Here is a 55,374-nt window from a genome sequence, read left to right as displayed (position 1 = left end):
GCATCACGCAGTTCGATCCGCCAGCGACGCCGCTGGAGATCGGACCTTCTCACACTGCCTGCAAAGCGCCGACTTCGGTAGTGCCTCCCCTTGCCTGGCCGCCGAATTTTGCGCGCTTTTTACGCAGGTCAGGCGCGATTCAGAATGACATCGATGTGATTCGTGGGCGGGTCACGCGCAGTCGACTGTTCCCGTCACCGCATCCGCCGAGACGGAGCTCTGCCCCGTCTCGGAGTCGTAGCAGACGACCACTCCGTACCGCCCGCTCGCCCCCAGCACGATGGCGTGGAGACCGCCTCCTGGGTCCTGGAACACCAGTGCGCTCACCTCGAAGTCCACGGTGATCGCCTCCTGCGCGGTGCCGTCTGGCCCCGCGTGCGGGGTGAAGCGTGCACTGCCACCGGTCCCGACGACGTCGAACCCTCCGTTGAGCGCAGGCGTGATCTCCAGCTGCGGCTGCTCGAGGATCTCCCAGGTCCCGCCCGAGGGCTGCCCGGCCTCCCGCTCCCCCACCGGTGCCGAGAAGGGGCAGAGGTCGGGCTGGCGCGCCTGGCTGTCGGCACAGTCCTCGAGGTGGGATGAGACCTGCTGCTCGATCTCCTGTCGGCCCGCCTCGGTGATGTCGTAGCCCAGCTCCTGGCCCCGGATGTAGCGCGCCTCGGGCCCGAGGGACGGCAGCACGGTGATCTCGAGGGGAAGCGGTGCGACCAGCTCGCCCCTGCCGGGAAGGGCGATCTCGTAGGTGCCGGGCAGGAGCTGGAGCACCGTCTCGTACTGCCCGTCCACGGTGGGGCGACGCACGCGGTCCATGGCCATGGTGGTGCCGTTGACCAGGAGCTCCTCCGCGAAGGGCGGCACGAACAGCTCCACCGTCCCGTAGTCCACGGGATCAATGCGCCATTCCAGCGGGCTGTAGAAGTTCCGGGAGTGGCCGGTGAGGGTGACAGTGGACTCGTACTGGTGGGTGCCGTTGTCGAGCAGCACGGTGGCAGTCGCGCTCTCCCCCTCCGTGCGGACCTCCAGCACCTCGTAGTCCTGCACCCGATCGGTGGCGGCGGAGTAGACCTCATCGGTCATGGCCGCGGTGCCGGGCCCGCTGCCGGTGAAGGTGTGCTCGCGCAGGGTGGCCGTGTCACCTAAGACCAGGGCATCGAGGTACTCCCGCACCGTCGCCTCCGGACCCCGGCCGCGGTTCAGCAGCGCGGGCAGGACGATCCCGAGGCCGATCACCAGGGCCAGCACGGCAGCAATGGCGATCAGCCGACGTCGGGACTTCTCTTTCCCCGCTCCGCCGGCATGGCCCTCCGGCTCGGTTCGCGTCTGTGCCCGGGCGGACGTGCCGCTGGCGGGGCGGTCCTCGGGGCCGGGCACCTCGTCCCACCCGGCGGGGATACCGGATGCGTCGTCCCACCCGGTGGGGATGATGCGCGCGTGGCCCCGTTGCCTGCGCCTGCTCATGTCGTGCTGTCCCCCGGTTCCTCTCACAAAGCGCCCGGCTGGGCCTTCTCACGGGCCCGGTCATGGATGCTCACGCCCATCGCGATCACGGTCAGCACCATGATGACCACCAGGGCGATCATGAACGCCTCGAGCCATTCGGTGCCCGACTCGGTCAGCGAGAAGATCACGCCGGGGATCATGGCGGTGCCCAGGGCTGCACCCACGCGCTGCCCCAGCTGCAGGATGCCGCCGGCCACGCCGCCGTAACGGGGGTCCACGGAGTTCAGGGTGAGGGTCTGGTTCGGCGAGATGGTCATGCCGTTGCTGAGTCCCATGAGCGTCAGCGGGGCGGCCAGGAGCCAGAAGGAGATCGCGCCCGACTCGACGGGGCCGGCCAGCAGGGCGGTGCCGCCCAGGCCGACGAGCGCCACGGCGAAGCCGTAGATGACCATGCGGCGGCCCAGGGCGAGCACGTACCGCCCGGCGATCTGCGAGGAGACGGCTGCCGCCATGGCCGAGGGCAGTCCCAGCAGGGAGGCCTCGAACGCGGTGTGGTCCAGGTGCATCTGCAGGTACAGCGGGACGATGATCCAGATGCTGGTGGAGCCCAGGAAGTACACCGAGACGATGAGGATGCCGTTGCGGAACGCCTTGTTGGCGAAGATCGCGGGGTCCACCATCGGGGGGCGGCCCTTGCGCTTGAAGCGCTGCTCCCAGCCCCACCACAGGCCCACCAGCAGCAGCCCCACGGGGAAGGCCAGCCAGATCACGGCGTTCACGCCGCGCTCCAGGAACGGCAGCATGATGCACAGGATCGCCACGGACAGCAGGATCGTGCCCACCGGGTCGAGGTCCGCGCGTTGGCCGGTGCGGGCGGCACGGTCGTCGGGCAGGTAGTGGAAGGCGCCCAGGATGGCGAGCACGCCGATGGGGACGTTCATGAAGAACATCCAGCGCCAGCCCTGGTCGGGCCCCAGGATCTGGATCAGCAGGCCGCCGATCACGGGGCCGACGGCCGTCGCGACGGCCACGGTGGTGGCCAGGAACGCGAAGGCCCGGGCGCGGGCCTGCCCACGGAAGTGCTGCTGGATCAGGCCGACCGTCTGCGGGTTCAGCAGGCCCGAACCGATGCCCTGCAGGATGCGGGAGACGTTGAGGATCTCCACGCTGGGCGCGAAACCGGAGAGCAGGGAGCCCAGGGTGAAGATCCCGATGCCTATCACGAGCATGCGACGCCTGCCGGTGGCATCGCCCGCGCGTCCGGCCGGCACCAGCAGCATGCCGAAGGCGAGGGCGTACCCGGAGATCACCCACTGCAGGCCGCCGGAGCTCGCGTCCAGGCTCTCGCCGATGGCGGTCAGCGCCACGTTGATGACGCTCACGGCAACAAGTGCCATGAACAGTGGGGCGAGGAGGACGGCGAGCAGGGGCTTGCGCCGCACCGGGGGCTGAGCGGCGGGATGGGCGGCGGAACTCACCTGTGCAGGATATGCCTCGGGCGCCGACTAAGCGTGTGAGGGGGCGCGCGAGGTGGAGCGGGCCGAGCCGCCAGTTGCGCCGCACGGACCAACCGCCGCCATACTCGAGCATGGCCTCCTTGCCCTTCTCGATCCTCATGGTGTGCACCGGTAATGTGTGCCGGTCACCGTTCGCCGAAGCACTGCTGAGACGCCGACTTGCAGGGAGCGGCGTGGCGGGAGTCGAGGTGCGCTCCAGGGGAACGATGGCGCTGGTAGGAGCGCCGGTGGCCGCCGAGATGCTGCCGGAGTTCGCACGGTTCGGCCTCTCGCCCGACGGGCTGGTCGGGGCGCAGCTGGATCAGGCTGCCGCGGTGCGTGCCGATCTGATCGTGACGATGAGCAAGCGGCAGCGGGCGTGGATCATCGAGGAATGGCCCGCAGTAGGGCTACGCACGGTGATGCTCACCTCAACCGGTGCGCTGGCTGACTCCGGCGCGTCAGCGGACTCACCCCCCGGCGTGGGCGCAGGAGCGCATCGGGCCGGGATCCGCGCCTGGGCGCGGTCGGGTGCGCAGCTTTCGGCCGCCGACGTGCTGGATCCCTACGGCCGGTCCCCTGAGGTGGCGCGCCGATCGGCCGACGTGATCGCGGGGCACGTCGCAGAGCTCGGCCGGTGGCTGGGCACAGGTGATACCTGAGGGCCAGCACACCAGCGTAATTCCCGGACGCGCGTTGCCCAGCACAGCGGCGCAGTGATCGAACCAGCTCGGCTCAGCGGGACAGCCGGATGGGCAGGGCCTTCTTAATGCCCGCGTAGGGCGGTTAGATGTAGTTGGTCATGACGTTGTCGACGCCGGTGCGGAGGCGTGAGGCCGGGGGCTGATCGCCGCGGGCGGTGTGGGGCCGGGGGCTGATCGCCGCAGGCGGTGTGGGGCCGATGGACTCTTCTATGTCTGTCAAGCCGTGGTCGGCGCCGCGTGGAGCGCCTCGAGAGTTCGATAGATCCGCCGGGCGAGGTAGCGCTTGAGGCAGCGTCGGATCTCTTTTGTCGTGCGCCCCTCAGCTCGCCGTCTGTCAACGTAAGCGCGTGTCTCGGGGTCGTGAACCATTCGGGTGACCGTGGCCATGTGGAGCGCGCGATTGAGCCTTCGATCGCCTCCGCGATTCAGCCTGTGGCGAGTCGTGTTTCCCGACGATGCAGGGATGGGACTCACGCCGGCCAACGCCGCGAAGGCAGCTTCGTCACGCAAGCGCCCACGGTGTGACCATGCTGAATAGGCGACTGCAGCGGTCACGGGCCCGACGCCGATCACGTCCAGCAATGGGGCAGCTTTGCTCTGACGCAGAAGCTCCTCGAGCTGCGAGCGGTTGTCGGCGAGCTCAATGTCGAGAGCACGAACTCGCTTGGCCAGCCGGTGAGCCTCGGCTCGAGCAGCCGCGAGCTCGAGGTCTTCAACTCGAGTGCGCCAAGACGCCACCTCGGTGATCTGCCCGTTTGTCAGCGGCTTCCGCGCATCGAGGCCAAGATCTGCGGTGCGCAACAGGGCGGTGAGAGCGTTGACGCTGGCCGTGCGCTCCGAGCTCATGTTCTCCCGCGCGCTCGTCAGGACGCGTAACGCGGGACGCAAGCCGGCGTCGGAGCGGGGATGGCGTAGCCGGTCGTCTTCCAGCGGCAGTACCGAGGCGCCGATGCGGTGCGCATCGAGGAGATCCGACTTACCAACGCGATGATGTGTCCGAGCATCCATCCTGGCTGCCTCGGCGACTTCGTAGCCAGCGTCGGGCACGACTCGTGCGAGCCGTGCGCCATAGGTAGCGGCGCCTTCGATCCCCCATAGAGCGGTCAGGTTCCCGCCAATGAGACGAGAGACCCAGGCCACGGCGCGATTCAGGCCCGCGGACGTCGTCGGGAACTGCTTGGCAGCGATTTGCTCGCCGGTGGCTGCAGTCAGGACCGCGAAACTGTGGTTGCGGGCATGGGTATCCACTCCGATGACGAACGGGCGGGTATGCGCGACGATGGCCATGGCGGTTCGTATTTCCTTCCAAGTCAGGACTGATGACGCGGCCGCTACGGGCCGGCGCGAGCCTGGATGGAAGTCACTTCGGGGCAATACTGTGATGAGTCACGACCTCGCCGAGAGGACGAGGACGGACAGTCTTCTGATCAAGCCATCGGAGTGGGCCGGGCGAGCGCCGGCCACCCCACGCCGGAGCCGGACATGTCCATCGAAACGCACCCGATGGGGGCGAATAGTTGTAAGAGCCACGGCCTCGGCGCGGAAGCAGCACGACGCTCAACCTGCCAGCCAGTTCCAGACCAGCCGCCCCAAGACTCACAGTAGTTGTAGTGGTGGTTCCAAACGCCGATCGCGTCCCTCCGTTCTGTCTCGGATTCGTAGCGGCGGGCGTAGAGGCACTCGTCGCTCATCAGCCGTTGGTAGCGCTCGATCTTCCCGTTGTGCCGGGGGGTGTAGATCCTGGTGCGCTCGTGCCGGGAGATGAACGCGCTGGTCGAACGGTTAAACGGCACCGGCGCGGGATGGAGGTCCCGGTCGTAGAGGGTGTCGGGGCCGGCATCGCGGATGGGCTGCCCGTCCTCGCTGATCCGTCGCGGACTGGATGCTGCGGGCCACAGGACGGCATGCAGAGAGATGATTGACACGACTCCCCCTCTTCCGATGGTACGAAGCTCTCGGACCTGCGACGTCACCGTCGATGTCCGCTTTGCCCGCCTGGTGCCGGTTCGTACCATCCGTCAGGTTCTGATCCTTGTGAAGCCGGTCCACAGATTCCCGGCAGGTAGCCGCCGGCTGACCGACGGCCGGAGAGCGGCGACCATGAGCCGGGCGCAAGGGGGCAGCGCTGCGGCCTGCGTAGTCATGCAAGCCGCACCGGCAGTCCGATCAGCGCCCGGACAGCACGAAGCGCCGTCTCCAGCGACAGGAGACGGCGCTTCAGGGAAGGAGCGCCAGCGGTCGGCGCACGACGGGCGCTTCGCCGTGCCGGCGGTTCAGAAGTTGATGGTGATGGAGCCCGGGCGACGGGTGCCCGCCTCCGCCGCGCCGTTGGCGGCCGCGGAGACAGTGCTGTTGTTCAACCGGGGGCTGCGATAGCTGCCTCCTGCTCCACCGGCGCCGCCGAAGGAGATCGATGCGGTCTGAGTGGAGCCGGTGCCCTGCACCCGCAAGGTCGTGCAGCTTCCGCTCCCGCCGCCTCCGTAGCCGCCTCCGCCTCCGGCGGAGACGTGCGACGTGGTGGCTGAAGCCGTCTGGACACCGTTCGCGCCGGCCCCCGTGAACCCCGCCGTACCGGCTGCACCCTCCCTGCTAACGGAGCTGAGCTCCTTCTGGGGAGCGCCGACGGTCGTGGTCCCGGCGGGTCCGCCTGTGCCGGCGGGCCCGCCGGATCCGCCGGGTCCGCCGCGTCCCCCGTTGGTCGTGGCCGTGGTGCTCGACACGTTCGGGTGCGACGTCGACGATCCTCCGCCATTCGCTCCGGCCGAGCGCGCGACCGCCGCGCCACCGCTGAACTGCGGGTACCCGGACGAGGTCAGCGCCGAGCCCCCACCGCCACCGCCGCCCCCTGCCACGACCAGCACCTCCGTGCCGATCACGATGGCCGAGGACCCACCCCCTGATCCACTCACGTTGTTGTTGGTCGCCTCCCCGGCGGACGCCGCACTGAAGATCACGTCGCCGCCCTTGCCATATCCTCCACCGCCGGTTGCGTCCGGGGGAACGCGAACGCCCGTGGTCGGCGGTCGCACCCCTCCTGCGCCGACCGTCCAGGACAGGACCGTGCCCGGCGTCACCGCCAGGTCACCGGTGATACGGGTCCCGGCGCCTCCAGTACTGCCGTTGGCGCGCCTCCGCCCCCGCCGCCGACCACGGTCACACAGATCCGCGTCACCCCGGCGGGGACCGTCCAGGTCCCGGTGGTCCGCCCCACCCCGGAGCCGGGACTCTCGGCCGTGTACGTCCGCGACGGGCATTGGAAGGGCGAGGCGGCGACAGCGGGGGCGGAGACTGCCACGGCTGCGGCCGGCACCGCCCATGCCGCCGTGCGGGCCAGTCTCCGTCGGGAAATGGGCTGGTGTGGTGTGGTCATCGATGCCTGGTGCCTTTCTGGCTGCGAGTTCCGAGGCTCACGGGCTCGGTGGTCTTGATCAAGTATAGGCGCCGTCGAGTCCGGCCAGGAGGCCCCGATCGCAGGCTCCGCCCCTATCCAGCCGCAAGAGGACCGCAGGTGACAGGGTCAAGCCTCCGTCGAGGTCACGCGCACGCTCTCGTGGTTGGCGGAGATGACGCCGGGGGCGTACTCCCGCCAGTCCTCGTCGATCTCGAGGCCGAGCGCACGGGCGAGGTAGTAGCGGGGGACGTCGGCCCCGGCGAGGTGCACGAAGGGGTAGCCGCCGCCGAAGCGGGGGGTTGATGTCGATGACGGAGGGCTCGCCGCCCTCGGCGAGGAACATGTCCGTGTCGATGAGTCCGGTGAGCTGCGCGGCGCGGGCGATCTTCTCGGCGTTGGCGACGAAGGGTGCGGGATCCACGGAGGCGGCCTTGTCGGTCTCGCCGGCGCGCATGCGCACCTTGCGGCGGGCGAGCACGGCCCGCAGCTCGCCGGGCTCGCGCAGATCGCCCACGATGTCCACGCCGTGCTCGAGCCCGGGCAGGCAGGGTTGGACCACGACATCCTGGCCGCTGGGGGCTGAGCCGTCGGCCGGGGCGGGGGCGGAGTCGATCGCGGCGTCGATCGCGGCGCGGACCCCGTCGGCCGGGACCAGCGCGAGCCCGGAGGAGCCGCTGCCGAGGCGGTGCTTGACCACGAGGCGCTCGGAGGCGGCGGGGATCTCGGCGATGCCGGCCTCGTCGTCGCCGGTGACGGTGCGCGGGGTGGGCATCCCGATGCCCTCGAGCAGCTGGGCCATGCGGAGCTTGTCGGCGCAGCCGAGCTGCCAGGCGCGGTCGACGCCGGGCACGAGGATGCCGCGCTCGCGCATCCGATCGGCGAGGTCGGTGGCGACATGGAGGTGCATGAGCTCGTAGTCGTTCGACAAGGTCGACGAAGAAGCCATTCCACGCAGCTCCGGTCTCGCTGGTCGCGACCCGCATGCCGAGCACTTCGCGGTGCCCGTCGCCATTGGCGCCGGTGGCTAGGAGGACGACAGCGTTGATCACGCGGCCACCTTCACGGGCCTTCATGGTCAGCGCGTCGGCGGAGACGAAGGTGCAGGGCCCGGCCTCGTCCAGCGGCCGGTGGCGGAACTGCTCGACGTGCTCGTCCAGATCTGCTGCCATCCTGCTGACCTGCGACTTCGAGAGACTGTTGATGCCCAGGGGTTTGACGAGCTTGTCCATGCGACGCGTGGAGACACCTGCGAGATAGCAGTCCGCGACGACCGTGATCAGGGCACGCGCTGCACGACCTGCAGTTCACCGCCCGCACCGCGCTCGGCGGTACGAGCGTGCCGAGTGCGGTGCTGCTGGGGGCCGACGGCCAGCTCGCCGGCGGCCCCGTCAACGGCGGCAGAGCGGTGATCGAGTTCGTGCAGGAGATCTGCGAGCAGCCGGCGGAGGCGGGCGCCGGAAACGCGCGGGAAACGCCACCCCACGCGTAACCCCCGAAATCGAGGGTCACGCCGGGGGAGTCAACGCGGCGTGTTCTTACCGACGGAGCCGCGAGCAACCTAGAGATTCAGCAGACCCGACGGGGAACCACCGTCCAGCAGGGCGACGTGCAGAGCGGCGACGTCGAATCTACCGCGCTCGATCGCGGTGTACTCCGCTGGCGGCACGAAGCTCGACTCGGCGGCTTCGTTCTGTGCATTCACCGTCAACGCGAGTACACCGCCGTCACCGAAAGCACTGAAGAGCACGTCGAGGAGCTGGTTCACCCCGTCGAGAGCCGTGTCGAGAACACCGTCACGACTGAATGCTAGGTCCACCGCACCCTCGACGACGCCGACGATTCCACCGACGAGAGTCGAGAGGACATCGTTTGCCGGCGTCACCGGCTGCCAGCCCAGCCGGAAGACCTCGATCGCCACGGCAGATCCGTCCACCACTTCGGCGAGCGTTCCCTGAATAGTCACCCCCAGGAGCGCCACGCGGATGGTGAATCGGCCCGGGATCTCTGCCGCTACTTTGCGGGTTCGGGCTCTGGGGTGAGGGCCTCGTAGTGGAGCACTTCGGACTCTACTCGCGGATTTTGTCCTCTACCAGGGCGTCTGCGACGGTGCGCTCAGCGATGCGGGCCGGGCGCTTCCAGGCCCGGTAGGTCCGTGCAGCGATCGCAAGGCCCTGCTGGCTCAGGACGCGAAGGATCGGCTCGACTGCGTAGCCCTCGGCTCTCATCTCGTCGATGAACGCCAGGATCAGCGGTTGCGGGGTGGGGGCACCCCCCGCTTGCGCGGGACGAGCTCCCCCGCGAAGAAAATTGAAGCCCGGCGAAGAATCTCGTTGTCCTCGCGCAACCGCTTGTTCTCAGCCTTCAGTCGTTCGACCTCGGCGGACTCCTCGCTCGTGATCCCGGGGCGGGTTCCGTCGTCGACCTCGGCCTGCGCGAGCCAGCGCCGTGCTGACTCCCGCGAGACGCCTTCTTGCCGAGCGACCGCAGTGACTGCGGCGGTCAGAGTGGGGTACTCCTGCTGGTGTTCCCTGACAAGCCGCACGCACCTCACGCGCAGCTGGGAATCGATCTTCCACGGCTGCCTGTCCATCCTTCCCGACTCAAACAGCAGCGGCATCAAACCTGGGCCGATTCAAGTAGGTGGTGGTATATGCGGTGTAACCGTTGATGGGGCGCGCGGTGCTGTACGGCGCCGGGATCGTCCACGTCTGGTCAGTTCCGACCTGCCCCCACTTGAGGCCCGCATATGCCGCAGCGGGGAGGTAGAGCGTGGAGCGTGCCGCGGTGGGATTCGGGGTGGCCGGGACATTCTCCATCCAGATGCCCGCCGTCGGGTAAGCAGCGCTGCCGTTGATGGTGATGGTCTGCGTACGACCCGAGGGGCCACTGCCCGTGATGGACGACACGGCGAGGATGCCTCCCAAGAGAGGCGTTGGCGAGGCAGCGACCGCGGGCGCTGCAACAGCCACAGCGGCCGCAGGGGCAACCCAGGCCGCGCCCCGCAGCAGGTGCCGACGGATGGGATGGGATCGGAGCCGGTCATTGGCGCCCTCCTGGTGTTGATGGCTCCTCACGGGCACGGCGTGCGGACTCGACCCACACCCGGCTCGGAAATGGGACGTACTAAACGGTAGCGAAGGTACGATTCAACCTAAACCGGCGCAACGGTCACGCGGCCCTGTTCAGTCGTTGTGTCACACCGCACGGCGCGCTACGTCCGGATTAGGTCGATTTGCGCGTTCCCGCAGTGAGTCAACGGAACAACTGTCCGAGCAGAGCCCGCTTCGCCCCGCGGTACGGCGGGGTGACCAGCCGGAGCGTGTCGGGGCGCAGCGGCTTCTTCACGACGGGCTTCGCGTGGGTGAACACCTGGAGGCTCGCGCGGCCGTGGTACTTCCCCATCCCGGACTCCCCAATGCCACCGAAGGGCATCGTCTGGGAGCCGAGGTGGGCGAGGGTGTGGCTGAGAGCGAGGGAACCGGAAGAGGTCTCGGCGATGAATCGCTCCTCGATCTCGGATCGGGGGCTGAATACGTAGGCGGTCAACGGTTTCTCGCCACTGTTGATGCGGGCGATCGCCTCGTCGGGCCCAGAGACTTCGAGCAGCGGGAGCACGGGGCCGAAGATCTCCTCCCCCATCACCGGATCGTCCCAGTCCACGCCGGTCATGATCGTGGGCGGGAGGTACCGGGCCTCGCGGTCGGCCCCGGTGGTCCCGCCGAGCACGGCCTTGTCGTCGTCGATCAGGGCGAGCACGCGGTCGAAGTGCTTCTGGTTCACCATCCGGCCGTAGTCGCGGGAGCGACGCGGGTCCCTGCCGTACAGCGCGATCGTCGCCTGGCGCAGGTGGGGGACGAGGCGATCGATCGTGGCCTGGGTGGCCATGAGGTAGTCGGGAGCGACGCAGGTCTGCCCGGCGTTGGTGAACTTCCCCCATACGATGCGGCGCGCGGTCGCGGCAAGATCCATGCCCTCGTCAACGAACACGGGGGACTTCCCGCCGAGCTCGAGCACGGTGGGGGTGAGGTGCTCGGCCGCGGCGCGGGCGACGATCCGCCCCACGGCGCCGTTGCCGGTGTAGAAGATCAGGTCGAAGCGCTGCTCGAGCAGGAGCGCGGTCTCCTCGACCGCGCCCTCGACCACTCTCACCCCGGCCGGGTCGAGGTGGGTGTGCACGAGGCGGGCGAGCGCGGCGGAGGTGGCCGGGGCGACCTCGCTGGGCTTGAGGATCGCGGTGTTCCCGCCGGCGATCGCGCCGATCAGCGGGGCAAGTGCAAGGTTCACGGGGTAGTTCCACGGGGAGATGATCAGCGTGGTCCCGAGCGGCTCGCGGCGGATCTGTCCGCTGGAGGGCGCGAGCAGCAGGCCGGGGCCGAAGCGCTCCGGTCGCAGCCACACACGGAGGTTCTTGCGCACATGCGCGATCTCCTGGGCGACAACACCGAGCTCGGTGATCAGCGATTCGGTGCGGGATTTGCCGAGGTCCATCTCGAGCGCCTTCAGCAGGCGGGGACGCTCGGCGCGGAGTCCGGCGGCGAGGGCGTCGAGTTGCGCGATGCGCGCCTCGAGCGGCCGGGTGGTGCCGGCGTCGAAGGAGTCCCGCAGCGCGGCGACGTCGGCGAGGATCTCGCCTCGTCGGACGGCGTCGAGGGCGGAGGTAGCGGCCTGGTGCGCATCGGTGGACATGGCTCCAGGGTAGGGCCGACGGACTCGGATGCGCCGTGGGCGAACCGCCGGCCCGACCCCGTTCAGGCGGGCGCCCATGCCGGACAATGGAGGCGACGCTGTCCCGAAGGCCGGGCCGATGCGAGGAGGCTCCCCGAATGGCTGTGCTGCTGTCGGCACCGATCCTGCTGTCGATCACCCTGCTGATCTCCGGGCTCGCAAAGCTCGGTGCGCGCGAAGAAACCAAGGATGCGATGCGCTCGCTGCGCCTCCCGCTGCCGACGATGCACGCCTCGGTCGCCTCGGCGCTTCCGGTGATGGAGATCGTGCTCGCGCTGGCGCTGTGGATCCCGGTGCCGCCGCTGCAGATGCTGATCGCGGGTGTCGTGACGTTGCTGATGTTCGCCTATCTGGTGATCATCGCGCGGGCGCTGACCTTTAAGGAGCAGGTGCAGTGCTCCTGCTTCGGCACCCTCGCTTCCCCCACCGTCTCCCGCGCCACGCTGGTGCGGAACGTGATCCTCAGCGCGCTGGGCGTGCTGGCGGTGGTCGCGGCCGCGACCGGTGCGATGACCACTCTCCTGGTGCAGGACCCGATGGGATTGATCGGGCTCGGGATGGCGCTGCTGATCGCGATCGTGCTTACCGCCGCCACGATCGGGGGACGCGTCGCCGCGCCCGATGCCGACGCCCCAGCCGCTCCGGCCTCTGCCGGGCCGGTTCTAGAAGAGGACGAGCTGCTGGACTACGAGCGTTCCCCGATCCCGGCGGCGGTGCTGCAGCAGCCCGACGGCCGCCTAGTCACCCTCACCCAGCTCACCGCGCAGCGCGCGGCTCTGCTGGTGTTCGTCACCGAGGGCTGCGGGCCGTGCGAGCGAGTGCTGGACCACGCTGAGGAGTGGATCGGCGAGCTGGAACAGACGCTACAGGTGCGGTTCGTGTTCTCCCGCCCGCTGGACCAGCTGCGGGAGCGGACGACAGACCGCGTCGCCGACCACGCGCTGCACGACCTGCAGTTCACCGCTCGCACCGCGCTCGGCGGCGCGAGCGCGCCGAGCGCGGTGCTGCTGGGGGCCGACGGCCAGCTCGCCGGCGGCCCCGTCAACGGCGGCAGCGCCGTGATCGAGTTCGTGCAGGAGATCCAGGAGCAGCTGGCGGAGGCACAGGCAGGCGGGGAACTGTCGTCCGGCGGCTGAGTGCGAACAGGGAAGCCGACAGGGTACGCCTCGCTCCGGGCGCACCAGGTGGCGCATTCCGGGGGAGGCGCTTTCAGGCGGGCAGGGGGACGGCGGACCGTCACACCCTCGATAGTGGCATGCCCTCGGCGAATTAAGAAGGAGGGCCGTCGCACTTCTTCACCTCCGGCACCCTTTTGCGACCTCACCGTCGGGCAAATTTCCACGAGTTCACCGCGTCGCCACTTTTATCTGAACATTTCCGACGATCCGCCTGTGCCGTCTAGTCTGTACATATGAGCTCTCCCGCCCCCGTGCGCCACCCGGAGTCGCAGCAGCCTTCGGTCCTGTTCGTGTGCACAGGCAACGTCTGCCGCTCCCCCTTCGCCGAGCATCTGCTGCGCGATCGATTACCCGGCATCCGCACTGCAAGCAGGGGTATCTTCGCCCTGGAGGACAGGCCGATGGATTCGCAGATGGCGGGCGAGCTCTCAACGCGCGGCGTCGACCCGCAGGGCTTCCGCGCCCGCCAGGTATCCGCCGCGGACCTCGGGGCGGATCTGATCCTCACAATGTCGCGCCGGCAGCGCACCTACCTCCTGGATGAATTCCCTGCCGCAGCCCGGCGCATCGGACACATGGGACATATTCCAGAGCTCGTTCGGATGGCGTCGGAGAATCCGAATTCCTCACTGAAGGAAATCATCTCCGCGTGGACGCGCCGGGCGGTTCCCGCGGGCCTCGACGTCCCCGATCCCTACGGCAAGGATGCGGCGCAAGCGGCACGGACGGCCGCGTTACTCACCGAGCGGGTGGAGCAGCTGGTGCCGGTGCTGCGCCGGGGCGTCCTCGCCCCCTGATCAGCCTCGGCGGGCCCAGCCGTGGGCCACGAGATCCGAGACCGTGCCTCGGACAAGGGCCGTGCTCTCGGGGTGTTCTCCGATCTCCTCGACCACCAGCTGCTCCAGCTGGTCGAAGGTGAGGGGGCCCGCGTCAGCGAGCAGGTCCCAAACCAGTCCTGCGAGGCCCGGCAGGTGGATCGCGCCGTGCTCACCGAGCAGGAACAGCCCGGACTCCATGGCGAGCGCCTGGCGGAAAGGAACGGCCGCTATCCTGCCAGGCGCCGGCGCCGTGTCCTCCCAGGTGACCACGTCTCCGGGCCGCGGCTCGATCTCGGCCGTCTCGGCGTGCTCGGCCGGCGGCAGGCGGCGCAGCAGCTCCTCGAGCTCGGCGGCCTCCCGGTAGCGCACCTCCAGAGCGCCGCCCACAGAGTTCAGCAGTTCGGCGAGCGTGGCGAGACCTCCGGGCAGCGCCCACAGCGAGGAGGTCTGCGGCACGATCCGGGTCAATGCCTCGGACAGCGGCACCCGCGTCACCGAGGACCCCTCTTCCGGCTCGTCCTCGTCCCGGATCCGCTCGAGCAGCAGCACCATCGCCGGCGCCGGGGCGGCCGCCTCATGGGCGGGGCGGAGCCCCAGGCCCCCCAGGGCGAGGTCCCGTTTCGCGCCGAGCTCCGGGTCGTGCTTGGAGACGGGCTTGGGATAAGGCGTGAGCGCGAAGGTGCCGGGTGTGATGATCGTCAGCTCGTCGGTGAGGTAGGCGCCGCCCCGTCCCAGCATGGAGGAGGCGGTGGACTTCCCGGCCCCGGACGCGCCGACGAGCACGAGGATGCCGAGCTCGGGGTGGGCAACGGCGCCGGCGTGCAGGAGCAGGCGGGTGCCGATCAGCCGGCGGATCACCTCGCGGGTGAGGTGGCCGGAGATGGTGTAGCTCGCCTCGGGCCGCGCGGGCAGCGGGACGGCCCCGGCGGGGAGGTCGCCGCTGGGGAGCGCGTAGTCGAGGCGGATCTGCGGTGTCGCGCCGTCGTCGTCGGCCGCACGCAGGTGATACCAGAGGGCGTCGATCTCCTCGGCGACGGTCTCGAGGCCGGGTCCGAAGGTGAGCAGCACGCTGTGGCCCGCGACCTCGAGCCGGTTCGCGTTGGCGGTCACGCGGCGTCCCCCTCGATCGTCTCGAGGATCCCACCCATATCGAGCTCGGCGAGGAAGACGGTGATGATCTGCTCGGCGTCCTCGGGCACGTCCTCGACCTCCTGCCGCAATCGGGCGGCGAGTTCGGTGGGACTCGCGGTGCGGCCGGGCGCATCCGCGAGCAGCTCGAGCACGAGAGCGCCCACGCCCTGGATGCGGTTGATCGGGCCGTGGGGCAGCGCCCCCACCCACAGGTCCTCCCCGTCCCAATCGCTGACCAGGGGGCGCAGCCGGTAGCGGGTCACGGGACGCTCGCCTGGACGAAGCGGCCGGAGCCGCCGGCGTGGAGCTGTCCGGCGGCGGCGGGCACGAACAGGGCCTTGCCGGCGGTGAGCACGTGGCGGCCCAGGTCGCTCTGCACCAGCACCTCCCCCTCGAGGCCGAGAAGGGTGCGGGGCCCGCCGCCGGGGACGCGGTGGCAGGCGCGGAAGGTGCCGGGCGGATCGGTGAGCGTGGTCATCGAGAGCTCGAAGTCGTCCACGGGCGCATAATAGGCGACCGATGTCGCGTTCTGCCGCTCCGGCGCGACGCGTAGCGGCGGTGCGGCCTGCACGCTCACGCACTGCAGCATCTCGTCGGCGTCGACCTTCTTGGGGGTCAGCCCGGCGCGCAGCACGTTGTCGCTGGCGGCCATGATCTCCAGGCCCACGCCGCGCAGGTAGGCGTGCAGAGTGCCTGGGGGCACGAACATCGCCTCGCCCGGGCGGAGGGTGACGGGGTTCAGCAGCAGCGCGGCGACCACGCCGGGGTCGCCCGGGTGGTGATCGGCCAGCAATGCAACGGTCTGGTCGATGCGCAGGGAGGGCGAGTGGCCGGAGTCGGCACGAGCCCGGCAGGCCCCGACGACTTGCTGGACCACATCGGGGCCAGGGCGCATTGCCGAGGAGACCAGGGTGCGGAACGCGGCGCGCATGCCGTGGGCGGTGGGGCTGCGAGTGAGGAGCGCATGGAGGCGGTCGGTGAGATCGGTGCCCAGCCCCTCCAGGAGCGCGGCGGCGCGGCGCGGGGTGCGGAACCCGCACAGCGCGGTGAAGCGGGTCAGCGCGATCAGCATCTCGGGCTTGTGGTTGTCGTCGCGGTAGTTGCGCAGCGGCGACTCGAGCGGGAGCCCGGCCGCGGTCTCCGCGGCGAAGGACTCCTGGGCGTGCTCGCGATCGGGGTGGACCTGCAGGGACAGCGGCTTCTCCGGCGCGATGACCTTCAGCAGATAGGGCAGGCGGGCGCCGAAGGCGCGCTCCACGCCGCCGCCGAGCATGCGGCGCGGGTCTGTGGCGATCGCGGCGTCGAGCCCGGTGCCGGCGTCCTGCCCTGTGGCGAGGGTGGAGGGCGCCAGCGGATGCGCCCCGTACCAGGCCTCGGCCCAGGGGGCGCCGTCGGCGGGGCGGCCCAGGAACTCGGGGATCGCGGTGGTCGATCCCCAGTCGTAGTGCTGGATGCGGCTATCGAGCTCCCACACGTCCGCTCCCCCTTCCGTTCTCGTTCGTGCGTCCTTCTGCGCTCATCACGAGCGTCCGTCCGCCCGCGGGCACTGCTGCCGATCCCGCGGCCAGGGCCGGCGGCTCCTACACTTGCCCCCATGACATCCCCCGTGCAGGTGCCGGTCCCGGTGCGTCTGCGCATGGCCCATGGTTGCCTCGACCATATTGCCCGAGGCGCGGGTGTGAGGATCCTGCATCTCAAGGGCGTGGCGCTGCATCCGTTGCTGGCCGAGGGCCGCGCCGGCTCCTCGGACTGCGACGTGCTGGTGGACCCGGGGCAGGTCGCGCCGCTGGTGGCCGCGCTCGAGGCCGACGGATGGGGGCAGTTGACCACCTTCGAACACGGCAGCGTGTTCGCGCATGCGGCGACGTTCCACCACCGCGTGTGGGGAACGGCCGATCTGCACCGCGCCTTCCCAGGCCTGGACCGGGATGCGGCGGCGACCTTCGAGCGCCTGTGGGCGCATCGGGAGAGCGTGAACCTCGGCGGCGCCCCGTGCGCGGTCCCGGATCTCACCGCGCAGCGTCTGGTGCTGCTGGTGCACGCCGCCCGCGATGCGAGCGGCCGCTCTCGTCATGACGTGCGCGTGGCCTGGACCGAGGTGGACGAGGCGGAGCGCGCGCGGATCAAGGGTCTCGCCGCCGAGCTCGGTGCCCAGGTGCCGCTCGCGCTCGCGATCGGTCGCCCGGAGACCGTGGAGGGCCTGCCCGGGGCGCGGGTGTGGCAGGCGGTGCACGACGGCGCCGCCCCGCGGGAGGTATGGCGGGCACGCCTGCGGGACGCCGACGGCTCCTTGGCGAAGGCCCGGCTGCTGGTCGAGGCGCTGCAGGTCAATCGCGATCATCTGGGCCTCCGCCTGGGCCATGCCCCGTCTCGGGGCGAGGTGCGCCGGGAGTGGTGGGCGCGCTGGGGGCGCTTCCTGGGTCGCTGAGTCCCGGCCGACGGGCCGACGCGTCGGCCGGCCGCTCCGTGCGGCGGTTCCGTGCGTGCCTCCCGGCGAGCCGTCGCACGAGCAGCCCGAGGCCGACGCCGAGCGCGGCACCGGCGGTGTTGGCGAGGATGTCGACCAGGTCCTGCTCCCGCGTGCCGATCTCGCCCTGGTAGAGCTCGACCGCGATCGAGAGCCCCGCGCCGGCCGCCACCAACCACCAGGTGGGCACCAGCACGGCGAGCGCCGCGAAGAACGGCACGAACAGCGCCACGTTCGCGAGCGCCGCGAACATCTCCGGGGTGACCTGCTCACGCAGGCCCACGGCACCGGTGACGGGGTACCAGATCCCCACGTTCAGACGGTTCACGGCCCAGCCGTCCGAGGTCAGCAGCAGCGCGCCCGCCGCGAGCGGATAGAGCAGCAGGACGAGCGCGGCGAGGAGGCGGAGGGGACGGGGCAGTGCGCTCTTGGGGCGCGCAGCGGTTGCTCCGCCTGGAACGGGCCGGGTCATCGTCAGTAGGCGCCCGAGGAGGCGAGCACGGCCTTGACCGTGCGGATGAGGATCTGGAGGTCCTGGGTGAAGGACCAGTTGTCGACGTAGTAGGTGTCCAGCCGCACCGTGTCCTGCCAGGAGAGGTCGCTGCGGCCGGAGACCTGCCACAGTCCGGTGATGCCGGGGCGAACATCCAGGCGCCGACGCGCGTCGTCGTCGTAGCGCTCCACCTCACCGGGCAGGGCGGGGCGGGGGCCGACGAGGCTCATGTCGCCCCGGAGCACGTTCCACAGCTGCGGCAGCTCGTCGAGGGAGAAGCGGCGCAGGAAGCGTCCGGGGGCGGTGATGCGGGGGTCGTTCTGCATCTTGAACATGACCGTGTTGCCGCGGTCCTGGACGGCGCGCTCGACCATCTCGACCTTCACGGCCTCGGCGTCGGTGACCATCGTGCGGAACTTCAGGAACTCGAAGTGCGTCCCGTCGCGGCCCACGCGCTGCTGGCGGAAGATTACGGGTCCTCTGTCGTGGGCGCGGATGCGCAGCGCGATCACGGCGAGCAGCGGGGAGATCACCGCGAGGACGAGCGCGGCGACGACCACGTCGAACAGGCGCTTGGTCCAGCGCAGGGCCTGGCGGGCGCGGGGCAGATCCATGTGCACCAGCGGCAGCCCGGCGACGGGGCGCATCGTGACGCGGTCCGCGGAGATCTCGGTGAGGGCGGGCACCACGATCACGCCGATCTTCTCGTGCTCAAGCTTCCAAGCGGTGCGGCGGAACTCCTCCGCGCTCGAGGTGGACCCGGCGGTGAACAGCAGCATGTCCGGCGCGGCGGACTCAGCGATCGCCAGCAGGTCACGCTCCGCCCCGAGCACGGGGATCCCGAGCCACGAGGAGTCGGCGATGCCCCCCGGGGTCACGGCGCCCACGATGTCGTAGCCGAGCCACCGCTCGCGGTGTAGGGTCGCGGCTATCCCGTCGACGTGGCCGAGGGAGCCCACGGCGATCACCGACTGGCGGAAGGCCCCGCGCACGCGGGCCGCGGCGAGGCCGCGCCGCAGCAGCAACCGGTTCAACAGCAGCAGCGGCGGGCCGGCCACGGAGAAGACGACGAAAAAGGCGCGGGAGAGCTCGAGATCCAGCAGGTAGACGAGCGCGCCGATGACACCGAAGGCAGCGCCGGAGGCGTGGAGGACATTGCGGTAGAGCTGCGGGCCGGAGGTGAGCTGGCGACGGTCGTACCCGCCGAGCATCGCGATGGCGGCCAACCATCCGAGCGCCATGACGAGGGAGGCGCTGGTGACGTTCTCGCGAAGATCACCGGCTGGCGGCAAGACGAGCTGGCGGACGGCAAACGCGATGCCCACCGCGAGGGCGAGCGCGAGCATGTCCGCGACGATCATGGCCGGCAGCGTCAGCAGGCGCAGCCGCGCCTCCGACGTGCGCTGGGTCCGCGTCGAGGGTCGATGGCGCGCCTGCGCGGCACGCTCGACATCCAGATCAGTCAAGGTCCCCAACCCCAGATCCCCCGGAAACAGCGTTCAACGGCCCCTCCACGGCTCATCGGCGACCACAGCCACCGTCTCACACCCCTGCGCTGGACCGCTCGACCCGACGCCACGCGCGCGCGAGGGAGATAACGGACGAAACGATTCTTGGTTGCGACTTTAACGGCGTGTAACAACAGATGAGCAGAGTTCTTCGCAAATTGTGATCGGAGCCGCTGGCCTCACCCGGGTGGCCACGCACCCGAGAGCGAGAGATAGCCTCGATCTTTCATGGTGCTGCTGAGCGGCGGTGTCCGGCGTTGTTGCCGGTGTGCGCGAGCTGATTGTGGCATGAGGGTGTGACGGGTCGCCGCGTGTCGATCGCGGTGGCCGGGCGTTCCGGTGCCAGGGTCCTTGGGGAGTGCGGTCAGCGACGGGGCCGGGAGCTATCCGGCCGGGGCGGGAAGCTGGGCGAGGCGGTCGTAGCCTGCCTGGATGATCCCGGCCCAGCGTGACCGGTCCGAGAGATGCAGGACCCGCTACCGGGCATGGCGAGCGAAGGTTGCGGCGGTCTGGAACAGACGCAGTCGCTGGCGTTTGGGTTCCCATCGCCGTGCCGAGGAGTCGGGAAGCGCGAGCAGGCCCATCCAGGCAGTGATTTCGCTGGCCAGAGCGATGATCTGGCACCAGATCCGGTTCTGGGCGAAGGATTTCAGCGGCAGGTTCCGTAAGCCAGCGTCTTTCGCGGCCCGGATCCGGTCCTCGCATCGCGCCCGGCGGCGGTGACGGACTTCGAGGTCAGCCAGCTGCCCCCGGGTGGGTGGGGGCACCTCCCCCGAGCGCAGCGAGGAGGGGGAGTGGTCGCGAAGGCGGTCAGGCGGTAACCGTCGACGTCCTCGAACCGCAGCTGCGCCCCGGGATGCGGTCGCTCGCGGCGGACGATGACCCGCATCCCCTTTGGCCAGTCCTTGAGGTCCAGCAGTCCGGTCAGCTCGGCCACGTCCGCCCCTTCTCGTGGGGTGCCGTCGGGGTCATAGGCCGGCTCCCAGACATGCTCGGGGATGATCCGGTAGACCTCCGGGGTGTTGGCGGGCAACGTGAATCCCACCGAGTACGAGACCCGGCGTTTGACCAGCTCCTCGATGGTTTTCTTGGTGGAGCCGGCACCGTCGATCCGGATCAGCACCTTCTTCCCCGGCCTGGGCCCCAGCCCTACTTGGGCCAGCGCCTGTCTGATCACGGTCTTGTGGTCAGCAGCCGTGTTCGAGCCCGCGTTCCCGGGCCGGAGCAGGCAGGTCAGCATCTCCCCACCACTGCCTTCGCCGTGGTCGGCGAAGGCCAGCAGGGGGTGGAACCCGAATCCCTTCTTGAACGTCGCTCGTGCGTTCTCCTTCTCGCTATGAGCTGTCACGAGGGTGGCGTCGAGATCGATGACCAGCGGGTTCTTCGCGGTGACGTGATGGCTCGGGGCATGGCTGCCGGCCCGAGCCCACGCCGCCTCGCGGGCGCGGCGGCGGGCGGTGTTGATCGCGCGTTCGGCAGCATCGACATCGCTGGCCAGGAGCGCGAGCAGGCGAGAGATCGTGGGATCCGAGGCCACCTGACCGTAGACGTCCGGCTCGGCCCGCACCGCGGCGACGTCGGCCAGGCGGTCCCCGCCCACAGCCAGTGTCAGCGCGAGGTCGAGCAGGATCTTGCCTGGATCATGCTGCGCCAACGGGCGCCGCCACGGTCCCAGCGCTTGCGACAGGGCCCGGTCCAGGCCGGTGGCGCGGACCGTCTCGGTCAGCAGCACCCCGCCCGCCTGCCCCACCGCCGCACTCGGTGCGACATCAACCTGCACCCGCGGATACAACCCGGTAGTGTTCACCCTGAAGGTGCTCCTTCGACCTTGGAGAATTGGACCTTAAGCAAGCCCTATTCTTCCAGGTCAGGAGCACCTTTCCGCGTCTACGACCACTCCTCGGACACCTCAACGATGAAAGCCCGAGGGTAGGTCCGTTGCGTGAGCGCGCGAGAGAGCTGGACCGGCTGCCGCGTGGTGCTCGGCGTGAGCGTGCCGGTGACGTCGGCGATGATCGCCTGGTTCGTGGTGGACCTCTAGCTCATCGGGCCGGGGCCAGCTCAGAGAAGCGGCCTGCGGATTCTCCCGACGCGGGCCTCAGTACCTCCAAGGGAGCAGCACCCACGGTAGTCGGATCGCCCAGAAGCCAGAGTATTGCGGTGCACCACGATTCAATCGCGTGCACGAGACACCCGGCCCACTAGGGCATGTCTCATAAATCTTGGTCCAGGTGATGCAGGCCGCGAGGACGACGGCATCGCGGTAGGTGAGGGCGAGCTTGTCATAGCGGGTGGCCAGTCCTCGCCACTGCTTCGCGAGAGCGAAGGAGCGCTCGACGACGTTGCGTCCCTTGTGGGCGACCACGTCGAACCCGGGCGGGCGCCCGCCCCGGGAGCCTCTGCGCTGGCGGGCAGCGATCTCGTCCGGCTTCTGCGGGATCACGCCCGTGATCCCGCGCCGGGCGAGGTGTCCGCGGTTGATCCTCGAGGTGTAGGCGCGATCGGCGAGGACCGCGTCGGGGCGAGTGCGGGGCCGGCCCGGGCCCAGGCGAGGAACCCTGATCTCGGCCAGCACCTCGATCAGCATCGCGCCATCGTTGCGCTGCCCGCCCGTGACGACCGCCGCCAGCGGACGCCCGTTCCCATCGACCACGGCATGGATCTTTGTCGTCAGCCCACCCCTTGACCGGCCGATGTCGTGACCTGCAGGTTCACGTGCGCCACCCAGAGAACTGTGGACGAAGTCCTCACCGCGCGGCCTGTGATTCACTCCGGCCCCCGTGTCCTGCTCGGGACGGGTCGTGTTGCTCGCGTGCTGATGCGCACGCGTGATCGTCGCGTCGACCGACACGTCCCAGGAGATCTTCCCGGCCGCGTCGGCCGTGGCGAGGGGCTGTTGGAGGACGTGATCCCAGGTGCCGTCCGCGGCATAGCGGCGATGTCGCTTCCAGACCGTCTGCCACGGTCCGAAACGCTCTCGCGGGAGGTCCCGCCACGGGATCCCGGTGCGGTGAGCCGCCCCCTTCATTCGGTCCGGACGTTCTGTGAGTCGTCGGTTTCCATTTGATGGGTGCACTGCCGAGCGTACTCGGCTGGGGTTAGGTAGCCGAGCGAGGAGTGCCGGCGGTGGTGGTTGTACTCGTCCTTCCAGTCGCCGATGATGACCTGTGCGTGCAGCAGCGAGTAGAAGCTGTTGATGTTGAGGCACTCGTCGCGGATCCGGCTGTTGAACGACTCGACGTACCCGTTGCGCCACGGCGAGCCCGGAGGGATGTAGGACAGGCCGGTGCGGGTGCCGGCCCAGTCGGCCATCGCCTCGCTGATGAACTCCGGCCCGTTGTCCGACCTGAGCACCGCCGGGGCGCCCCGGGCGGCGACGAGGTCCTCGAGGTGGGCGGTGAGTCGGTCGGCGGTAATCGAGCGCTCCACGAGGCCGCCGATGCACTCCCGGGTGTGTTCGTCGACGATCGAGCAGATCTTGATCAATCGTCCGTGCTCGTCGGCGTCGAACTGGAAGTCCACCGCCCACACCACGTTCGGCGCGTCCGCCGTCGGCGCGTCGACGGTCGAGGACCCGACGCGCTTGCGTCGACGCCGCTGCGGGACCCGGAGCCCTTCGTCACGCCACAGGCGTTGGATCTTCTTGTGGTTCACCACCCACCCCTCGGCGCGGGCGTCGTGATACGCCCGCCGACCCGTGGGCCTGTCAATTTGTCTGTGTAAGCGGGGTGGTTACAGGTAGGGGTTGATGCGGTCGGGGTAGGCGGCGGCGAGCTGGGCGAGGGCCTGCTTCCAGTTGGTGACGACCTGGCCCTCGACCAGCCGGCCGGATGCTCGACGCTGGTCGGCGGGCTTGCCACGTTCCTTCTCCCGCTCCAGGGCGCGTTTGTCTTCGATGTTGCAGATCGCCAGCCACAACAGCTTCACGGCAGCGTCGGTCGAGGGGAAGTGCCCGCGGTTCTTGGTGACCTTCCGCAGCTGGAAGTTCAACGACTCGATGCTGTTGGTGGTGTAGATGACCTTGCGGAGCATCGGCGGGAATTGCAGGAACGGGATGAACCGCTCCCACGAGTTCGCCCAGGTCGCGGCTGCAGACGGGTACTTCGTGCCGAGCTCGGAGGCCTCGAACTCGGCCAGAGCATTCCTCGCGGTCTCTTCGTTGGGGGCGGTGTAGATCGGCTTCAACGCGGCGGCGACCTGTCTGCGGTCGGAGTAGGCCACGAACCGCATCGCTGCCCGGATCAGGTGGACCACGCAGGTCTGGACCATCGAGTCCGGCCAGGTCGCCTCGATCGCCTCTGGGAGCCCCTTCAGGCCGTCGCAGCAGACGATCAGCACGTCCCTGACGCCCCGGTTGGCCAGGTCCGCGCAGACGTGGGCCCAGAACGCCGAGCCCTCGGTGTCTTGGACCCAGATGCCCAGCACGTGCTTGATCCCGTCGAGGTCGACTCCTACGGCGATGTAGGCGGCGCGGTTGAGGACCTGGTTGTTCTCCCGGATCTTGATGCGGATCGCGTCGAGATAGATCACGGGATAGAACTCCTCCAGCGGCCGGGTCTGCCAGGCCAGGACCTCTTCGCTCACGGCGTCGGTGATATTGGAGATCGTCTCGTGGGACAGGTCTGTGCCGATCGTGCTCGCCAGGTGGTGCTGGATGTCCCGGATCGTCATCCCGCCCGCGTAGAGGCTGATGATCATGTCATCCAGGCCGCCAAGGCGCCGCTGGCCCTTGGGGACCAGGCGCGGGGTGAACGAGCCGGCACGGTCCCTGGGGACGTCCAGCTCGATCGGTCCGACCTCGGACTCCACGGTCTTGGGTGTGGTGCCGTTGCGGGAGTTCCCGCTGCCGCGGCCCTCCGCGGCGTGCTTGTCATAGCCCAGGTGGCTGGTCAGCTCGGCCTGCAGGCCACGCTCCAGGGCGGCTTTCACCAGCGCGGGCACGAACCCGCCGTCGCCGGTGAGCTGAACATTGCCTGCGTCGATCTGAGCGAACAGGGCATCCAGCTGCCCCGAGGACTTCAGCTCCTCGACCAGGTCCCCGCCAGTGGGCTCACCACCGGCCTGCTTCTTCTCGTTGGTCATGGTCATGATTCTTACCGTTCCTTTCAGTACGGCTTACACAGACCATCTGACACGCCCATACCCGTAGCGGGGATGGTCCTTCGCCCAGGCGCGCAGCCACTCCCTGAGCGCCCGATCCGGGTCCGCGACCGTGTTGCCCTTGAGCGGTCGCCGGTACGCGGAGCGGCTCAGCCCGACCAGACGGCACGCCATCCGTTCGCTCACCCGCAACTTGCGCTTGAGGTGATCGACGGCGGCGCGGCGCCTGTTCGGGCTTAGAAGTTTCCCTCAGCCAGCTCCTTGAGCGCGGCCTTCTCCAGCTCCGCTTCCGCGAGCAGACGCTTCAGGGTCGCGTTCTGCTTCTCCAGCTCCTTCAGGCGCTTTGCGTCGTCGGCCTTGAGGCCGCCGTACTGGTTCCGCCACCGGTAGTACGTCTGCTCGGACACCCCCAGCTCCCGGCACACCGCCGCGACGTCCTGACCATCGGTGAGCATCCTGTCGGCCTGCCCGAGCTTACGGACGACCTGCTCGGGGGTGTGACGCTTTCTGCTGTTCGTCATGATCTGACCAGTCTCCCTGCCCGCGACCGCGGGCAACAGGACGACTCTCATAACGACTGGACCTACGAAACGGGGTCAGCCCACTATACTGGACCCATCCCCCAGTCCTCAAGGGAATGGAGGACCACAAGATCGCAAACCACCACCTCCAACCCCTTCGTTCCGAACCACCCAACAAGCAACCCGGAGCCTGAACTGGGAACCCAACAGAGAGCAGGCTGAAATGACCGAGAACCCCACCGCTCCCAAGACCATCTCCCGCCGAAACATCACCCGCGGCCTGGCCTGGTCCGCGCCCGCCGTGGTCGCCGTGGCCGCCGCCCCGTTCGCCGCGGCCTCTCCCACTCCCTGTAGCCCCGCGACCATCTCCCAGCTCTGGCAGGAGTGGGTCTCCAACAACGAGGAGGGTCTGACCTACGAGCCCTCCACCACCCAGGCCGGAACCGGCACCTGGACTGTCACCCGCACGATCCCTGAGCACGGGCTGACTCGCTTCGTCACCTTGGACTTCACGGACGAGCGCTGGCTGGAGCTCATCCTCGAGGGCGAGCCCGGAGAGTCTGTCACCGCCACCGGAGAGGGTCCCGCCCCCGCGTCGCTGTCCGAGGTGACGATCCTGTGGGAGAGCGGCAGTGGTGTGGGGTACAACACCGAGACCGACGAAAACAACGAGTGCGCCGTGGCCAAGTACGTGTATGACCGTCCCACTCCCTGTAGCCCCGCGACCATCTCCCAGCTCTGGCAGGAGTGGGTCTCCAACAACGAGGAGGGTCTGACCTACGAGCCCTCCACCACCCAGGCCGGAACCGGCACCTGGACTGTCACCCGCACGATCCCTGAGGACGGGCTGACTCGCTTCGTCACCTTGATCTTCACGGACGGGGGCCGGCTGGAGCTCACCCTCGAGGGCGAGCCCGGAGAGTCTGTCACCACCACCGGAGAGGGTCCCGCCCCCGAGTCGCTGTCCGAGGTGACGATCCTGTGGGAGAGCGGCAGTGGTGTGGGGTACAACACGGGGATCGACGAAAACAACGAGTGCGTCATCGCCAAGTACGTGTATGACCCTCCCGTGCCAAGTTGAAGCGCCCTGGGTTCCGTTCCGAGTCTCAGCAAGGAGAATCGGAGCATGCCCAAGAAGTTCAGTCCAGAGCTGCGTGACCGTGCCGTGCGTATGGTCTACGACCGTCAGGTACGCGAGGGTGGTCCCCGTGCAGCATCGATCCGTGCGGTCGCCCCGCAGCTCGGTGTCGGTACGGAGACGCTGCGGATCTGGTGCAACCGCTACGGCCCCACCGAACCAGCCGGCCCGGGAGAGCCGCTCGAGGAGGAGAACCGCCGGCTCCGGCGAGAACTCGCCGAGGCGAGACGCGCGAACGAGATCCTGAAAGCCGCCTCGGCGTTTTTCGCAGCGGAACTCGACCGCCCCACGACGAAATGATCGCGTTCATCGACATGCATCGCGAACAGTTCGGGGTCGAGGCCATCTGCCGCATCCTCGGTGCGACAGAATGTGGGTTCATCACCTCCCGCGGATACCGTGCCGCAAAGAGCAGGCCAGCCTGCGCTCGTAGCATTCGGGACGAGATGCTCGTGGAGGAGGTGAAACGAATTCACAAGGAGAACTACAGCGTCTACGGGGTCCGAAAGATGTGGCACGCGATGCGGCATGCGGGATGGGACGTCGGTCGCGACCAGGTGGCACGACTGATGAGGATCGCGGGACTCCAAGGCGTCCGGCGAGGCCGTAAGCCCGTCACCACCCGCCCTGGAGCCGGACCGGATGAGCGCCCCGACCTTGTGGAACGGAAGTTTGCCGCGGACCGTCCGCGGCAGCTCTGGGTCGCTGACATCACCTACGTCCGGATCCTCGCCGGATTCTGCTACGTCGCATTCATCACCGATGTCTTCAGTCGGAGAATTGTCGGCTGGGCGGTCGCACCCACACTCCACACACAGTCTCTACCTTTGCTCGCACTGGAGCACGCACTTCTTTCCACTGGTGCAAGCAGGAATGATAGCGGATTGGTTCACCACTCCGACAGGGGCAGTCAGGGTGGATTCAATCGGTGGACGCAACACCTCAGGTCGAGGAGGGTGTTGATGGGACGACCAGCTGGATGGCTGAAGGAACTCACGGGCCGGTCGGCGATGATCTCGCCAGGCGCCCCGAAGACGCGCCGCAGCATCGAACGCAGGTTCTGGAAAGAGATAGCGACGGGAAGCTCCTCGGAGGACGCAGCCGGGAAGGTGGGCGTGTCTGCAGCCGTCGGGGCACGCTGGTTCCGACAAGGTGGCGGCATGAGGACGATCGAACTCACCGAGCCTGGCGGACGTTATCTATCGTTTCCTGAGCGGGAGGAGATCGCTGTCCTGCACGCTCAGCAGGTGGGCGTGCGCGAGATCGCGCGCAGGATCAACCGCGACCCGGCCACCATCTCGCGCGAGCTGCGTCGAAACGCCGCTACCCGCGGCGGGAAGCTGGAGTACCGGGCCTCGGTCGCGCAGTGGAAGGCGGAGCTGATGGCGCGGAGGCCGAAGACCGCGAAGCTGGTCGCGAACCCGAAACTACGGAACTACGTCCAGGACCGGCTCAGCGGCGATGTGTGCCATCCAGATGGGTCGATCGTGGCTGGGCCGGACGTACCGGCGTGGAAGGGCAGGTCGAAGCCACGCCGGGCCGACCGGCGGTGGGTCACGGCGTGGAGTCCGGAGCAGATCTCACACCGGCTTGAGATCGACTACCCCGAGGATGAGTCCATGCGTATCAGTCACGAGGCGATCTACCAGTCCCTGTTCATCGAGGGCCGGGGCGCGCTCAAGCGAGAACTGGTCGCCTGCCTGCGCACCGGCCGATCTCTGCGGGTGCCCCGAGCCCGGTCGAAGAACAAGCCTCAAGGGCACGTGACCGAGGATGTGGTCCTCAGTGAACGCCCCGCCGAAGCCGCCGACCGCGCCGTGCCAGGACACTGGGAAGGTGACCTGATCATCGGCACGAACCGGTCCGCGATCGGTACCGTCATTGAGCGCAAGAGCCGAGCCACGTTGCTGGTGCACCTGCCTCGGCTGGACGGCTACGGGCAGACACCGCGGGTCAAGAACGGTCCCGCCCTGGCCGGCTACGGCGCTGTGGCGATGAACGCTGCTTTGACTGCCTCGATGACGACCCTGCCGCAGCAGTTGCGCAAGACGCTGACCTGGGACCGCGGCAAGGAGCTGTCTGGGCATGCGCAGTTCACTGTGGAGACGGGCACGAAGGTGTTCTTCGCCGATCCCCACTCGCCGTGGCAGAGGCCCACGAACGAGAACACGAACGGGCTGCTACGTCAGTACTTCCCGAAGGGTACCGATCTCTCACGCTGGACTGCGCAGGACCTCGAAGCGGTCGCGCTGGCAGTCAACAATCGTCCCCGGAAGGTCCTCGACTGGAAGTCTCCAGCTGAGGTGTTCGCCGAGCAGCTACAGTCACTCGAGCAAGAGGGTGTTGCATCCACCGATTGAATCCACCCAGTATGTCTCACTGGCCTATTCGGACGCTCTCATCGCAGCGGGGGTGAAAGCATCAGTCGGCACCGTTGGCGATAGCTACGATAACGCCCTGGCCGAGACCGTGAACGGTCTCTACAAGACGGAACTGATCTACTCGAAGCGGATCTGGGATTCGGTCAGCGAAGTCGAGTTGGCGACGATGGGCTGGGTCCACTGGTGGAACACGACCCGGCTCCACGAGGCGCTCGACTACCGCACTCCAGCGGCAGTCGAAGCGGCCTACACTCACACCACGACGACCGCGCCCGCGACCGTCTAACCACGGAACGAAACCCAGGGCGCTTCACTCCCTGCCCGCGACCGCGGGCAACAGGACGACTCTCATAACGACTGGACCTACGAAACGGGGTCAGCCCAGGTTCGCCTGGGAGAGGTAGGCCGCGGCACGGCGGAGGACCTCGTTCTCCTGCTCGAGCAGCCGGATCCGCTTGCGCGCATCGCGCAGCTCGACCGAGTCCTCCCGGGTCTTGCCGGGCCTGTTGCCGTCCTCGACGTCGGCTTGACGCATCCAGTTCGTCAGACACGACTCGGATATTCCGAAGTCACGCGCGATCTGGGAGAGCTTCTGGCCAGGTTCGCGGTTCCTCGCGACACGGACGACGTCGTCACGGAACTCCTGGGGGTAGGGAGCAGGCATGATGCACATCCTTCCCTGCAACGCTTCTCAGCGCCACAGATCATGTGACACCTGATCGCGCATCAGTCCCCTCCTCACATTGTCGACCCTTCCGGCCTGCTCGGTGAAGCCCTGGCCGAAGCGTCCCCGGACCTGATGCGCAGCCTGCTGCAGGACGTGATCAACGCCCTGCTCTCCGCGGACGCTGATGCCGTCGCCGGCGCAGAGTACGGAAGGCCCAGCGCTGGTCGTTCTGCACAGCGCAACGGCTACCGCCATCGCGACCTCGACACACGGGTCGGGACGATCGATGTGGCCGTCCCCAAACTCCGCTCTGGCACCTACTTCCCCGACTGGCTGCTCGAGCGGCGCAAGCGCGCTGAATCCGCCCTGATCACCGTCGTGGCGGACTGCTACCTCGCCGGCGTCTCCACCCGCCGCATGGCTCCCCGGATGCACGCTTCGCGCACATCGCATCCGGGGCCCCAGCTCGTCAAGACCCTCGGCATCAACTCGCTCTCGAAGTCGCAGGTCAGCCGCATGGCAGCCGATCTTGACGAGCATGTCGAGCAGTTCCGCCACCGGCCCTTGGACGCGGCCGGCCCCTTCACATTCGTCTCCGCTGACGCGCTGACGATGAAGGTCCGCGAGGGCGGACGGGTGATCAACGCCGTCGTCCTGCTCGCGACCGGCGTGAACGGCGACGGGCACCGCGAAGTGCTCGGCATGCGAGTGGCCACCAGTGAGACCGGGGCGGCATGGAGCAGCTTCTTCGCGGACCTGGTCGCTCGCGGTCTGGGCGGGGTCCGTCTGGTCACCTCGGATGCGCACGCCGGGCTGGTCGAGGCGATCGCCGCTCACCTGCCCGGAGCGTCCGGGCAGCGACTGGGGGCACCTCCCGCTTGAGAGCGAAGCGCGTGGGGGAACGCACCCACTACGCCGCGAACCTGATGAGCATCTGCCCCAAGGGCATGTGGCCGGCCGTGAAGGCGATGCTGCACAGCGTCTATGACCAGCCCGACGCGACAGCCGTGAACGCCCAGTTCGAGCGGCTGCTGGACTACGTCAGCGAGAAACTGCCCGACGCGGCCGATCACCTCGATGCCGCCCGCGCCGACGTCCTCGCGTTCACCGGCTTCCCCAAAGACGTCTGGGTCCAGATCTGGTCGAACAACCCCGCCGAGCGTCTGAACCGCGAGATCCGTCGACGGACCGACTCGGTGGGCATCTTCCCCTCTCGCGAGGCGATCGTCCGGCTCGTCGGCGCGGTCCTGGCTGCGCAGACCGATGAATGGGCCGAGGGCCGCCGCTATCTCGGCCTTGACGTCCTCGCCCGCTGCCGCCTCACCCTCACCACCAGCCCCGTGAACGAGGTGAACACCGATGCCCTGCCCGCGCTGACAGCCTGACCCCTCATCGAAGGATCGCTACACCACTTCCTGGGACTTGACCGAAAGCTCGGCGGCGCACCCTGATGAGGAACTGAAGATTTTCCTCGCCTCCGCCGAGTGGGTGGCGTCACACCCGCTACTGTTCGGCAACGGACAGCCTGGACTCCGAGCGAGAACGCGACCAGAGAGACGAACAATGACTCTCGAAGCCCTTAGTCGACCCTGCCGAATTGCAGCTATCGTTCGAGGCGTCGCACGCCCGCACCGGGGCCGTGCGCCGGGCAAGGAGGGGAAGTGGCCGGTCCCACGGTCAGCGTGATCATTCAGTGTTACCAGGCACAATCGACCATCCCGCTGCAGCTCGCATCCCTCTCGGGCCAGCTCGATTCTCGGCCGCGAGCGATTCTCTGGGCCGTCACTGGGGACCAAGGAGAGCATGATTCCCTACCCCGACGATCTTGCCTGCAGCCCGGAAGAGAACGCTGAACTTCGATGACCGTCCCAGAAGCACCCCGCCGTGTTGTCGTCATCTCGCCAGTCCCTGCCCTCGAGTCGCCGACCCATGCGGGCGGGCTCCTGCTCACCAGGATCGTGCAGGCCCATCTGGCATCCTGCGCGCACGTCAAAGTGCTCGTGCCGTCTACGAGAGCCACGATCGAGGCCCTCCACGAGACCGCGCCGGCCGCTCCGACCCACATGCTCGGCAGGCCGCGCGACCATCGAGGCCTGCACCGACTGGCGCTGACCATCGTCCATCGTGCGCTCCCCGCCCTGCCCTCGCGAGACCTCGCCGAGGCCCCTTGGCACTTCCTCGCAGATCTGTTCATGAACCGCTCGGCCCGTCGGCTGCTCCGTACCGCGGACCTCGTGGACCTTCAATGGGAGGAGTACGGTCGCCTCGCTCCCCTGATCCGGAAGCTCGCCCCGAACGCCGCGACGACCTGCATGTTCCACGACGTGAACGAGCAGAAGCTCTCCCGTGCCGTCGACGCCGCGGGAGACAAGGAGAGCGCGCGGAAGGCACTCAGGGATCGCGCCCGTAATCGCCGGCTCCTCCGACGCGCCGCCCCTGCTCTCGACCGTGGCTTCGTCCTCTCTGAAAAGGACCGGGTGCTGCTCGATGGTTGCATCCCAGGGCTGCCGTCCTCCGTCGTCCCCCCGCCGCTCGTCGATGACTCCACTCCGCTCTTCGATGTCGGCTCCCGCCCCCCGGTTGTCGGCTTCGTCGCCGCACTGCGTCGCCACGAGAACCGTGACACCGCGCTGCGGCTCGCCACGCACATCTGGCCCCTCGTCCGTGCGGCTCGACCGGATGCGCGGCTCCGCATCATCGGGGGAGGTCTCGAAGAGGGGCCCCGTGCCCAGCTCAGCGGGCTCCCCGGAGTCGAACTCACCGGATTCGTCGACGATCTCGACGAGGCGTACTCCGGACTCCGCGCCACCGTCTCGCCTATCGACCGCGGCGCCGGGGTCAAGTTCAAGGTGGTCGAGTCCATCGTGCGCGGCATCCCGACGCTCACCACCACCGTGGGAGCCGAGGGCATCGACACGGACCTGTTCGACCTGGTCTCCGATGATGATCACGAGTTGGCCCAGGGAGCCCTCGACGTGCTGTCCGACCACGATGCAGCGGTTCGGGCCCACACGGCGGCTCTGCGCGCTCGCGCGACCTACGGGGTGGACAGGTTCGTCCGGGAGTATCTCTCGGGCGTCGAGGACGCGATCACGTGCCGCCGATCGAGAGTCTGACAGGCGTCAGACGTCGAGCTCAAGCCGCCCCAGCTCCACGAGGCGTGCGAACTCCGGGTTCTGCCGGTGCAGCTCGGTCATGGTGCCCTGGCCGGCGAGCCGGCCTTCTGAGAAGAACAGGATGTCGTCGGCGTTCTTGACGGTCGAGAGACGGTGCGCGATCACGATCACGGTGAGCTCGCCGTGCAGCGCGGCGATGGTCTCGGTGATCTGGTGCTCCGTCTCGTTGTCCAAAGCGCTGGTCGCCTCGTCGAGGATCAGCACACGCGGGCGCGCATACAGTGCGCGTGCGATGCCTATCCGCTGTGCCTGACCGCCGGAGACGCGCACCCCTCCATCACCCACCCACTGACCGAGCCCTTCGGGCAGGTCCGCGACGAAGTCTTCGAGCCGAGCTCGGCGCACGACATCGGCGAGGTGCTCTTCGTCCACCTCGTCGCGCAGGGCACCGAAGGTGATGAGGTCCCGGAGCGGCGCGTCCCAGAGGTACACCTGCTGGGAGACGACGGCCACTTCGGACATCCAGCGTCGTGGCTGCTGGGAGAGGTCCATGTCGCCGACCGTGATGGAGCCCGCGGTGGGTCGGAGAAGCCCGGCCAGGAGGTCTGCGAAGGTCGTCTTCCCCGCCCCGGAGGGCCCTACGAGGGCGACGGTCGTCCCGCGATCGATCCGGACGTCCACATCGGAGAGGACATCGCGGCTGCCTGTGGCGTAGCGGAAACCAAGATCTCGGACCTCGATGGGTTCTTCAGGCACCGGATCGTCCTGCGCACTGGTCGGGGCGATCTCCACCCGACCGACCTCGTCCTCCAGACTCCGGATCTCGTCCGCTGCGAAAGTAAGGTTCGGCATTGCCGCGCGGAGGTTGTTGACGGTCGCGACGACGCGGTTCAAGGCTGGGACGATGCGCACCGCACCGGCCGCGAAGACCGCGAGCAGGCCGAAGGCGGTCGCCTCGTCGTAGAGCCAGAAGAGGAGCAGTGCGATCAGGAGAATCCCGATGATCATCGCGATCTCGAGGAGGTACTTCGGAGCCTCTCCCAGGATCCCCTGCCTCTGCGCCGTCCTCGCGTACTGGCTGCGATTGATGCGATATCGCTCGACGAAGAGGGACTCCCTACGGAAGAGCCTCGTCTCCCGGAATCCCTCGATCGCCGGGTTGAGATGGGACCACGCATCCTGCTCGAGCATCAAGCCCCTGAGCCCGAACTTGTAGGCGAAGGGCTTGAACACCCGAGCAACCAGCAATGCTGTCCCACCGAAGACGAGGATCGCCAGCACCGAGGCGAGCGGAGCCATGAGCACGAGGGCGAGGAAGATCGCGACGATCGCAAGCGCGTCCGTGAGGACGAGGATCGCCCCCAGGAGGACCCCGTTGAACGCCTGCGGAATGGCTCCGGTGATGACCTGCAGGATCTTGGAGCGGGATCGGCGACGGAACTCCTGGAAGTCCGAGCGCAGATATCGCTCCAGCATGGCCGCCTGCGCCGCGGCCTGTGCCCGGTTGACGACCCCCAGGCTCCACCACCGGATACCGATCACGCCGAGATTCTTCGTGACGAAGACAAGGCCGACGACGAGCGTCACGGCGAGGAGGAGCGTCTGGCGGTCGCGTGTGCCCACGAGCGGCACGACGAAGCGCTCCACCACGCTAGGAACGGACTCCGGCGACATGAGCATCTGGGTGAGCGGCAGCATGAGCGCCACCGCGACGAGGTCGAGCAGCGCCGAGATGATCGAGGTGAGCAGCAGGCCGATCAGACTTCCCCGCATGCTCCAAGGCACGATCGCGATGACGGCGCGCAACCGAGCGGCCACGGCGCGGATGCCCCCTCGTTCCGTGGTCTGCATTTCCACCTTCTCCCATACGTCAGAAACGCCGAGCGGCACGTCGGGCCGTGTGTTCCTCGTGCCATATCCTACGGTCAGAACGGAGTTGACCCTGTCCGTGTCCCCCGAACCCGTGGAGCGGCCTGTCGTGCAGCGTCATTTCACCCACCCGGTGCTCCGGGCCGGAGCACTAAGTTGAGCACCCGAGCCGATCACGTCATCGTCACGAGCCCCTGGGACCCCACATCGCCCCGCTCGTGGTCCGGCGTAGTGCTGCCTATGATGGAGGCGCTGCGCGACGAGTTCGAGCGGGTGGATTTCGTGCCGACCGGAACGGAGACTGCTCTCGTCGACCGAGTCCTCGCTCGCCTCTACGGCCTCCGCGATCGCACACATCTTCCCGCGTGGTCTCCGTCATCCGCGCGGCGTCGGAGCCGCCCGCTCGCACGCGCTCTCCGGACCCTCCCGGAGAGCGCGCCGATCATCGGGATCGCCGCGACACCCGAGCTCCTCGAGGTGCCGAGCTCACGCCGGATCGTGCAGGTCACGGACTCTTCCTTCGCGGCGCTGGCGAATACCTATCCGGACCTCGCCCGGGTGCCGGCCCTTGTGCGCAGAAGAGCCCTGCGCATCGAACACGAGGTCGCCGAGCGCACCGAGGCATTCGTGGTCGCTTCCGCCTGGAGCCGTGAGCGACTGATCGATGACCTCGGGGTTCGCCCCTCGCTCGTGCGAGTCGCCCATCTTGGTCCCGGGGTGAAACCGCGTCCCGGAGAAGTCCGTCGCCCGAAGCATCCGGATGCTCCGTTGCGGCTGCTCTTCGTCGCCAGCGATTGGGGACGAAAGGGAGGAGACCTCGCCGTCTCCGCGGTGGACGAGCTGCGCCGGCGCGGCCACGACGTGCTGCTCACCGTGGTCGGGGACGCGGTCCCGTCTCTCCCGGAGCACGTGGTGCGGGCTGGCCGGCTCGACCGTGAGCAGATGAGCAGCGCGTACCTGACGCACGACGTCCTCCTGGAGCCGTCGAGGGCAAGTGCGGGTGGGGTGGTCGTGACCGATGCGCTGCACCACGGACTCCCCGTCCTCGCAACCGCGACGGGTGGGCTGACCGACCTCGTGGTCGACGGCAGGTCGGGCTGGCTCATCGCCGACGATGGGACGCCGGAGCCGTTCATCAGCGCTGTCGAAGAGCGGGTCCTCATTGAGGATCTCGAGTCTTTCTCCGACGATGCCGCCCGGTGGGCCGCGGACAACGCGGAGTGGAGCGGCTGGGCTCGATCCGTCCGTGCGGCGATCGAGGGTATTGATGAATCTCGCGACAAAGGGGAGATGCCGCAGTGAGAATGATGGATGGTCTCCGACAGGCCAAGCATCAGGCGTTTCTGGTCTCGAAGAAGCTGCGTCGCACGGGAGCCGCGGCCGCGTTGCGAGATGCCGACCGCCGCGGTGCTCGGCGCGAGGAGAAGCATCCGTTCACCTATACCGAGGGAATGTTCCCCCACACCTTCCTGTGCCGACCTGATCCCGAGGGCGTCCAGCAGGAGGAGGTGCCTGCTGTGCTCTGGGTGATCTGGCTCGGCGGCCCCCCGCCGCCTCGACGCGCTCGCTCGCTCCAAGCCCTACGGGAGCAGGCAGGCGTCGATGTTCGTGTCGTCGCCGGGCCCGAGGATGTCCTGGTGGAGGGCCAGCCCTTCCATGCCGCATATGGCGACCTGCATGTAGTTCACCGAAGCGACTACCTCCGCGCCTACGCGCTGCACCACCACGGCGGCGCCTATCTCGACGTGAAGCCGCAGACCGCACCAGTGCGCGAGCTCATCGACACCATGAACGACGATCCTGATGCATGGGTGATGGGTTACCGCGAGGTCACCTCCGCATACGTCCCGGACTTGCCGCATTCGCTCGGAGCACACCTCCGTGCGCACTATCGCGCCGTCCTCGGGACCTCAGCCTTTATCTGCCGGCCCCGGTCGCAGTTCACCACGGAGTGGATGAGGGAGCTCCATGCTCGACTCGACTTCCTGCAGGAGCCCCTCCGAGAAGCGGATGCCTCAGGTTGCGACCCGTATGGCGCCCCAGCAGGCTACCCGATTCGCTGGACGGAGATCCTGGGAGACATCACGCAGCCCCTCTCTCTCAAGCACCAGTCCCATCTCCGGTTCTCCGACCGGCTCCGCCCCCAGCTCGAGGACTATCGATGAGCACGGTTCTCTTCACCGTCGTGATCCCTGCCTACAACGCCGCCGACACGATCGGACGGCAGCTCGACGCCTTGATCCACCAGGAGGACGCTCCACCGTTCGAAGTGGTCGTCGCGGATAATCGGTCCACCGACGGCACGGCCGAAGCTGCGAGGCGCTTCTCGGACAGGCTGGACATCCGCGTCGTCCCGGCGTTCGAGCGGCAGGGCGTGAACTGCGCACGCAACGCCGGGATCAGAGCGGCTCGTGGAGAGGTCGTGGTCCTGCTCGACGCAGACGACAGCGCCAGGCCCGGAGTGCTCGCAGCATTCTCAGACGCCTTCACGAAGGAGCCGGCACTCGGCATCGCGGGCGGCATCCTCAGCACACGCGACCCGTCGACCTACGAGATGGAGCGTCCGCAGCGGTATCTCCCCTATCTCCCCGGGGGCATCATGGCGATCCGTCGCGAAGTGATCGACGCGATCGGTGGGTTCGACGAATCCTTCGTGGGCGGTCATGATGAAGTGGATTTCTGCTGGAGAGCACAGCATGCCGGTTTCACGATCTCACTTGCACGGGGGGCGCTCTTGGACCGTACGGACCGCCCGACGCCTCGCAGCGCCTTCCGTCAGTTCCGTCGCTACGGCGTGACGTACATCCAACTGTGGATGAAGCACCGCGATCGCGGAATTCCCGGGAGCACAGTGCGGGGAGAGCTGCAGATGCTCCGCAAGACACTCCGTCGCGTCCCCGACCTCCGGAGCCATGACCTGCCACGCCGTCTCGATGCCGCGCAGATGATCGGATGGAACGTCGGCCGCTGGCAGGGGGATCTCCGCTATCGAGCGCTGGGTCCTCGATGAGCGTTCGAAGCGCACCGGATGCTGTGATGGATGTGGCGCGGCAGGGGAAGCATGCGGGCTTCGTCGCGTCGAAGCGTAGCCGTGCGTCGATGAAGACGGCCTCGACGCAGCTCTCCTCTGCCCTCTGGCACAACCAGGAGTCGCGGCATCCCTACGTGTATACCGCCGGGATGTACCGGCGGTCGTTCCTCAACTGGGATGCGGCCTCCTCGGAGGGGCAGAGCGAGGTACCCCGACGCATCTTCACCCTGTGGACCGGAGACGGCCCACTGCCTGAGGTGCGCCAGCGTGGCCTCGACGCGCTCCTGGACAGCCAGCACGGAATCGAGATCGTCCTCGTCACCCCGAAGAACGTGCACGAGTAGATTGTGCCGGGACACGACTTGCACCCCGCCTACGAGAACCTTTCGCTAGTGCACCGGTCGGACTACCTCCGCGCGTACCTCCTCCACCATCACGGTGGCGGCTACAGCGACGTCAAGGCACCGACCCGACATTGGGGACCTGCCTTCGACCAACTAGCACAAGACGATCTATGGCTCGTCGGATCCCCCGAGCGCTCCACGCAATGGGTCGCGCAGCTGCCCCGGCAGCTGGGTCGCGATCTGAAGCGCAACTCCCGGACCCTTCCAGGCGGAAGTGCTTTTGTCGCACGAGCCGATTCGACCTTCACACGGGAGTGGATGGCAGAACTGGAGCGTCGACTCGACTACCTCGGGCCGCTTCTCGAGCAGAATCCGGGCGGGGTCCGCAACGAGGTGCTCGAGTATCCGGTGAGCTGGAACGATCTCCTCGCCAAGGTCATCCATCCGCTCGCACTGAAGCACCACGGTCGAGTCGCGGTGAGGGAGGATCTCATTCCGGACATCACGAGCTATCGCTGAACCGAGTTCTCTCCCGAAACCACGGAGTCTCGTCCCCACCTCCTCAACTCATGAGCGAACCGCTCCTCGGAGAATCTCTCGACCCGTTCCTGGATCAGCGTCGGCTCCCAGCCGATACCAGCGAAGTCCTGTACGGCCGCACGGATCTCCGCAGCAGCCGGTGCGTCAAAGAACGTGCCGTTCACGCCCTCCTGCACCGTATCGAGATACCCGCCCGCACGCAGCGCGATGGTCGGGATTCCATGAGCTCCCGCCTCGAGCGGGGTCAGGCCGAAGTCCTCGTGGCTCGCGGCGATGAGAGCCGTGGCGTTGGCATATGCCCATCGCATCTGCGCGTCCGTGAGCCCCTCGACCAGGCGCACGTTCGCGGGGGCCATGTCCAGCAGGCTCTGCTTCTCGAGCCCTCGACCGATCACGAGCAGACGCCGATCCGGCATCCCGGCGAACGCCTCGATCACGGCATCGACGTGCTTGTACGGCTGGAGCCTCGAGACCACGAGGTAATGGCCGCCTTCGGTCCCGTCCCCCCCGGCCCAGCCCGAGAGCCCGCTGATCGGCTCCTGTTCACCTTCGGCGACGGATGGGCTGAAGGGCGGGAACAGTGTGGGGGCGTCGATCCCGTAGACGCGCTGGATCCGCTCACGCACGACGGAGGAGTTCGCGAGATACAGGTTCACCGTCCGTGCGGCGCGCTGATCCCAGCGGGCGAGGAACGGGGTGAGCGCCTTGAGCGCGATCCGCTTCGGGTCCAGTGGTCCTGCCTCGCCGAGATAGTCGTCGGGCAGGTAGAGCCAACGGGCGGGCGAGTGGCAGTACACGATCTTCTTTCCCGTGGTCGGGAAGGCATGCGCCCAGCCTGACGAGGAGGCGATCACGACGTCCGCATCGATCCTCATCCGCGAGGAGGCAGCGGCGAGGAGTGGCAGGGCGATCCGGGGATCCCGCCGGAACGCGCCGATGCGGTTCAGACCGCTGGTGCGGATCCGCATCTCCCTGAACTCCGGGTAGGTCTGCTCCGGCTCGTAGAACAGCGTGTGAATCTCCGCCTCGGGGAACGCCTTGGCGAGGGAGAGTACAACCCGCTCAGCGCCGCCGCGCTGCGTGAGGTAGTCGTGAGCGATCGCGATCCGTGGACTCATCGGTTCCTTCCATCATCTTCGCTGGACCGAGCCGCCCCTGCGAGGTCGGCTCCCTCGACGGCGAGTGCGACGAGCTTTCGACCCACGGGAGTCGGCACAAGGGGGAGTATGCGGTCGACCCACCGTGCTCCTCGATCCACCGCTCGGCTGGAACGCAGGGACGATGCGGTCAGACGAACCGCAGCTCCCCAGAGGCCCTTTCCGGCCGCTGGCGCCCCGATCGGAGCCTCCGGGTGCAGCTTTCGGAAAGTCGCGCGTGCCACTCCTGCTTCGAATGCTTTGACCGATCGGGCACGGGTTGTGCGGGCCGACCCGTGGTGATCAGCCGTCGCGGCCTCCACCACCTTGATCGGAAGGCCCGCAGCGTGGAGCCGGTAGCCGTAGTCGACGTCCTCCCAGCCGTAACCCTTGTACCTGTCGTCGTAGGTCCCGATCGACTCCCAGGTCTCACGGGTGATCGAGCAGCTCGCGGCCCAGAGTCGCCACCCGTCGGCGGGCGATCGGCTGAGCACATGGGCGAATGATCGCTTCGCTGCGTCCTCGCCGTAGGCGCGGGCGTACGCGCTGGGGGCGTGGACGTCCCGGGTCGGCCCGACGACGCCCACCGCTCCTCCGGAGGTGTGCGCCTCGACGTGAGCAGCGACGTATCCGGACGGAACCACAAGGTCGTCGTCGCAGCGGATCAGCACGCCGCCGCGGGCCGCCTCGAATCCCGCGTTCAGCGCAGCGACTCGCCCGCGGTTCTCCGGGAAGATGATGCTCCGCAGTGCGAACCGGGACTCGGCCTCGAGGAGCGCGACGGACCCGTCGTCGACACCGTCGACGACGACGATGACCTCGAAGGGCGGCGTGCCGTCGTTCTGTGCGGCCAGGCTATCGAGGAGTTGCGGAAGTCGACCCACTCCCCGGTACGACGGCACGATGATCGATGCCACGGGGTCATACGTCACTTCTGCCTCCTGCTCTCCTGGTGCCTGCAGCCTGTCCGAGGTCGAGCAGGAGCTCTGCCACGCGCCCTGCCCCGGCGGCCGGAGAGAAGCGCTCTTCCCACCGGCGACGGGCATCGCGCTGGGCTCCTTCATCGTCGAGTTCACCGATCATCGACAGAATCATCTCCGCCAATGCCCCGTCGTCGCCACGAGGCACGACCCATGGATGGCTCGGGCCGGCGATCTCAGGCAGCGCCCCCGCATCAGAGATCACGAACGGCACACCACGAGCCATCGCCTCAGCGACCACGAGCCCGAAGGACTCTTCCACGAGGGAGGGGAACACGGCGAGATCGATCTGGTCGAAGAACTCTTCACGATCCACCCAGCCGAGGCGGTCCACCGATCCGGTGAGCGGCTCGAGCGCTGCGGCGATCTCCCTGTCATCGTCGGAGCCTCCGAAACGGTTCTCCCCGGCGATGATGAGACGCACCTCGCGATCGGACTGAGCTATGACCTCCTGTAAAGCACGTGCGAGCACATGCACGCCTTTGTCCGTGGTGAGGCGTCCGAGGAAGCCCACACGCAGCAGGCCTGTCGTTCGCACGTTCCTGTCCCGGAAGCCGATGTCTTCGGTCCAGTTCTCGAGGACCGTAGCCCCTGGGATCCGTGAGGACATGAAGTGGGAAGGGACGAGCAGTCGCCTCGCACCGAGCCGACCGATACGTGCTGCCGCCGCATTGAGCCCGGTGGGCAGCAGATGGAGATGTGCGAGGCGTGGTCCCATCGCGGTCGTGGCGAGCGTGGGCACGAGGCCGTTGCACCACAACGGCACGGACAGGTTGCGCAGCCGCCAGGCGGCGATTTCGCGCATGTAACTTGCACGGGTGGACGCGTCCAGGGGTGTCACGTCGAACCCGCGTTCCCGCGCTGTGCTCAGGAGTCCGTCCGGCGAGGTCGGCGCCAAGATCCTCACCTCGATCGCCATCTCTCGCAGTGCGGCGGCGATGTTGAGCAACATGACTTCGCCGCCACCCACGTCCCCGTTGTTGGCGGCAATCGCCAGCGAAGAGATTCTCGGGCCCCGCGCTGCAGCGCTCATCGAGGCTCAGGCCGGTCGGCGAGCAGCCGGCGTGGGGGTATTGAGCTCTTTCGGTACACGACGGCACCCGCGACCCTGCCGGCCGCTGCGACCGCCTGTGAGGCCAGCCGGGTATCGATCTGCCGCTGCGTGACCAGCGTCCTCAGGAGACAACCTCCCGCACGCCCCGCATCCCTGACCGTCGAACGCACCGTGTAGTCGTTCGCGTCGTACCGGGGGAAGCGCCGTGCCATGAGCACCCGTCCCTTGCCCAGCTCGAATCTCTTCCGCACCGACGCGCGAGAACCGCTCAGAAAGAAGTGCACTACCGCATCGGGCAGGTAGACGATCTGATGTCCTGCCTCCTGCATACGCCAGGAGAGGTCCACGTCTTCGAATCCATAGCGCGGGAGCGACTCATCGAACCCTCCCACCTCGAGGAAGGTGAGTCGGTCGACGGCGGCGTTCGCGCAGCCGATGTGCGGGAGATAGCTCGTCGCGACGAGGCCGCCGTAGAGGTCACCTCTGCAGGTGCCGTCGGACGCGAATGCGATCAGGCGCCCGCCTGCAATGGTCGTCCCCTGCACGCCGTGTGCGATCGCGGCAACCCAGCCCGGCTGGACCTCGTCGTCAGCATCGCAGTAGGCAAGCACCCGGCCTTCGGCCGCGCGTGCGCCTGCATTCCGTGCCGCGGGGATCCCCGGGGTGTTTGAGGCATCGACGACCCTCATACCGACGGCGGCATGGGGTGAGGAGCGGATCCACTCCTGCACGACGGCGACGGTGCCATCGGTCGAGCCGTTGTCGACCACGATCACCTCGAACGGTGGAGCATCGATCTGCGCATCGAGCGCGGCCAGCTGACGGCCGATACGCCGTTCCTCGTTCAATGCGCAGATCACCACCGACACATCGATCACGATCCACCCCCCTCTCGTACGGTCGACGCCTGCTGGGTCGATGCGTCCAATGGTTCGTCTGCTCGCTTCGCAGACAACAGGAAGAGCGCCGCCCCTACGGCGATTCCCCAGACGTTGGTGTAGAGGACCTCGCCGAGTCGAGTAGCGCAGATCAATACCGCGACCCCCGCTCCCTGTGCAAGGTACTGCCTACTCGGAACCTGCCCCTTGAACGGACGGACCATGATGAGAACCGAGACGGCCACGAGGAAGATCACCCACGGCCAGCCGCCTTCGACCAGGGCACTCCAGTAGGAGTTATGGAAGAACCACGTCCGGTCGTCGAGCACCACGTACGCCTCGCCGAGGCCTTGCCCGAAGAATCCGGTCTCTTCGACCCTCTCTAGTGAGGCGGCGTCGATGCGCTGTCGAAGCAGATCGCTGCCTTCTCGGTCGGAGAACACCCCGATCTGCGAGTAGTCCTCGGCAAGCAGGTTGACGGTGAAGGCGATCACTGCTCCAAGCACCCACTTCCCGACCATAGGAAGGCGGGGGGCGAGGACGATCCACGCCACACCGGCAGAGAAGGCGGCGATCGATGTTCGCGAGCCCGTGAGCCAGGTTGCGGCGAGGCTGAAGGCCACGATGGTGGCGACCGCGCCTCTGCTTCGCACTGCCATGAGCGCGAGAAGGCCGACGACCGCATAGGCGAGACCCGCTGCGTTCTTGTCCCCGATCAGACCTGTGAGATAGCCGCCGTATGTGTCAGGGACAAGTCCTGCATAGAACAGTGGGACGTTGACGACGAGGACGACGAAGCAGCCGAGGAGAGCCGACCGGAGTTCGAGCCTGCCGCTGGCCAGGAACAGCATCATGACCGTCACGGCGCTCATCCTCAGCAGGCGTTCCTGCCACTCAGCTGCGAACGCAGAGGGGTCCGCGAACAGCGAGACCATCCCGACGTAGAACAGGGCGAGCACAAGGGCGGGCACGATCAACTGGAACTTTCCGAAGTCGCGCGTGGGACGCTGAAACCCTCCGTAGGCGCAGATCAGCCCCAGAATCAGATGCCCCACCGGGATCGGACCCAGCATGCTGATGGGTAGGCCACCGCCCGCCATGAGCAGCCCGAACAAGACGAACTCAGGGATCCTGATCGACCCGATGCTGCTTGCTACGTGCCCGGCGCCGTCCTTGACCAGAGTCGAGATGGGGACTACGGAGAAACGAGATTCGCTCATGCCGCCACCTCCCCGTACACGTCCGCGATCGCCGCGGTCATCTCCGCGACGGTGAGCCCGTGCTCCGCAGATACGGGCCGCGCCGCGAGGTCGAGCCCCTGCTCGACGATCCGCGCGGCCACGGACTCCGGCAAGCGCGCCTCGTCTGCCGTGACCAGGCACCGCCCCGGCAGGATCTCTCCGTTCCCGCCCACGTCGGTCGCGACCACGCCGAGGCCGTGGGCCACGGCGTCCAGCAGCGTGTAGGAGAGGTTCTCCCAGGCGGAGAGCTGGACGACCACGTCGTGGGCGCGAAGTGCCTCGTCCGCGTCCACGTGGCCCGGGAAGTCGATCCGGTCCTCGAGGTGGCGGGAATAGGCGAGGGTGCGCAGGGCGCCCTCCTCCGGTCCGCGACCTGCAATGGTGAGTCGGGCCTTCGGGTACTCATCGGCGACGAAGGCGAAGGCCTGCACCAGCTGGTCGATGTTCTTCTCCGGGGCGAGGCGCGCGAGGGACAGCACGCGCAGGCCCGCACGGGGCTGCAGGGCGGGCCGCGGGGCGTCGACGCCGTTGCGGATCACAGTGAGCTTCTGCCCCCTCCCCCACTGCGCCGCGACCTGCGCGGCGGTGGACTCGCTGACCGCGATCACGCGATCGGTGCGCAGCAATCGGGCACGATGCGCGCGCGCCTTGACCCGGGCCTGCAGGTCGCCGGCCTGGTAATAGCCGCGCACCCCGGAGATCCCGTGCTCGGTCGAGATTAGACGGATCCGCTCCCCGCGGCCGGCGCGCAGCCCGGTCACCGCTGCGACCCCGGCGAGGTCCGCGAAGGCGAGATGGGTGTGCAGCAGGTCGGGGCGCAGACGCTGCAGGGTGCGGCGGATGGCGCGCACCGCGGTAGGGGTGCCGTCGGCCGGGGAGACCGGCCCGGTCACCACGGGCACCCCGCGCACTGCCAGTTCCACAGCGAGCGACCCCTCGGGGCACAGCACCACCAGCCGCCACCCGGGAATGCCCTCGGTGGCGGCATCGAGCACGTGCCGGGCCACCCCGGCGAGCTCGGCCACCGGTACCAGCCACAGCGCGGTACGGATCAGAACCACTGCTCGAGCCGATCCAGGGCGGTGAAGAAGCCTTCGCCGTTGTTCACGTGGCCCTGCCAGATCTCGGGGATGAACGGTGCGTCCGGTGCCAGGCGGTCCAGTCGCTCGGCGAGGTCCCGGAAATCCACCTCGCCCGCACCCACCTGCACGCCTTCGCCGTCCACGCCCACGGCGTCGACGATGTGCAGGTGCTCGATGTGCGGGCCCATCAGGTCGATGTACTCGCTGAAGGGGCGCTTGGCGAAGTTCGCGGCGAGCTTGGTGTGGGACACGTCCAGGGTGAGGCGGCGCCCGTAGGTCTCGCAGAACCAGGCGGTGTCCTCCGGGTCCATGAACAGGTTGTGGAACTGCTGGCCGCCCATCAGCCACGGGAACGGCGGGAGGGTCTGGGCGGTGAGCCGCACACCGGCCTCGTCCACCTGCTCCAGGGCCTTCTGCACCCGCTCGTACATGGGCCGGCGCTCCTCGGGGCGCACGTGCCGGTCCGGCAGGAAGCCGCCCATGGTGACCACCACGATCGGGTCCTGCTCGCAGGTGTAGTGCTCGCGCAGCTGCCGGGTGATGTCCACGACGTTCTGCACCTCGCGGATGGACCGCTCCCAGATCGCGTCGTCGGGGCTGGCCAGGTCGATCAGGAAGTCCCCGGCGTACAGGTCAGGAGCATGGGTGGTGAAGAACTGCGGCAGGCGCTCACCCTTGTCGAAGAACGAGTGCGGGTCCAGCTCCACGTCCTTGTACGAGAAGTGGTACTCCAGGAAGTCCGGGTCCGACACCTCCAGCAGCGGGCGCACGTCGTGGTACCGCACCGGCAGGCCCCAGGGGCGACGGAACGTGTAGTCGTGGTGCGTCTGTGCCTCACCGGCCAGGTCGCCGGGGTAGAAGAAGTCACCGGCGGCCACGGCGCGGTGCAGCACCCGGCCCACCAGGTCGTCCAGGCGGTTGGGCTGCAGGCCACGGCCGGGGCTCTTGACCTCCACGTCCTCGGCGCGCACGGTGTCCCCGGGCAGCAGGTCCTTCGCCGCTATCAGGGACTTCGCGAGGTTCACCCGGTTCATCAGCTCGCCGGTGGAGACCTCGCGGGGCCGGTCGCTGCCCAGCGCCTCCTCCACCTCACGGATCTCCCGCACCATCTGCGCGAGCTCCCCGGGCAGCAGGGACACCTTGTGGTCGTTGCCCTCCAGGGACTTGTCCACCGTCACGTGCTTCTCGATCACATGGGCGCCGCGGGCAGCGGCGGCCACGGCCACATGCCAGCCGCGCTCGTGGCCGCTGTACCCCACGGGTGATTCGCCGATGCGGGCCAGGCGGTCCATGTACCGCAGGTTCACGTCCTTGTAGGGAGCGGGATAGGTGGACTGGCACTGCAACAGCACGTACGGGGTGCCGTGCGAGCGGATCACCTGGACCGCACCCCGGATCTCCTGTTCGGTGCTCATGCCGGTGGAGACGATCATCGGGTCGCCGAAGGCCGCCACGTGGTGCAGCAGTTCATCGTTGGTGAGATCGGCGGAGGCGATCTTGTACCCGGGCACGCCGTACTCGTGCAGCACGTCCGCGCTCGAGAGATCCCAGGGTGTGCAGATGGCGTCCAGGCCACGCTCGGCGCAGTAGTCCAGCGCGCGCAGCATGTCGTCCGCACTCAAGGAGAACTTGGCCAGCAGGTTCATCGTGTACTGCGGGCCCAAATCCTCCCCGGCGCTCTCGCTGGAGCCGGAGCGGTACAGGGAGGCCATGTCGCGCAGCTGGAACTTCACGCAGTCCACACCCGCGTCCACGCAGTTGTCCACCAGGTCCTTCGCGAGCTGCAGGTCGCCCTGATGGTTGTTGCCGATCTCGCCGATGATGTACGAGGGCTGGCCCTCACCGATCTGCCGGTCCCCGATGCGCACCGTGGCCATACCGGGGGTCGCGATCGCGACCAGTCGGCCACGCTCGTCCAGCACCGGGATGCGGTCCACACCCGGACGGATCAGGGTGCTCACCTCCGACAGCGGAGTGCCCTCGGAGACCGAGAGGAAGGAGCGGTTGGCGATCGAGCCGGCAGCACGGGTCATGTCCGGTGCGGTCTCGGAGATCAGCCAGCGGCGCACGTCCCCGTCGGACAACGACCCGGTGACCGTGCCGTGCTCGTCCACCAGGAAGACGATGCGGGACTGGTTGGCGCTGATCTTCTGCAGCGCGGCCAGGATCGAGTCCTGATCGGAGGCGACGAAGCCTGCGGGGTGACGGTCAAGGATCATGCGGTGGTGCTCCATCCGGTGCGTGCGAGCATGCGCTCGGCTGCCGCGACGTCCGCCTCGGTGTCGATGTCGACCCCTTCGAGCTCGTCGAGCACGAACAGGGAGATGCGGCCGCCAATACGGTTTCGGGTCTCGCGGTACACGTGCGGGGCCGTGACGTACAGGCTCCCGTTCTCGAAGTAGTGGTGCTGGCCGGCGGTGAGGTCCTGCCGGCGTGGGCGCGCCGTCCAGTCGTAGTCAGCCCGGGGCTGCTCACCGTCTGCTTCCGGCAGGTGCCAGAAGAACGGGGACTGGGGCAGCACACCGATCAGGGAATCGCAGCCGCTGTCACGGAACTGCGCCACGGCACGGTCCAGGGTGCCGGGCAGCCGCACGGGCGAGGTGGCCTGCAGCAGCATCACGGCCTCCAGGTCGATCCCCTGCGCTTCGGCGACGTCCATGGCGTGCAGCAGCACCGGCTCGGTAGCGGTGGTGTCCTGTGCCAGTTCAACGGGTCGCTCGATCACGCGGGCGCCGTGTTCACGGGCCACGCGGGCGATCTTCTCGTCCTCGGTGGAGACCGCGACGATCAGGTCCGACTCCTCGGTGGTGGCCAGGGCCTGGGCGATCGTCCAGGCAATCAGTGGCTTGCCACCCACGGGCAACAGGTTCTTGCGGGGGATCCCCTTGGAACCGCCGCGCGCCGGGATCACGCACAGCACACTCACTCAGCACCTCCGGGTCCGGCCGACGGGACAGGGCCGGCCGACGGGCCCGGCTCCTCACCCGGGAGTGGATCGACCAGACCCGCGATAGCGACGGCCGGCTCCCCGGTGCCGATGGGCAGGGCCGGGGTGGGGTCTCCGCCGTAGGGCTTCATGCCGTAGCGCTCCCAGAACTCGTGCACCCAGCGTGGGGCGCGCGGCGCGTAGGCCCAGGCTGGCCCGCCGCGGGCTGCGGCCTCGAGGATGCCGGTGGAGAACACCGCGACTACCGGCTCCGCCACCTGCCGCAGCGGCACATCGGTGGGAGCGAACTCGATGCCTCGCCTCTGCCACACCTGATGCTGCAGGCGCGAGAGCACGTCCGTCTCGGAGGGGTGGGGACGGTACATCGCATCGTGCTGGAGGCAGAACTTCTGTGCTGCCCCGCCGGTCACCCAGCGCGGCAGCTCTGCACCGTGCAGCTGGCCCAGGAACACGGGAGTGGCGTCGGCCGGGACCGCGGTGGTCTCGTGCCCGGCTCGCCACAGCAGCTGGGAGCCCACCACGGTGGTCTGCACGTCGTCGCGCCCAGACCTCCAGAAGTCGGCGTCGGCCTGGGTCCAGGCCAGCAGGTGCGCGTTCTCCGGTAGCGGCGGGGCGTACGGGGTGAGCGCGCCGTGCTGGACCACGTAGTGCGGCACGCCGAGCTTCTGGGCAATACCGTCGGCCAGGGCGCCGGCGCGCAGGTGCGCACCCAGGCTCATCACGGCGTACGGGTCCACGGAGGTGAGCACGGCGCCCACATCGGCGGGGAGATCACGCCGGGACCAGTCCTCCGCACCGGGCAGTTCCACCTCCACACCCTTGGGGGCCAGCCCCGCCACGTCACCGCGGGTATAGGGGATCACGTCGGCCACGGAGGCGATCGAGGTGGGGGACGCGGAGTCCAGGGCGATCAGCAGGGGCTTGGTGCGGCCGTCCTCCACCAGCAGGTCCCCGTCGGCCGAGACCCGGCGGTACAGGGTGACGCGGGGGATCTCCGGCTCGGCGCCGCGCAGACTGTCCACCGCGCCGGCCACGCGGTGCTTGGCTCGGCGCATGCGCTGACGGGATGCCTGCCAGGCCGCCCAGTCCTCCATCGATCGTGGGTACTTCAGCGCCATAGTGCGTCCACCTCCGTGATCCGATGGTCGAACGTGTGCTCCGCCAAACTGCGGGCCCTGCCCTTCTCCCGCAGCCCTTCGGACCACACGCGGTCCTTCCGGGAACGTTCACACAGCTCAGCGAGGTGATCGACGTCGGTCCACACCTCCACCTCGGTCCCCACATCGTAGAACCGGGCCACCGACGCGCGGTCCTCGAGGGACACCCCGGCCATGCCAGGCACCTCGAACGTGCGCATCGGGTGGTCAGTCTGCGGGCCGTGGATGTTCACCGAGGCCGACGACTCCCCCACCACCAGGTATGCCTCGGTGAGCGGGATGTCGCGAGAAGCGGGGATCAAGGGGCGCTTCCAGCCCCAGGTGCGCAGCCGGTCCACGGGGTGGTGCGAGAAGTCCCGGCCCCAGGCATGCACCGGCAGGCCGCGATCGGTGAGATCCTGCAGGATCCGCACCCTGTCGGCGTGGGCAGCGCCCACGAAAGCGATCCGGTCGACTCGGCGACCGGTGGGCTGTGCACGGTGCGGGTCGAAGGCATCCGGCACCCAGGTGGCATCGACCCCGTGCTGCTCCCGCAGCATCGCAGCCTCGGACTCGGAGTAGGAGACCACCGGCCCGAGCTGTGCCAGGAACTCAGGGCTGTACGGGTGGCGGTGCAGGTCGTCGTACAGCCACAGGATCCGCGGGACGCGGTGGGCATCAAGGTGGGACCAGAAGCGGTCATCCAGCATGTCCCCCTTGATCACCACCACACCGTCCGGGCGGGCGGCGGTGAGGTCGCTCAGCACAGAGTCCGTGACCCGGCGGCGTTCGCGGCCGGCATGGTCACCGGGCAGGCGCAGCTTGCTGGGCAACTCCACGGTGGCCTTCAGGCGCGCCTTGTCCTTCACGGTCACATAATCGTCATAGCGCACGGTCACCACCTCATGCCCCGCCCGCTCGAAGGCCTGCGCGATGCTGGTGGCGTAGTCGTGGAAGGTAGGAGTGACCAGCACAATCTTCCGGGGAACGGTGGCGCTGGTCCTACCGGTGGCGTTCATCGTCGGTTCCTCTCGGCGACGGTTCCTCGAGCCGCATCGGAGATGACGCCCCACTGCTCGCGGAACGCAGCCAAGGGAGCGACGTCCCGCCCAGCCACTCTGCGCCCGGTGTTCCAGGCGAGATTGGCGAGGGGGGCGGCACGCAGACCCGTACGAAGGGTGCGGGGGCGCCCGTGCAACCGCGCGTAGCGATCGCGGCCAGCCACGAGCCACTGCCGTCGGCGGGCCTCACCGCCGGAGGATCCGCCGCCCACGTGGGTGACGGTGAGGTCGGCGTCGTAGAGCGAAGGCACCCCGACCGCGCGAAGGCGGCGCTGGAGGTCGACCTCCTCGGCATACATGAAGTACAGCTCGTCCAGGCCCCCCACCTCACGCACCTGGGTCAGTGGCAGCAGCATCACGGCTCCGCTCACCCAGTCCACAGGTATCATGCCCGTGCCGCGCTCCGCTGCCATGTCGTGACCCACCGCACGGTGCAGCACGTCGCGGTGACGCTGGGAGGCCAGCGGTACCAGCCACTCGATGATCTGGTGGGAGGCGGTAGGGAAATACCGTGCGGAGTGACCGGAGATCCCGTCGGGCCCCTCGGCACGGCAGCCAACGACGGCCGGCTGCCACGGCTGGGCATGGGCAACCAGGTCACGAACGAAGCCGTCGGGGACCCGCAGATCGGAGTTCAACACCAGGGCCAGGTCCAGGCCCTCCCGGGCGAGCCGGTCAAGACCGGTGTTGACAGCGGCCCCGAAGCCCCCGTTGGTGGCGCGGCGCACCAGCTCCACGCCCGGGGGAAGGGCATTGGGGTCCACCGGCTCGGCGGTGGCATCATCCACGACCACCACCAGGGCGGGCCTTCCATCTGACGGCGTGCTCCCGCCTACCAGCGAGTTAAGTAGAGGCAGGACAGGCTCGATCGGCCCGTGCACGGGGATCACCGCACCGAGCCGGGAGGTCACTTCCGGCCGTCCTGCCCGGTGCTGCCGTCACCGGCTGCAGGCCAGCGGCGCGCGGTGCTGGCCCCGTGGCCGGGCAGCTGGGTGGTCTCCTCCGGGGGGACGGAGCGCCGGCCCCCGCGATGGCGCGACCTGGCCGGGGCGGCCGGGGTCTCCCCCGCCTCGACGACGAGGGCCTCGGGAACCGGCGCAGTCACTACATCATCGGGGACCTCCAGCTCGGCCTGCGGCCCGGTCTCCCATCCGTTGGCGGAGCCGTAGGCGTACCGCTTGGAGCCGTCGCCGTAAGGGGAGTAGCCGTACTCGGCGTCTCCGTAGGCGATGCGCTTCAGGCGGCTGGTGGAGGCACGGTTCAGCACCACACCGAAGACGGTGCCGGCGACCTTCTCGATCGCCTCGACGGCCCGGCTCAGGCCTTCGACGCGGGTGCGGCCGGCGACGGCCACCAGCACCGCACCGTCGGCGTGGCGGGTGAGCAGCTGGGCGTCCGTCACCGCGAGCACCGGCGGGGCGTCGATCACCACGAAGTAGTGGCGGCCGAGCTCGCGGATCATGTCCTGCATGCGTCGCGATCCCAACAGCTCCGAGGGGTTCGGCGGGATCTGCCCGGCCGGCAGCACCGACAGCAGGCTCCCGGGCACCTCATGGATCACGTCATCGAGGGAGACGGCCCCCGCCAGCAGCTGGGACAGGCCCACGCCGCCGTCGATCCCGAACTCCTTGGCCACCTGGGGGCGGCGCAGGTCTGCGTCGATCAGCAGGGTGGGCTGGCCGGTCCCGGCGATCACCCGGGCGAGGTTCGCCGAGACCACCGACTTGCCCTCGGCGGGCGCGCTGGAGGTGATGACGATGGAGCGGGGGGGGTTGTCGACGTCCACGAACCGCAGGTTGGTGCGCAGCTTTCGCAGTGCCTCACGGGACTGGAAGGTCTTGGGTTCCGGCAGCGTGCCGGACTTGGACCGGGTGAAGTCCTTCATGTCGGGCAGGACACCGAGGACGGGAACGTGCAACTGATCGGTGAGCTGGTCCACCGTGCGCAGGCGCGAGTCGTTGCGGCTGCGCAGCACTGCCAGTGCCATCGCGGCGAGCAGGCCGGCTGCGGCCCCCACCATCAGGTACTTCTCACGGTCGGGGGACGACGGGGCACCGGGGGTGATGGCCGATTGGTACGGCACCAGCCGGTCACCGTTGCCGGGCTCGAGCATCTCGGCTTCCGCGGCCACCGCCTCGATGGACGCGTTGGCAATGGCGCTGGCGTCCTCCGGACTGCCGGCCGAGGCGGTCACAGTGATGATCGGCGCGTTCGGGTCCAGCGAGGTGGCCAGAGACCCAGCCACCGCATCGGGGCTCGCGTCCATGCCGAGTTCATCGACAATGGTCTGACCCACCGCGCGGGTCTGGAACAGCGGCAGGTAGAACTGGGCCTTGGAGTACTGCCCCTGAGTGGAGTTCATCGGATCGTTGCCAGCGCCGGAGGCACCCCGAACGAAGCCGAGTGCGCTGGCCTGGTAGACCGGCGCCTTCGTGTAGGAGAAGCCGTAACCGGCCGCCGCACCCAGCACAGTCAGCAGGATCAGCCACACCGCATTGCGCAGCAGTAGACGCAGGAAGTCCTCGATCGTCACGCCATGGCCCTTTCCTCGCATCTCTGACGTACCTTCGCACCGTCTGCATGGCGGGGCGCGCAACGGCCCGCCATCATTGAACAAGCAGACGGTTCGCCCTCTTTATCCTAGGGCGTGCAGGTGCGCCGGAGTGCAAGGTCCACCACAGAGGGCGCTTACTCACCCCCGCCGGCTGTGCTGATCAGCGCGGGATGTTGCGGATATTGCTGGCTGCCATGTCCACCATCCTGCCCACGCCACCGCCGAGGACGACCTTGGTGGAGGCGGTGGCGAAGCCGCGGATCTGCTGCGCGGTGATCTTCGGCGGCATCGAGAGGGCGTCGGGATCGGTGACCACGTCGATCAGCATCGGCCCGGGGGTGGCCAGCGCCGCCGCGAGCTCCTTCTTCAGCTTCTTCGGGTCGGTGATCCGCACCGAGGGGATCCCTGCGCCCTGGGCGATGGCGGCGAAGTCGACGTGCTCGTGGTCGGTCTCGAAGTCGGGGATGCCCCCCACCAGCATCTCCAGCTTCACCATGCCCAGACTGGAGTTGTTGAACACCAGGATCTTGGTGTTCAGCTGGTGCAGCTTCACGGTGAGCAGCTCACCCATCAGCATGCTCAGGCCGCCGTCGCCGCTCATGGAGATCACCTGGCGGTCCGGGAACGCGGCGGAGGCGCCGATGGCCTGCGGCAGGGCGTTGGCCATGGTGCCGTGGTGCCAGGAGCCGAACAGCCGGCGCTTGCCGTTGGGAGTGATGTAGCGGGCGCCCCATACGTTGCACATCCCGGTGTCCACGGTGAAGATCGCATCGTCATCGGCGACCTCGTCCAGCACGGAGGCCACGTACTCGGGGTGGATCGGGGTCAGCTTCTCGACGTTCCTGGTGTACGCCGCGACCGCCCCGGTGAGGGCCTTGTGGTGCTGCTTGAGCATCTTGGAGAGGAACCGCTTGCTCTTCTTCACCTTGATCAGCGGCATCAGGGCCTGAATGGTGAGGGCCACGTCGCCGTGCAGGGCGAGGTCCAGGGGCGCGCGGCGGCCCAGGCGGGAGGCGTCGGCGTCGATCTGGACCAGCTTGGCGCCGTCGGGCTCGGGCAGGAACTCGCTGTAGGGGAAGTCGGTGCCCATCAGGATCACCAGATCGGCCTCGTGCATTGCCTCGTAGCAGGCGCCGTAGCCCAGCAGGCCGCTCATCCCCACGTCGTAGGGGTTGTCGTACTGGATGATCTCCTTGCCGCCGAAGGCGTGACCGATCGGCGCCTTCAGCGCCCCGGCCAGCGCGAGCACCTCCTCGCGGGCGTCCTTCACCCCGGCGCCGACGAACAGGGTGACCTTGTCGGCCTGGTCGATCAGCTCGGCCAGACGGCCGACCGGCCCGGGTGCGGGCTGCACGGCGCCGAACTCGGTGGCCAGGTCGCGGGTGAGGGGGCCGGAGACCTCCTCGTCGGCGACGTCGCCGGGCAGCACCAGCACCGAAACCCCCTGCTTGGCGAGGGCGGTCTGGGCGGCGATGTGCAGCAGGGTGGCGCCGTGCTCGCCGGAGTTGATCATCTCGCAGTAGTGGGAGCACTCGCGGAACAGGGTCTCCGGATGGGTCTCCTGGAAGAAGCCGGTGCCGATCTTGGCGCTGGGGATGTGGGAAGCGATCGCGAGGACGGGAGCGTTGTCGCGGTGGGCGTCGAACAGACCCTGGACCAGGTGGGTGTTGCCCGGCCCACAGGAGCCGGCGCACACGGCGAGCTTCCCGGTCACGCGGGCCTCGGCGCCGGCGGCGAAGGCTCCGGCCTCCTCGTTGCGCACGTGCACCCAGTCGATGCCCTTGGTCTTGCGCACCGCGTCCACCACAGGGTTCAGCGAGTCGCCCACCACTCCGTAGATGCGCTCCACCCCCATGTCCCTCAGCTGGGTGACGAGAAGTTCGGCGAAGGTGGTGGTGCGTGCCATGGAGAGCCTCCTGGAAGTCGACGGGGGATGCATCGAGCATAACGCCGTGGCCTGGTCACGCCCCGACCGGGTGGTCCCCGAGGGGGAAACGGGCTGCACCGGGCTGGAGCGCCCCGCCGACGGCAAGTCAATAGCAATTGCTATACTTCGTTCATGTCGTCCTTGGCTGAGATCGCCCGTGAGAGTGACGAGGCGGTGCGCGCCGCACGCCAGCGTCTGGTCGCAGCCGTCCGCGAGGCATCGCGCAACGGCATGACCCAGTCGCAGATCTCGAAAGAGACCGGCCGGAGCCAACCGGAGATCTCACGACTTCTGCGATTCCATGGAACGAGCCCTCTCGCGCGCCGGCTTCGCAACTCCCGCCCTGAGATCCAGAGGATCCTTTCAGAGGTCGGTGGCACCGACATCCGCGTGTTCGGCTCGGTGGCCACCGGGAGGGAGGACCAGGATTCCGACGTCGATCTGCTATTCACGATGGCAACCCCGCTCAGTCTGATGCAGCTCAGTCGGCTCGAGGGGGAGATCAGTGCACTGATCGGGGCATCCACCGATCTGACCCCCGACTCAGCCCTACCCCCTCACCTGAAGGAGCGCGTTCTCGAAGAGGCGGTACCACTGTGAAGCGCGAGCGCCGCAGAACGACCGCGGAAATACTCGGGGATGCGCTGTACCACCTGCGGCTCGTCAGCAGATACGCCACCCGCGATCTCGATGACCAGGTGACCATCGATGCCATCTGCATGCGGTTGTCGGCCGCCATCGAAACACTGGAGCGGCTCGAGCCGGACTCGCGTCGTGCGCTGTTCGGATCCGATTGGTCGGCGATGTGGGGAATGAGGAACCGCATCGCCCACGGTTACATGCTGGTCAACGGGGATGTAATTCGTGCCACCGTGCGAGAAGACGTCCCTGTGCTCATCGGGAGCATCGAGGCTCATCTTCGCTCTGCCTGACGTGATGCTCCCGTAGCCTCTCGGCTCCTGGCTCAGGCCCCCGGATGCTCCCCGGCGCTGCCCCCATCCCCATGCCGGGAGGCGGCATCGCCCTCGCGGCGCAGCCGCACTGTCTTCACACGTCGGTCGTCCATCGCCGTGACGCGGATGCGGGCCCCATCGGCCCCGGCTCCGACCTCAACCTCGTCGCCCACGGCGGCGATGCGACCCAGCTGCGCCATGACGTAGCCGCCCACGGTCTCGTAGCCGCCGGTGTCGGGCAGGGCGATGCCCGTCTGTGACTCGAACTCCTGCAGGATCAGGCCGCCGTCGATGTCCCCTCCGGGCACAGCCAGGCGGTCCGGGTTGCTGGGGGACCAGGCGTCGGCGTCGAACTCGTCGTAGATCT

44 protein-coding genes, 10 pseudogenes and 1 other annotated feature (1 of these 55 cut by a window edge) are annotated in these 55,374 nt (G+C 68.3%); of the genes and pseudogenes, 18 read left to right on the top strand and 36 right to left on the bottom strand.

The window, feature by feature from the left end; genetic code table 11:
- Positions 1-171 precede the first annotated feature (171 nt).
- Both IOE58_RS04250 and IOE58_RS04245 read right to left on the bottom strand, forming a co-directional pair.
- Positions 172-1,458, bottom strand: a complete 1,287-nt coding sequence (locus IOE58_RS04250; protein ID WP_193865161.1) for a hypothetical protein — start codon at positions 1,456-1,458, stop codon at positions 172-174.
- Positions 1,459-1,481: 23 nt separating this feature from the next.
- Positions 1,482-2,918, bottom strand: coding sequence for an MFS transporter (locus IOE58_RS04245; RefSeq protein WP_348981861.1), 1,437 nt, complete (start codon positions 2,916-2,918; stop codon positions 1,482-1,484).
- Positions 2,919-2,929: 11 nt separating this feature from the next.
- Between IOE58_RS04245 and IOE58_RS04240 the strand changes: the two genes are divergently transcribed.
- Positions 2,930-3,598 (top strand): arsenate reductase/protein-tyrosine-phosphatase family protein, encoded by a 669-nt coding sequence (locus IOE58_RS04240; protein ID WP_311199689.1) that lies wholly within the window; start codon positions 2,930-2,932, stop codon positions 3,596-3,598.
- 258 nt (positions 3,599-3,856) lie between these two features.
- Here the strand turns inward: IOE58_RS04240 and IOE58_RS04235 are convergent, their stop codons facing one another.
- The 8 genes and pseudogenes from IOE58_RS04235 to IOE58_RS04195 all read right to left on the bottom strand — a co-directional run bounded on the left by IOE58_RS04235 (position 3,857) and on the right by IOE58_RS04195 (position 11,717).
- Positions 3,857-4,927, bottom strand: coding sequence for an IS110 family RNA-guided transposase (locus IOE58_RS04235; RefSeq protein ID WP_193865159.1), 1,071 nt, complete (start codon positions 4,925-4,927; stop codon positions 3,857-3,859).
- A gap of 314 nt (positions 4,928-5,241) precedes the next feature.
- Positions 5,242-5,403 (bottom strand): annotated as a pseudogene (locus IOE58_RS04230) (integrase core domain-containing protein); the annotation flags it as partial.
- A gap of 510 nt (positions 5,404-5,913) precedes the next feature.
- Positions 5,914-6,090 (bottom strand): hypothetical protein, encoded by a 177-nt coding sequence (locus IOE58_RS04225; RefSeq protein ID WP_193865158.1) that lies wholly within the window; start codon positions 6,088-6,090, stop codon positions 5,914-5,916.
- Between the two features lie 978 nt (positions 6,091-7,068).
- Positions 7,069-7,902: an ATP-grasp domain-containing protein gene (locus IOE58_RS04220; RefSeq protein WP_228018914.1), complete on the bottom strand. Its 834-nt coding sequence runs from the start codon at positions 7,900-7,902 to the stop codon at positions 7,069-7,071.
- A gap of 46 nt (positions 7,903-7,948) precedes the next feature.
- Positions 7,949-8,326: pseudogene (locus IOE58_RS04215) on the bottom strand (transposase); the annotation flags it as partial.
- A gap of 263 nt (positions 8,327-8,589) precedes the next feature.
- On the bottom strand, positions 8,590-9,009 hold the full coding sequence (locus IOE58_RS04210; RefSeq protein ID WP_193865156.1) for a hypothetical protein: 420 nt from the start codon (positions 9,007-9,009) through the stop codon (positions 8,590-8,592).
- Between the two features lie 91 nt (positions 9,010-9,100).
- A pseudogene (locus tag IOE58_RS04200) lies at positions 9,101-9,621 on the bottom strand (IS3-like element ISPfr13 family transposase); the annotation flags it as partial.
- A gap of 662 nt (positions 9,622-10,283) precedes the next feature.
- Complete coding sequence (locus IOE58_RS04195; RefSeq protein WP_193865153.1) at positions 10,284-11,717, bottom strand: aldehyde dehydrogenase family protein; 1,434 nt, start codon at positions 11,715-11,717, stop codon at positions 10,284-10,286.
- Positions 11,718-11,854: 137 nt separating this feature from the next.
- Here IOE58_RS04195 and IOE58_RS04190 point away from each other — a divergent pair, with 137 nt between their 5' ends.
- Both IOE58_RS04190 and IOE58_RS04185 read left to right on the top strand, forming a co-directional pair.
- Entirely contained in the window at positions 11,855-12,892 is a 1,038-nt protein-coding gene (locus IOE58_RS04190) for a MauE/DoxX family redox-associated membrane protein (protein ID WP_193865152.1), read from the top strand.
- A 275-nt stretch (positions 12,893-13,167) separates the two neighbouring features.
- On the top strand, positions 13,168-13,731 hold the full coding sequence (locus IOE58_RS04185; protein ID WP_193865151.1) for an arsenate reductase/protein-tyrosine-phosphatase family protein: 564 nt from the start codon (positions 13,168-13,170) through the stop codon (positions 13,729-13,731).
- On the opposite strand, the gene IOE58_RS04180 is transcribed toward IOE58_RS04185, so the two are convergent.
- From IOE58_RS04180 to manA, 3 genes are read right to left on the bottom strand one after another with little or no spacing between them, the layout of a single operon-like run.
- Positions 13,732-14,862 (bottom strand): hypothetical protein, encoded by a 1,131-nt coding sequence (locus IOE58_RS04180; RefSeq protein WP_193865150.1) that lies wholly within the window; start codon positions 14,860-14,862, stop codon positions 13,732-13,734.
- Positions 14,859-15,146, bottom strand: coding sequence for a PqqD family peptide modification chaperone (locus tag IOE58_RS04175; protein ID WP_193865149.1), 288 nt, complete (start codon positions 15,144-15,146; stop codon positions 14,859-14,861). Before IOE58_RS04175 ends, IOE58_RS04180 begins: the two co-directional genes overlap by 4 nt.
- A complete protein-coding gene (manA, locus tag IOE58_RS04170) occupies positions 15,143-16,357 on the bottom strand; it encodes a mannose-6-phosphate isomerase, class I (protein WP_193865148.1) in 1,215 nt (404 codons plus the stop codon). Before manA ends, IOE58_RS04175 begins: the two co-directional genes overlap by 4 nt.
- A 120-nt stretch (positions 16,358-16,477) precedes the next feature.
- On the opposite strand from manA, the gene IOE58_RS04165 reads away from it, so the two are divergent.
- Positions 16,478-17,311 carry a nucleotidyltransferase family protein gene (locus IOE58_RS04165; RefSeq protein ID WP_228018791.1) on the top strand — a complete coding sequence of 278 codons (834 nt, stop codon included), beginning with the start codon at positions 16,478-16,480 and terminating at the stop codon, positions 17,309-17,311.
- On the opposite strand, the gene IOE58_RS04160 is transcribed toward IOE58_RS04165, so the two are convergent.
- The 7 genes and pseudogenes from IOE58_RS04160 to IOE58_RS04130 form a co-directional block, all read right to left on the bottom strand.
- Positions 17,211-17,822: a VanZ family protein gene (locus IOE58_RS04160; RefSeq protein ID WP_193865147.1), complete on the bottom strand. Its 612-nt coding sequence runs from the start codon at positions 17,820-17,822 to the stop codon at positions 17,211-17,213. The two genes, IOE58_RS04165 and IOE58_RS04160, sit on opposite strands and share 101 nt — an antisense overlap.
- Positions 17,823-17,824: 2 nt before the next feature.
- Positions 17,825-19,309 (bottom strand): sugar transferase, encoded by a 1,485-nt coding sequence (locus IOE58_RS04155; RefSeq protein ID WP_193865146.1) that lies wholly within the window; start codon positions 19,307-19,309, stop codon positions 17,825-17,827.
- A gap of 425 nt (positions 19,310-19,734) precedes the next feature.
- Positions 19,735-21,158, bottom strand: a pseudogene (locus tag IOE58_RS04150) (IS1380 family transposase).
- Between the two features lie 414 nt (positions 21,159-21,572).
- Positions 21,573-22,448 (bottom strand): annotated as a pseudogene (locus tag IOE58_RS04145) (IS5 family transposase); the annotation flags it as partial.
- Positions 22,376-23,044: pseudogene (locus IOE58_RS04140) on the bottom strand (IS3 family transposase); the annotation flags it as partial. The pseudogenes IOE58_RS04140 and IOE58_RS04145, both read right to left, overlap by 73 nt.
- Before the next feature lie 39 nt (positions 23,045-23,083).
- Entirely contained in the window at positions 23,084-24,433 is a 1,350-nt protein-coding gene (locus IOE58_RS04135) for an IS256 family transposase (protein WP_193865190.1), read from the bottom strand.
- A 51-nt stretch (positions 24,434-24,484) separates the two neighbouring features.
- Positions 24,485-24,972, bottom strand: a pseudogene (locus IOE58_RS04130) (transposase); the annotation flags it as partial.
- A gap of 223 nt (positions 24,973-25,195) precedes the next feature.
- Between IOE58_RS04130 and IOE58_RS04125 the strand changes: the two are divergent.
- The 5 genes and pseudogenes from IOE58_RS04125 to IOE58_RS04110 form a co-directional block, all read left to right on the top strand.
- Positions 25,196-26,053, top strand: coding sequence for a hypothetical protein (locus IOE58_RS04125; protein WP_193865144.1), 858 nt, complete (start codon positions 25,196-25,198; stop codon positions 26,051-26,053).
- Positions 26,054-26,098: 45 nt separating this feature from the next.
- Positions 26,099-26,410 (top strand): transposase, encoded by a 312-nt coding sequence (locus tag IOE58_RS04120; protein WP_193865143.1) that lies wholly within the window; start codon positions 26,099-26,101, stop codon positions 26,408-26,410.
- Positions 26,368-26,470: a sequence feature (AL1L pseudoknot), on the top strand. Its footprint overlaps the gene before it by 43 nt.
- Positions 26,407-27,054: pseudogene (locus IOE58_RS14850) on the top strand (IS3 family transposase); the annotation flags it as partial. (Overlaps the previous feature by 64 nt.) The gene IOE58_RS04120 and the pseudogene IOE58_RS14850, both read left to right, overlap by 4 nt.
- 18 nt (positions 27,055-27,072) lie before the next feature.
- Positions 27,073-28,470 carry an IS30 family transposase gene (locus IOE58_RS14200; protein WP_396121506.1) on the top strand — a complete coding sequence of 466 codons (1,398 nt, stop codon included), beginning with the start codon at positions 27,073-27,075 and terminating at the stop codon, positions 28,468-28,470.
- Positions 28,448-28,777 (top strand): annotated as a pseudogene (locus tag IOE58_RS04110) (integrase core domain-containing protein); the annotation flags it as partial. The gene IOE58_RS14200 and the pseudogene IOE58_RS04110, both read left to right, overlap by 23 nt.
- 90 nt (positions 28,778-28,867) lie before the next feature.
- On the opposite strand, the gene IOE58_RS14195 reads toward IOE58_RS04110, so the two are convergent.
- A complete protein-coding gene (locus tag IOE58_RS14195) occupies positions 28,868-29,155 on the bottom strand; it encodes a transposase (protein WP_228018789.1) in 288 nt (95 codons plus the stop codon).
- Positions 29,156-29,209: 54 nt separating this feature from the next.
- Between IOE58_RS14195 and IOE58_RS04100 the strand changes: the two are divergent.
- Positions 29,210-30,543, top strand: a pseudogene (locus IOE58_RS04100) (IS256 family transposase).
- Between the two features lie 615 nt (positions 30,544-31,158).
- On the top strand, positions 31,159-32,274 hold the full coding sequence (locus IOE58_RS04095; RefSeq protein WP_193865141.1) for a glycosyltransferase family 4 protein: 1,116 nt from the start codon (positions 31,159-31,161) through the stop codon (positions 32,272-32,274).
- 6 nt (positions 32,275-32,280) lie between these two features.
- Here the strand turns inward: IOE58_RS04095 and IOE58_RS14750 are convergent, their stop codons facing one another.
- Positions 32,281-34,164, bottom strand: coding sequence for an ATP-binding cassette domain-containing protein (locus IOE58_RS14750; protein ID WP_193865140.1), 1,884 nt, complete (start codon positions 34,162-34,164; stop codon positions 32,281-32,283).
- A gap of 219 nt (positions 34,165-34,383) precedes the next feature.
- Between IOE58_RS14750 and IOE58_RS04085 the strand changes: the two genes are divergently transcribed.
- The 5 genes from IOE58_RS04085 (at position 34,384) to IOE58_RS04065 (ending at position 38,037) form a co-directional block, all read left to right on the top strand.
- Positions 34,384-35,445 carry a glycosyltransferase family 4 protein gene (locus tag IOE58_RS04085; protein WP_193865139.1) on the top strand — a complete coding sequence of 354 codons (1,062 nt, stop codon included), beginning with the start codon at positions 34,384-34,386 and terminating at the stop codon, positions 35,443-35,445.
- Positions 35,442-36,308, top strand: coding sequence for a glycosyltransferase family 32 protein (locus IOE58_RS04080; RefSeq protein WP_193865138.1), 867 nt, complete (start codon positions 35,442-35,444; stop codon positions 36,306-36,308). Before IOE58_RS04085 ends, IOE58_RS04080 begins: the two co-directional genes overlap by 4 nt.
- Positions 36,305-37,153: a glycosyltransferase family 2 protein gene (locus tag IOE58_RS04075; RefSeq protein ID WP_193865137.1), complete on the top strand. Its 849-nt coding sequence runs from the start codon at positions 36,305-36,307 to the stop codon at positions 37,151-37,153. Before IOE58_RS04080 ends, IOE58_RS04075 begins: the two co-directional genes overlap by 4 nt.
- An 89-nt stretch (positions 37,154-37,242) precedes the next feature.
- Positions 37,243-37,518, top strand: a complete 276-nt coding sequence (locus tag IOE58_RS04070) for a hypothetical protein (protein WP_193865136.1) — start codon at positions 37,243-37,245, stop codon at positions 37,516-37,518.
- Between the two features lie 318 nt (positions 37,519-37,836).
- Positions 37,837-38,037 (top strand): hypothetical protein, encoded by a 201-nt coding sequence (locus tag IOE58_RS04065; protein ID WP_146741745.1) that lies wholly within the window; start codon positions 37,837-37,839, stop codon positions 38,035-38,037.
- On the opposite strand, the gene IOE58_RS04060 is transcribed toward IOE58_RS04065, so the two are convergent.
- From IOE58_RS04060 to IOE58_RS04000, 13 genes are all read right to left on the bottom strand, one after another.
- Entirely contained in the window at positions 38,028-39,176 is a 1,149-nt protein-coding gene (locus IOE58_RS04060) for a glycosyltransferase (protein ID WP_193865135.1), read from the bottom strand. The two genes, IOE58_RS04065 and IOE58_RS04060, sit on opposite strands and share 10 nt — an antisense overlap.
- Positions 39,173-40,126 carry a glycosyltransferase gene (locus IOE58_RS04055; protein WP_193865134.1) on the bottom strand — a complete coding sequence of 318 codons (954 nt, stop codon included), beginning with the start codon at positions 40,124-40,126 and terminating at the stop codon, positions 39,173-39,175. Before IOE58_RS04055 ends, IOE58_RS04060 begins: the two co-directional genes overlap by 4 nt.
- Positions 40,116-41,207, bottom strand: a complete 1,092-nt coding sequence (locus tag IOE58_RS04050; RefSeq protein ID WP_193865133.1) for a glycosyltransferase family 4 protein — start codon at positions 41,205-41,207, stop codon at positions 40,116-40,118. Before IOE58_RS04050 ends, IOE58_RS04055 begins: the two co-directional genes overlap by 11 nt.
- A complete protein-coding gene (locus IOE58_RS04045) occupies positions 41,204-42,106 on the bottom strand; it encodes a glycosyltransferase (RefSeq protein ID WP_193865132.1) in 903 nt (300 codons plus the stop codon). The genes IOE58_RS04050 and IOE58_RS04045 overlap by 4 nt, the downstream gene beginning before the upstream one ends.
- Complete coding sequence (locus tag IOE58_RS04040; protein WP_193865131.1) at positions 42,103-43,326, bottom strand: O-antigen ligase family protein; 1,224 nt, start codon at positions 43,324-43,326, stop codon at positions 42,103-42,105. Before IOE58_RS04040 ends, IOE58_RS04045 begins: the two co-directional genes overlap by 4 nt.
- Positions 43,323-44,408, bottom strand: a complete 1,086-nt coding sequence (locus IOE58_RS04035; protein ID WP_193865130.1) for a glycosyltransferase — start codon at positions 44,406-44,408, stop codon at positions 43,323-43,325. The genes IOE58_RS04040 and IOE58_RS04035 overlap by 4 nt, the downstream gene beginning before the upstream one ends.
- Complete coding sequence (locus tag IOE58_RS04030; protein WP_193865129.1) at positions 44,399-46,648, bottom strand: N-acetylneuraminate synthase family protein; 2,250 nt, start codon at positions 46,646-46,648, stop codon at positions 44,399-44,401. Before IOE58_RS04030 ends, IOE58_RS04035 begins: the two co-directional genes overlap by 10 nt.
- Positions 46,645-47,355, bottom strand: coding sequence for a cytidylyltransferase domain-containing protein (locus IOE58_RS04025; RefSeq protein ID WP_193865128.1), 711 nt, complete (start codon positions 47,353-47,355; stop codon positions 46,645-46,647). Before IOE58_RS04025 ends, IOE58_RS04030 begins: the two co-directional genes overlap by 4 nt.
- Positions 47,352-48,494 carry a hypothetical protein gene (locus tag IOE58_RS04020; RefSeq protein ID WP_193865127.1) on the bottom strand — a complete coding sequence of 381 codons (1,143 nt, stop codon included), beginning with the start codon at positions 48,492-48,494 and terminating at the stop codon, positions 47,352-47,354. The genes IOE58_RS04025 and IOE58_RS04020 overlap by 4 nt, the downstream gene beginning before the upstream one ends.
- On the bottom strand, positions 48,485-49,531 hold the full coding sequence (locus IOE58_RS04015; RefSeq protein WP_193865126.1) for a glycosyltransferase family protein: 1,047 nt from the start codon (positions 49,529-49,531) through the stop codon (positions 48,485-48,487). Before IOE58_RS04015 ends, IOE58_RS04020 begins: the two co-directional genes overlap by 10 nt.
- Complete coding sequence (locus IOE58_RS04010) at positions 49,528-50,484, bottom strand: glycosyltransferase (RefSeq protein WP_193865125.1); 957 nt, start codon at positions 50,482-50,484, stop codon at positions 49,528-49,530. The genes IOE58_RS04015 and IOE58_RS04010 overlap by 4 nt, the downstream gene beginning before the upstream one ends.
- Positions 50,481-52,106, bottom strand: a complete 1,626-nt coding sequence (locus IOE58_RS04005; protein ID WP_193865124.1) for a polysaccharide biosynthesis tyrosine autokinase — start codon at positions 52,104-52,106, stop codon at positions 50,481-50,483. The genes IOE58_RS04010 and IOE58_RS04005 overlap by 4 nt, the downstream gene beginning before the upstream one ends.
- A 181-nt stretch (positions 52,107-52,287) precedes the next feature.
- Complete coding sequence (locus tag IOE58_RS04000; protein ID WP_193865123.1) at positions 52,288-54,033, bottom strand: pyruvate dehydrogenase; 1,746 nt, start codon at positions 54,031-54,033, stop codon at positions 52,288-52,290.
- A 162-nt stretch (positions 54,034-54,195) separates the two neighbouring features.
- On the opposite strand from IOE58_RS04000, the gene IOE58_RS03995 reads away from it, so the two are divergent.
- The gene (locus IOE58_RS03995) at positions 54,196-54,654 is read left to right on the top strand and encodes a nucleotidyltransferase domain-containing protein (RefSeq protein WP_228018787.1); all 459 of its coding nucleotides are present in this window, start codon (positions 54,196-54,198) and stop codon (positions 54,652-54,654) included.
- Positions 54,651-54,986, top strand: a complete 336-nt coding sequence (locus IOE58_RS03990) for a HepT-like ribonuclease domain-containing protein (protein ID WP_193865121.1) — start codon at positions 54,651-54,653, stop codon at positions 54,984-54,986. Before IOE58_RS03995 ends, IOE58_RS03990 begins: the two co-directional genes overlap by 4 nt.
- Before the next feature lie 32 nt (positions 54,987-55,018).
- Here IOE58_RS03990 and IOE58_RS03985 read toward each other — a convergent pair whose 3' ends face one another.
- Positions 55,019-55,374, bottom strand: partial view of a hemolysin family protein gene (locus tag IOE58_RS03985; RefSeq protein ID WP_193865120.1) — the final stretch only. 1,000 nt of this gene lie beyond the right edge of the window; only the last 356 of its 1,356 coding nucleotides appear in the window; its start codon lies off the right edge, out of view — the gene reads right to left on this strand; its stop codon occupies positions 55,019-55,021.

Origin of the sequence: Brachybacterium epidermidis (assembly GCF_015209585.1) — a bacterium.
In the GTDB taxonomy this organism is placed as follows: Bacteria; Actinomycetota; Actinomycetes; order Actinomycetales; family Dermabacteraceae; genus Brachybacterium; species Brachybacterium epidermidis.
Note: the sequence above shows the minus strand (reverse complement) of the source record. Positions and strands in the feature narration are given on the sequence as shown.

Excerpts from the sequence above, each read along its gene's own strand:
- IOE58_RS04250 (WP_193865161.1), bottom strand. The coding sequence starts at position 1,458 with ATGAGCAGGCGCAGGCAACGGGGCCACGCGCGCATCATCCCCACCGGG.
- IOE58_RS04240 (WP_311199689.1), top strand. The coding sequence starts at position 2,930 with ATGCCTCGGGCGCCGACTAAGCGTGTGAGGGGGCGCGCGAGGTGGAGC.
- IOE58_RS04235 (WP_193865159.1), bottom strand. The coding sequence starts at position 4,927 with ATGGCCATCGTCGCGCATACCCGCCCGTTCGTCATCGGAGTGGATACC.
- IOE58_RS04220 (WP_228018914.1), bottom strand. The coding sequence starts at position 7,902 with ATGCGCGAGCGCGGCATCCTCGTGCCCGGCGTCGACCGCGCCTGGCAG.
- IOE58_RS04195 (WP_193865153.1), bottom strand. The coding sequence starts at position 11,717 with ATGTCCACCGATGCGCACCAGGCCGCTACCTCCGCCCTCGACGCCGTC.
- IOE58_RS04190 (WP_193865152.1), top strand. The coding sequence starts at position 11,855 with ATGGCTGTGCTGCTGTCGGCACCGATCCTGCTGTCGATCACCCTGCTG.
- IOE58_RS04185 (WP_193865151.1), top strand. The coding sequence starts at position 13,168 with ATGAGCTCTCCCGCCCCCGTGCGCCACCCGGAGTCGCAGCAGCCTTCG.
- IOE58_RS04165 (WP_228018791.1), top strand. The coding sequence starts at position 16,478 with ATGACATCCCCCGTGCAGGTGCCGGTCCCGGTGCGTCTGCGCATGGCC.
- IOE58_RS04160 (WP_193865147.1), bottom strand. The coding sequence starts at position 17,822 with ATGACCCGGCCCGTTCCAGGCGGAGCAACCGCTGCGCGCCCCAAGAGC.
- IOE58_RS04135 (WP_193865190.1), bottom strand. The coding sequence starts at position 24,433 with ATGACCAACGAGAAGAAGCAGGCCGGTGGTGAGCCCACTGGCGGGGAC.
- IOE58_RS04125 (WP_193865144.1), top strand. The coding sequence starts at position 25,196 with ATGACCGAGAACCCCACCGCTCCCAAGACCATCTCCCGCCGAAACATC.
- IOE58_RS04120 (WP_193865143.1), top strand. The coding sequence starts at position 26,099 with ATGCCCAAGAAGTTCAGTCCAGAGCTGCGTGACCGTGCCGTGCGTATG.
- IOE58_RS14200 (WP_396121506.1), top strand. The coding sequence starts at position 27,073 with ATGGGACGACCAGCTGGATGGCTGAAGGAACTCACGGGCCGGTCGGCG.
- IOE58_RS14195 (WP_228018789.1), bottom strand. The coding sequence starts at position 29,155 with ATGCCTGCTCCCTACCCCCAGGAGTTCCGTGACGACGTCGTCCGTGTC.
- IOE58_RS04085 (WP_193865139.1), top strand. The coding sequence starts at position 34,384 with ATGATGGAGGCGCTGCGCGACGAGTTCGAGCGGGTGGATTTCGTGCCG.
- IOE58_RS04075 (WP_193865137.1), top strand. The coding sequence starts at position 36,305 with ATGAGCACGGTTCTCTTCACCGTCGTGATCCCTGCCTACAACGCCGCC.
- IOE58_RS04070 (WP_193865136.1), top strand. The coding sequence starts at position 37,243 with ATGAAGACGGCCTCGACGCAGCTCTCCTCTGCCCTCTGGCACAACCAG.
- IOE58_RS04065 (WP_146741745.1), top strand. The coding sequence starts at position 37,837 with ATGGCAGAACTGGAGCGTCGACTCGACTACCTCGGGCCGCTTCTCGAG.
- IOE58_RS04060 (WP_193865135.1), bottom strand. The coding sequence starts at position 39,176 with ATGAGTCCACGGATCGCGATCGCTCACGACTACCTCACGCAGCGCGGC.
- IOE58_RS04050 (WP_193865133.1), bottom strand. The coding sequence starts at position 41,207 with ATGAGCGCTGCAGCGCGGGGCCCGAGAATCTCTTCGCTGGCGATTGCC.
- IOE58_RS04040 (WP_193865131.1), bottom strand. The coding sequence starts at position 43,326 with ATGAGCGAATCTCGTTTCTCCGTAGTCCCCATCTCGACTCTGGTCAAG.
- IOE58_RS04030 (WP_193865129.1), bottom strand. The coding sequence starts at position 46,648 with ATGATCCTTGACCGTCACCCCGCAGGCTTCGTCGCCTCCGATCAGGAC.
- IOE58_RS04020 (WP_193865127.1), bottom strand. The coding sequence starts at position 48,494 with ATGGCGCTGAAGTACCCACGATCGATGGAGGACTGGGCGGCCTGGCAG.
- IOE58_RS04015 (WP_193865126.1), bottom strand. The coding sequence starts at position 49,531 with ATGAACGCCACCGGTAGGACCAGCGCCACCGTTCCCCGGAAGATTGTG.
- IOE58_RS04000 (WP_193865123.1), bottom strand. The coding sequence starts at position 54,033 with ATGGCACGCACCACCACCTTCGCCGAACTTCTCGTCACCCAGCTGAGG.